Source organism: Polynucleobacter sp. UK-Gri1-W3, from assembly GCF_018881595.1.
Lineage (GTDB): Bacteria > Pseudomonadota > Gammaproteobacteria > Burkholderiales > Burkholderiaceae > Polynucleobacter.
In genome coordinates this window covers 1-57,671 of record NZ_JACVQA010000009.1, presented here as the reverse complement: position 1 = coordinate 57,671, position 57,671 = coordinate 1, and the positions used below count along the sequence as shown (strand labels likewise).

Here is a 57,671-nt window from a genome sequence, read left to right as displayed (position 1 = left end):
TAGGGCGGCATGACATAGATAGTATTGCCGATTGGTCTGATCAATACACCTTCATTCAAACTATTTGCAAACATTGTACGTGCAAATATTTTTGGGTCTTTAAGACAATTATTTTTAATATCGAATGCCAAAATCATTCCTTGTTGGCGCCAATGCTCAATTCGAGAATCAGTTTTTGCCCACATAAATGCAGCTGCTAAATCTTGAGAGCGCCCAATATTTTTCTCTAGTACTTTGTCTGTTTCAAATATCTCAAGACAGGCCAGGGCCGCAGCACAGGCTAATGGATTACCGGTATAAGAATGAGAATGCAAAAACCCTTGCTGAGTCTGATCGCCATAAAAAGCTTGATAAATCTGATCAGTGGTTAGGCAAAGTGATAACGGCAAATATCCGCCGCTAATACCTTTTGAAAGTGTTAGAAAGTCTGGCCAGACACCAGCATGCTCACAAGCGAAAAATTTACCACTGCGCCCACAGCCCACTGCAATCTCATCGGCTATCAGATGCACCTCATATCGATCGCATAACTTCCTTACTAAGCGGACATATTCAGAGGAGTGCATGGCCATCTGACCAGCACATTGCACCAAGGGCTCGACAATGATGGCGGCAATATTGTGATGCTCTCTTGTTAATAATTCTTCAAGTTGTTTGGCTGCATGCTTTGCGACATCTTCTGAGCTCTCGCCTGCTTTTGCTTTACGGGCATCTGGCGAGGTAATCGTGAACACGTCTTGCAAGAGTGAGCCATAGGCCTCTCGAAAAATAGCAACGTCGGTGACGGCTAGTGCACCGAGTGTTTCTCCGTGGTAACCATTCTCCAAGCAAACAAACTTTTTCTTTTGCGGCTTGCCATTCAGTTGCCAGTAGTGGTGGCTCATCTTTAATGCAATCTCCACAGCAGATGCGCCATCAGATGCGTAGAAGACATGACCTAAGTGGTGACTGGTGAGTGCAGAAAGTTTTTCTGATAACTCAACGACTGGCTGATGGGTAAATCCTGCGAGCATGACATGCTCGATTTTTTCAAGTTGCGCAGTAATGGCTTGATTGATGCGTGGATTGGAGTGACCAAATAAATTGGTCCACCAAGAGCTGATGGAATCGAGTAGGACTTTTCCATTTTCATCATAGAGCCACGCACCCTTACCCTTTGCAATGGCAACTAGGGGAAAGGACTCATGCTGTTTCATTTGGGTGCATGGGTGCCAAACGGCGGCTAGGCTGCGATCAACGAGGGGGGTTTGATTTAAATCAGAAATAACCTTCATGTTTGATATTTGAACACTAGTTTTTCCAAATTTAGGCTTGTATCTGTTATGTTTATGCCTTGAATCTACCCATTTTCTGGAATTTGCCCATGCAGGACACTCAAACCGTTGAAAAACCCTTGACCCAGTTCAAATCCAAAGCGGATTTGCATCAGGATACAAATATAGGGGTCCCAGTATCTGGCGAGTGGTCAGTGGCTCAAGTTGAGGCCTTATTTGCCCTTCCCTTAAATGAGTTAATGCTTAAGGCTCAAGAGACTCATAAGTCATATTTTCCAGACGGTGATGTGGAATTAGCCACTTTGTTGTCAATCAAGACAGGCGGCTGCCCTGAAGACTGCGCTTACTGCCCTCAAGCTGCCCGTTATGACACCGACCTCAAGGCTGAGAAGTTGATGGGCTTAGAAGAGGTTCTAGAGGCTGCTAAGGCTGCTAAAGCTGCCGGTTCTAACCGTTTCTGTATGGGTGCCGCTTGGCGCGAGCCCAAAGATCGTGATATTGAAAAAGTCACCGCCATGATCAAGGGTGTGAAAGCCCTGGGTTTAGAGACTTGCGCCACCCTAGGCATGCTGGAGGCTGATCAAGCCCTGGCTTTGCAAGAGGCTGGCCTAGATTTTTACAACCATAACTTAGATACCAGCGAAGATTTTTATCGCTCTGTGATCTCTACCCGCGGCTATCAAGATCGCTTGGATACGATTTCTAATGTCCGCGCTGCTGGCATGTCTGTTTGCTGCGGCGGTATTGTTGGAATGGGCGAATCTAGACAGCAACGAGCTGCATTTTTAGCCCGCTTGGCCAATTTGAGTCCTTATCCAGAGTCTGTGCCCATTAATCATTTGGTTCCAGTGGCTGGTACGCCATTGGCAGAGCAAAAGCCTTTGGATCCACTGGAGTTTGTGAGAACCATTGCGGTTGCAAGGATCTCTATGCCTAAGGCCCGAGTCCGTTTATCCGCTGGTCGTCAGGAGCTCGGTAGGGCAGTTCAAGCTATGTGTTTTATGGCTGGCGCCAATTCGATTTTCTATGGTGAGCAACTGCTCACTACAGGTAACCCGGAGGCAGAACAAGACCGTGAGCTCTTGGCAGAGCTTGGTTTGAAGACCAAGCAAAGCTGTAAAGCTGAGGTTTTAGTCTAGTTTTTATGTCCTCGATTGATCGCCTCATTCTGGAGTTTGATTCTGCGCTTCGGTCAGTAGTTGGGGGTGCTAATGCCCATAGACCTATCCCAGAGTCTGATGCAGGGGGTAATTTAGGGTTAGATGCTGCTGAACGTAAACATGCAGCAGGACTCATGCGCGTGAATCACGTTGGTGAAGTTTGTGCGCAAGCGCTCTATCAATCGCAAAAATTAGTCGCACGAAATCCAGAAATTCGGGAGATGCTAGATCACTCTGCGCAAGAGGAGATGGATCATCTTGCGTGGTGTGAAACTCGCCTTCAAGAGCTTGGGTCACACACCAGTTATCTTAATCCACTTTGGTATGCGGGATCCTTTGCAATCGGCTTGGCAGCTGGCTTAGCGGGAGATAAGTGGAGTTTGGGTTTCGTTGCTGAAACAGAAAAACAAGTTGAGAATCATCTAGAAAGTCATCTTGAAAAATTACCTAAAGATGATCAGCGATCTCGAGCAATTGTTGACCAAATGCGCATCGATGAAATTATTCACGGACAGGCCGCAAAAGATGCTGGTGGCGTAAATTTGCCAGAGCCCGTTCAAAAAATAATGCAGGTTATGTCAAAGATAATGACTACTACTGCTTACAAAATTTAAAACTGAAATTGGATTTAATTAACCAAATCAGTTTCTAGTTAATTCCAAATATATTCTTTACCAATTACTGTTTTTAAATACAGTATATTTAGGGATTATCTAGCCAAATAGCTAAGATCTATTCTTAAGTATATTTTCCAAGCCATTGTTTCAAGTAGCTATTTTACTATCACCATTTTCTCAACACATGACGCTAAGTGTTTGTAAACACTAGGGAAATTCCTAAAAAAACTCCCAAAAACACTTGACCCTCTTAGTGCGATCCTCTAAAGTGGGAGGAAGTGTGAAAAAGTGGGGTAAATAGTGTTTCAAGGTGCGTCAGCTCTCAATTTAGATGCAAAAGGCCGCATGTCTGTGCCGGCAAAGCATCGTGACGCCTTGTTGGTACAGGGCGAGGGCCGAATCACGCTCACAAAACACCCTGATGGCTGCCTCCTCCTCTTTCCAAGACCAGAGTGGGAAACCTTCAGAGCAAGAGTTGCACAACTGCCAATGGATGCTCATTGGTGGCGCCGCATTTTCTTAGGTAACGCAGCTGAAATGGATTTAGATAGCGCCGGTCGTGTATTGGTAAGTCCTGAGTTACGTGCAGCAGCAGGTATTGAAAAAGAAGTGATCTTGCTTGGTATGGGTAGTCACTTGGAGTTGTGGGATGCGGCTACATACGCCGCAAAAGAACAGGCTGCGATTGCTCAAGGCATGCCTGAAGCACTCAAGCAATTTAATTTTTGATGACAGGGTGCCATGAACATAACTCATCGCCCAGTATTGCTGGCCGAGGCGGTGACGGCGCTAGTTGGCGGTCCGCTGATTCAAAATCAAAATGTAGAAAAACAAATTTTGGTAATCGATGGAACCTTTGGGCGCGGCGGTCATACGCAGGCATTGCTCAAGGAGCTGAATTCTTCTGCGCGCATGATTTCATTCGACAAGGATTTAGATGCAATTGCAGTAGCACAACAAATCAACGATCCACGACTCAAGATAGTGCACGACAGTTTTGCGCAGATGGATCAGTACGCAGAACCGGAATCGGTCGATGGCATTTTGTTGGATTTAGGAATCAGTTCGCCGCAAGTGGACGAGGCGCATCGGGGATTTTCTTTTCGACGAGAAGGTCCGCTCGATATGCGTATGAATACCGATCACGGTTTGACTGCAGCAGAGTGGTTGGAACAAGCGCCGCCAGAGGAAATCACAAAAGTGATTAAGAATTACGGAGAAGAGCGCTTTGCATTTCAGATTGCGAAGGCCATTGTGGCTAAGCGCGAAGAAGGCTTGTCTCCAAAAACTACGACAGAGTTAGCAAGCCTTGTAGCTAGCGTAGTGCGCACGCGTGAAGCGGGTCAAGATCCCGCAACGAGAACTTTTCAAGCACTGCGTATTTTTATTAATCGTGAGTTAGAAGATTTAGAACTTGGTTTAAAAGCAGCTCTGAAATTATTAAAGCCAGGCGCAAGACTTGCCGTGATTAGTTTTCACTCCCTCGAAGATCGCATCGTGAAGCAATTCATGCAAGCACATGCAAAAGTAGAGGTTCCGCGCGGTCTGCCTGTGCGCGAAAGAGATTTGCCACAAAGTGCGCTTGAAATTATTGGCCGCGTTAAGCCAAGTGATGCCGAGGTGTCTGAGAATCCGCGTGCACGTTCAGCAATCATGCGTGTCGCTGAAAAGCGTATTGGAGCAGTTGCATGAATCGCGCTACTTTAACTTTGCTCGCATTGCTATTGATTTGCGCTCTTTCATTAGTGGCAGCTCAGCAGCGTGCTCGTACATTATTCATTCTTCAAGAGCGTGCACAGATTGAAGAGCGCAAGTTAAATCAAGAGTGGTTACGCTTGGAATATGAGCAGCGCAATCTCTCCAAGTCTGCCCGTATTCGCGACGTTGCTCGCAATCAATTGCATATGTCTCCGATTACTCCTGAGCGTACTCTGTATTTAAAGGAGGCTAAATGAGGCCGGTCGGTTTCTCTACTACGCCAAATTTAGTTTTGCGTCTGCCAATGTGGCGGTCGCGTTTGATGCTATTCCTTTTATTCTTTGTTTTCATGATGTTATTGCTGCGTGCATTTTGGATTCAGGGCCCGGGAAATGCATTCTATGAAGCTAAGGGTGTGCGCGGCACTCAGCGTGAATTAGAGCTGCCAGCTAGTCGCGGGAAAATTTTGGATCGCAACGGCCAAGTTATCGCAACCAGTTTGGAGGCGAAGTCCGTTATCGCCTATAACGATACTGTCCCAGATGATTTATCGGCAGATAAAGTTCAAAAGTTGGCGAGCCTCTTGCAAATGAGTGAAGCAGAGTTGCGTAAGAAGTTAAAAGAAGAACGCAAGCAGATTTTCTTGAAGCGTCAAGTTGATCCCGCTGTTGCACAACAGATTAAGCAGTTGGAAATTCCAGGCATTGGCTTAAATAATGAATATCGCCGCTTCTACCCAGAAGGCGAGGCGATGGCGCATGTGGTTGGTTTTACTAATGTGAACGATAAGGGCCAGGAAGGCATGGAGCTTTCCCGTGAGAATGAGCTTGCTGGTCATCCAGGTCAAAGACGTGTGGTGGTAGATCGCTTGGGCCGCGTTGTTGAAGATGTAGCGATCTTGCAATTGCCACAAAATGGTAAAGATCTCAATCTCTCTATTGATAGCAAGATCCAGTTCCTAGCTTACAACGCAGTTAAAGATGCAGTTGAAAAGCATCACGCTAAAGCGGGGGGCGCTGTAGTGCTCGATACCCAAACGGGTGAGATTTTGGCGTTGGCAAATTACCCAAGCTACAACCCAAATGATCGCAGGTACTTAACTGGTGAGCAATTGCGTAATCGCGTATTGACCGACACCTTTGAGCCTGGCTCAACTATCAAGCCGTTAACAATTTCAATTGCTTTAGAAAAAGGCGCTATCAGGCCAGATACCAATATGGTGATTGGTGCGAGTTATTTAGTAGGTCCTAAGCCCATTACAGATACCCATCCTTATGGAAATCTTACGGTCGCACAAATTATTCAAAAATCTAGCAATATTGGTACTGCAAAGATTGCGATGAATAATCTTTCTACTGAAGAAATGTGGGATTTTTATACGGCAGTTGGTTTGGGTCAGGCGCCGAAAATTGGTTTCCCTGGTGCCGTTGCGGGTACAGTGCATCCTTTCAAAAAATGGATGCCTACTGATCAGGCGCGTATTGCGTTCGGTTACGGCATTTCTGCGTCACTCTTTCAGGTAGCACGCGCATACACAGTCTTTGCACGTGATGGCGAATTAGTTCCCTTGACGATTGAGCGTAGTCCTGAGTTCAAGCCAGGCACTAAAGTACTCTCTCCAAAAACAGCGATTGAAATGCGCAATATGATGGAAGCGGTTACTGAGCCCGGGGGAACTGCAGTCAAAGCGCAGGCTGAAGGTTATCGCGTTGGTGGAAAAACAGGCACTGCCCATAAATTAGTTGGCAAAGGATATGGCAATTCTTATCGCGCTTACTTTGCTGGACTTGCCCCCATTAGTGCGCCACGTATTGTGGTTGCGGTAATGATTGATGAGCCTACTGGTGGAAGTCACTATGGTGGTGATGTTGCAGCACCCGTATTCTCCACAATTGTTGGGGAGACGCTCCGTTCATTGAATGTCTTGCCAGACAGTAAAGTTAAGCAAATGGTATTGCAGGATAAGGCTTCAGAAGAAATTCGGCCGGTAGCTGCACAGGCTCAACATGTGGTCTTGAAGCGATGAGGGTGAACTTGAAAATTGACACCAATCATTTGATGGACCACTTACACACACTAGCGAATGCTTCTGCAAAAGTGTGTGCAGATAGTCGCCAGATTCAGTCTGGTGATATCTTTTTTGCCTACCCTGTAGGTCATGGCAATGCCTTGCGTGATGGTCGTCAATTTATTGAGGCAGCATTAGAGAATGGCGCAGCCGCAGTGGTCTTCGATCCAGCGGGCACAGGTAAGCAATATTTAGATCATCCACAATGTTTTGCTGTTGAACAGCTTGCGACAAAAGCAGGTGAGCTATGCGCACGATGGTATGGCTATCCGAGTAAGGAATTAAAAATCATTGGCGTCACTGGCACCAATGGTAAAACCAGTATCACGCAGTGGTTAGCTCAAGCCTTAGATGCAAGCAATCATCGGACGGCGGTTTTAGGTACCCTGGGAACTGGCTCCCCTGGTGCATTAGTTCGGACTGGATATACGACTCCGGATGCTCCTAAATTGCAGACTCAGTTATCAGAGCTGGCTAAAGCCGGCGCAAAGCAGGTGGCGATGGAAGTTTCTTCACATGCACTACATCAAGATCGAATTGCTGGTACTGAATTGAATTGTGCAGTGTTCACTAATCTGACACAGGATCACTTGGATTACCACGGCAGCATGGCTGATTATGCTGAGGCAAAAGCGAAATTATTTCGCCAAGCTGGGCTTGAACATGCGGTCATTAATTTAGATGATGCTTTTGGTCGCGAGTTAGCGATGAATTTATTGGCAAAAGATAGCTTGAAGGTCTGGGCATATGCATTATCCCCATCTGCATTCAAGGGCTTTGAAAAATTTAGCGATCGTCTGCAACGCATTTATACAAAAGACACGGTATTGAGTGGTTCTGGCTATGACTCTACTTTTGTTTATGAAGGTATGGGCGATGTGCACTTGCACATTCCGCTTTTAGGTGAATTTAATTTAAGTAATGCACTGGCCGTATGGACAGTATTACTTACACAGGATATTCATTGCGAAGTTGCCGGTAAAAAAGTAAGCCAATTGAACCCAGTACTGGGTCGTATGGAGCTCATTCGCCTTAGTAAGCAACAAAAAACAGAGGGCTTATTGGCAATTGTCGATTACGCACACACGCCTGATGCATTAGAGAAAACCTTACAAGCATTGCGCCCTATTGCTGATCAGCGTGGTGGAAAAATTTGGTGTGTATTTGGTTGTGGTGGTGATCGTGATGCTAGTAAACGTTCGTTGATGGGCGCTGTTGCTGAGCGCAATGCTGACCATATCCTCATTACTAGCGATAATCCGCGCTCCGAAGACCCACAAGCCATTATGCAAATGATTCGCAGCGGTATTAAGGCGGATGCACCAAATATTCAAATGATTGCCGATCGTGCGGCAGCCATCATGGCTGCAATTCGTCACGCTGATGCGCGCGATATTGTTTTGGTTGCCGGTAAGGGTCATGAAACTACCCAAGAAATCAATGGTAAGAAATTCGATTTCTCTGACCAAGAACACATTCGCTTAGCTGCGGGAGGAGGAGTCTGATGTCAGTCATGACAACCCTTGCGCAAGCACAGGCTATGTTACCTGGAAGTACATTAATTAATGCGTCTGCAGAAGCTGCGCAAGAATTAGTCATTTCTAGGGTGGGTACAGATAGTCGTCAGATTGATCGTAATGAATTATTTGTTGCCTTGGTTGGCGAGCGTTTCGATGCGCATGACTTTTTATCTGATGTGGCTAAGGCCGGTGCTGGTGCAGCCCTCATTAGCAGTCAAGATAAAGTTCCAGCGGACTTGCCAGCAATTTGCGTTTCAAATACCCGTATTGGATTGGGAAATTTGGCAAAAGCATGGCGTGCCAATCATCCTATCCCTTTGGTATTGGTTACTGGTAGCAATGGCAAGACCACTGTTAAAGAAATGATTGCTTCCATTTTTAAAGCCGCAGTTGGCGAGCAACATACTTTAGTTACTAAAGGTAATCTAAATAACGATATTGGTTTGCCATTAACACTCTTGAAATTGCGTTCAACAGATCGTCTCGCAGTTGTTGAGCTTGGCATGAACCATCCTGGTGAAACAGCGCAGTTAGCTGCAATTGCGCAAGCGAATATTGCATTAATTAATAATGCCCAGCGCGAACATCAGGAATTTATGGCGACGGTTGCGGCAGTGGCAGAAGAGCACGCTGATGCGATTCGTGGTTTGCCAAATGATGGCATTGCCGTATTCCCAGTAGATTCAGAATTTGCAAATGTTTGGCGTCAGGCTGCTAATGGTCGTCAAGTAATTGACTTTGTTCTCTCATCTACGCAGACTAAAACTTCAGCTTCAGTGACTGGAAGTCTATTAAGTAACGGTAGGGTACAAGTTCAAACTGAACAGGGCATCATCGAAGTTCAGTTAAATACTTTAGGCAGTCACAATGTCCGCAATGCCTTGGCTGCATGTGCTGTTGGTATAGCTGCTGGAGTAAGTCTTGCAAAGATTAAGCAGGGTCTTGAGTCTTTCTCACCAGTTAATGGGCGTATGCAAGCAAAGGCGATTGATTCAAATCACACCTTAATTGACGATAGCTATAACGCTAATCCTGACTCTGTAAGAGCTGCAATCGATGCTCTAAATCAATCTGGCAACTTATCTTGGTTGATTTTGGGTGATATGGGTGAAGTTGGCAATCAAGGTCCAGAGTTCCATCGGGAAGTTGGAGCCTATGCGGCGCAACAGGGAGTCTCAAAGTTATTTGCCTTGGGTGAACAATGCGAATTTGCTCTGCAGGGATTTAATGAAATTGCTGACGGCAATGAGATCAAATCTAGCGCAGTACATTTTTCTGATATGGATAGTCTGATTGCGCAATTAAGAGATGCACTGCATGCACAGTCTAGCGGCAGCAATCAACATCTCAATATTTTAGTTAAAGGTTCACGGTTTATGCGCATGGAGCGAGTAGTGCAAGCCTTGTTAGAGGGGGCTAAAACATGCTCTTAATGTTGGCGCAATGGTTGCAAGACGATTTTGGATTCTTTCGAATCTTTAACTACATTACCTTTAGAGCGGTGATGGCGACTGTAACTGCTTTGCTAATTGGATTAGCTGCAGGACCATGGGTCATTCGTAAATTAGCTGCCTTAAAAATGGGTCAAGCTGTCCGCACTGATGGACCACAAACCCATTTAGTGAAATCAGGTACCCCAACGATGGGTGGTGTATTGATTTTGATAGGTATTTTTATCTCATGCATGTTGTGGGCTGACTTAAGCAATCGTTTTATTTGGATTGTGATGATTGTTACTTTTGGATTTGGTCTAGTGGGTTGGGTAGATGACTATCGTAAGGTAGTTTACAAAGACCCTAAGGGCATGGCTTCAAGAGAAAAATTTTTCTGGCAAACCTTTATTGGTTTATTTGCTGCAATTTATTTAGCGTTCTCTGTTTCCGAGGTAAATAATCTCAAGGTGTTGCAATTGTTCTATGAGTGGCTCAGAAGTGGCTTTGCTCTAGACCTACCTGCAAAAACTAATTTATTAATACCCTTCATGAAAGAAGTCAGCTACCCGTTAGGAATAATGGGTTTCATCATTTTGAGTTATCTAGTGATTGTTGGCAGTAGTAATGCTGTCAATCTGACCGATGGTCTTGACGGTCTCGTCATCATGCCGGTAATTCTAGTAGGCGCAGCTTTGGGTGCTTTTGCATATGTAATGGGTAATGCGATTTATGCAAAGTATCTCCTCTTTCCTTATATACCTGGAGCTGGTGAGTTAATGATTTTCTGCGGCGCTATGGGTGGCGCTGGTCTTGCATTCCTTTGGTACAACACCCATCCAGCACAAGTCTTTATGGGTGATGTGGGTGCACTGGCTTTAGGTGGAGCGCTGGGCACTATCGCTGTGATTGTTCGTCAAGAAATTGTGTTGTTTGTAATGGGCGGCATTTTCGTTGCCGAGACTGTCTCAGTCATGCTTCAAGTAACTTGGTTTAAGTTTACAAAAAAACATTTTGGCGAAGGCCGTCGAATTTTCCGGATGGCACCACTGCATCACCATTTTGAATTGGGTGGATGGAAGGAGACGCAAGTAGTAGTTCGTTTCTGGATCATCACCATTCTTTTAGTCTTAATTGGCTTGTCTAGCTTGAAGTTACGGTAATCCAAAAGTAAATATGTTGATCCTAGAAAACACCTTTGCAAATTCAGCTTTCATGGCTGATGAAGGCTATCAAGCACCCCACCGATTCCTTATTTTAGGATTGGGTGAGTCAGGCGTTGCCATGGCAAAGTGGTGCTTGCGTAATGGCGCAGAAGTACGCTTGGCAGATACGCGCGAACAATCAACATTTACTGAGAAGCAAAATGCTTGGCTCGATGAGCTTCGCATTGCAGGTTTAAAAGATGTTTGTTTCGGTCCTTTGGGTGAAGGCCTGCTCAAAAATATTGATGTGATTGGTATCAGCCCGGGTCTTTCTCCGGTGCAGGACCCAACTTATTCTTTCTTGGTCAAGGCCGAGGAAGCTGAAATCGATGTTTGGAGTGAAATTGAATTTTTTGCTCGAGCAATATCTGCTTTAAGTCTTATGGCACAAGCCCAAGAGTCAGGCTATACCGCTGTAGTGTTGGCGGTTACTGGTACCAATGGAAAAACGACCACTACTGCATTAACTGGTCAGTTGTGTGAGCGTGCTGGGAAGAAAGTTGCTGTTGCAGGAAACATTAGCCCTGCAGCCTTAGAGAAGTTGATGAGTTGCTTAGATATAGCAGATCAAATTGTGGATATGCCCGATGTTTGGGTATTGGAGCTCTCGAGTTTCCAATTGGTCTACACGCATACACTGAATGCTACAGCGGCAACCGTGTTGAATATCACGCAAGATCATTTGGATTGGCATGGTGACATGCAGTCATATGCAGAGGCTAAGTCAAAAATATTTGGTACAGATACAGTTTGTATTCTGAATCGCGATGATCCTCTTGTCATGGGATTGCTTTCCGAGAAGCAAAAGGCTGATAACTTTATTGTGACGTTTGGCTCTAATCGCCCAGATGAGCAAGGGGCTTTTGGTATTGAGCATGACTTACGTGCAGGTGGAATTGATTGGTTAGTATGGGCTGAAGTTGACGAGGATGTTGAGCCAAAGCCTAAGCGTCGTCGTAAATCCGCAGCTATAGAAGAAGACGAGCCATTAAGACTTAAGCGCTTGATTCCAGCAGATGCACTAAGAATACGCGGACGTCACAATGCATTAAACGCCTTAGCTGCGCTTGCCTTGGCACGCGCTGTAAATTTACCGATGAATGTTCTATTGCATGGTTTGCGTGATTACCATGGTGAGCCACATCGTGTGCAAAGTATTGCGATCGTTAAAGATGTTGAATATGTTGATGACAGCAAAGGTACGAATGTAGGCGCTACTGTTGCTGCATTAAATGGGCTTGGTAGTAATGAGTCTGGAAGACGTATTTGGTTAATTGCTGGCGGCGAAGGTAAGGGGCAGGATTTCAGTCCATTACGTGAACCAGCATTACGTTTTGTTAAGGGTGCTTTTTTGATCGGCAAGGATGGGGCTGCAATTGCTGAGGCTTTGGGTTCTGATATTCATAGTTCAAATTGTGGTGATCTGAAGTCCGCCGTTCAGGCTGCAGCAGCACAAGCTATATCTGGAGACATAGTGTTACTTTCTCCTGCTTGCGCAAGCTTAGATCAATTCCGCGATTACGTTGAGCGCGCTCATGTATTTGCTGCTGAGGTAGAAGAGTTAGGGATGCAATTTGAGGGAGTTCAGATATGAGCTTAAAGGAGAAATTGTTTCCTGAAAATCGTCTTGGACTAAATCGCTTCTGGAATTTTTCTCGCGGTGGAATTGATAATTTCCGTACTGGTTTGCGTGATGCAGTATCAGGCGTAGAGCAGACCCGTTCACGCATGATGGATTACGACCAGTTGCTTGTATGGGCAGTTCTGTCGCTGATGTTGATTGGGCTAGTAATGGTGTACTCCGCTTCAATTACTTTGGCGGATGGCCCTAAGTATGCGAACTACAGTAGCAACTTCTTCCTTATACGTCATGTCATTTCCTTGGCGATTGCGATTGGCGTCGGAATCTGGACTTTTAAGATTCCTACTAAGATCTGGGATCGTTATTCGCCAGTGATTTTTGGATTCACTGTCTTGCTACTGATCGCCGTATTGATTCCTGGTATTGGTAAAGGTGTCAATGGTGCAAAGCGCTGGATTCCACTGGGTTTAATGAACTTTCAGCCTTCCGAGTTAATGAAATTTGCTGCCGTGATTTTTGCAGCAAGCTATACCGTTCAACGTCAAGAATATCTCCATTCATTTGTTAAGGGCATGCTGCCTATGGGTATTGCAGTTGCCTTAGTGGGTGGTTTGTTGATGGCTGAGCCAGACATGGGTGCGTTTGTAGTGGTCGCTTTGATTGCATTTGGCATCCTCTTTTTAGGTGGCATCAATGCTAAATTATTTGGTGGCTTGATCCTAGTTGGTCTAATGAGTGGTGCAACCATGATTGCGCTCTCTCCGTTTCGTCGTGGACGCATGTTGGCTTTTATGGATCCATGGCAAGTCGACAACGCTGCTAATAAGGGCTATCAGTTGACGCATTCGCTTATGGCATTTGGCCGTGGTGAATGGTTTGGTACTGGACTTGGCGGTAGCGTAGAAAAACTGCATTACTTACCAGAAGCACATACCGATTTCATTATGGCCGTGATTGGTGAGGAGTTAGGCTTTGTTGGTGTGGTGGTCATGATCTTCTTGTTCTATTGGATCGTCCGTCGCGCCTTCTTAATTGGCCGTACAGCTTTGCAATTGGATCGCAGCTTCGCTGGCCTTGCAGCTAAGGGCGTAGCTATCTGGATTGGTTGGCAGGCCTTCATCAATATGGGCGTGAATCTCGGGCTTCTGCCAACGAAAGGCTTAACCTTGCCACTAGTGAGTTATGGCGGCTCTGGAATTTTGATGAATGCTGTAGCTGTTGCGATGTTGTTACGTATTGATTTTGAAAACCGCATACTCATGCGTGGAGGTAAGCTTTGACAAAACCTTCAATTTTGGTGATGGCTGGCGGCACTGGGGGGCATATTTTCCCAGGACTTGCTGTCGCTGAATATTTGCGGATTTGTGGTTGGAATGTTTCTTGGTTAGGTAATCAAGCGGGCATGGAGTATCGCCTTGTGAAGTCTTGTGATTTTCCGTTTGAGGCAGTTGAGTTTGGTGGTTTGCGTGGCAAGGGATTAAAAGCAAAGTTGATGCTACCTATTAATCTCATGCGGGCTTGCATTCAAAGTTGGAAGATCATGCGCCGTGTAAAACCAAATGTTGTATTGGGTATGGGTGGTTACATTACTTTCCCTGGCGGTTTGGTTACTAAGTTTTTAAAGCGACCACTAGTCTTACATGAGGCAAATTCAGTAGCTGGCAGCGCGAATCGCGCATTGAGCAAAATTGCTATGAGGACTCTCACTGGATTTCCTGAAACGATGGCACGCGCAGAGTGGGTGGGAAACCCTATTCGTGAAGAGTTTGATCATATGTTGGCGCCTGCGGCTCGTTACGAGCAGCGTCAGGGGCCTTTGTCTATATTAGTAGTGGGCGGCAGCTTAGGTGCCGCGGCCCTAAATGAAAATATTCCGGCTGCTCTGGCACTAATTCCAAAAGAGTCACGCCCCAAGGTGATACACCAGGCGGGTGATAAACATTTAGCAGATCTGCAAAAAAGATATATAGACTTAGGTGTAATGGCAGATATTCGCCCGTTTATTGACGATATGCCGGCCGCATATTCACAAGCCGATTTAGTGATTTGTCGCTCGGGTGCTATGACAGTCTCTGAAATAGCTGCTTGTGGGGTTGCGTCCTGTCTTATTCCTTTCCCATTTGCTATTGATGATCATCAAACTGCGAATGCGCAGTTTCTATCAAATGTGGATGCAGCAGTTTTGTTGCCCCAGCCATTACTTAATCCACAAGATTTGGCAATGATGATCCAAAACTTCAATCGCACAGAATTGAAAGAGATGGCATTGCGTGCACATGCACTAGCAAAGCCACATGCAACTCAGCGAGTAGCTGAAGTGTGTGCAGATTGTGCGGGGGTGGGCATATGAAGCATATCGTTCAGCAAATTCACTTCATCGGTATCGGTGGTGCCGGCATGAGCGGCATTGCTGAAGTGCTTTTGAACTTGGGTTATCAGGTTTCAGGATCGGATCTTGCTGATGGTGCAGTCACTAAGCGTCTCAGAGAATTAGGCGCGGTCATTCATATCGGCCATGATCCTAAAAATATTGGTACCGCTGAAGCTGTAGTGATATCTACCGCTGTTGCAGGGAATAATCCAGAAGTTTTGGCTGCACGCGCAGCAAAGGTTCCAGTCATACAGCGCGCGGTGATGTTGGGTGAGCTGATGCGCCTAAAGCAAGGTATTGCGATAGCAGGAACGCATGGCAAAACTACTACAACCAGCTTAGTAGCCTCAGTGTTAGCTGAAGGCGGACTTGATCCAACATTTGTGATTGGTGGCAAGCTAAATTCAGCAGGTGCCAATGCTCGTTTGGGGCGTGGTGATTTTATTGTCGTCGAGGCAGATGAATCAGATGCCTCTTTCTTGCAGTTATTCCCTGCAATGGAAGTAGTAACCAATATTGATGCTGATCATATGGACACCTATCAGCATGATATGGCGCGACTAAAGCAGGCATTTGTCCAGTTTATTCAACGTATGCCGTTTTATGGTGTGGCAGTACTTTGTATTGATGATGCCAATGTACGTGACATCATTCCATTTGTGTCTCAGCCGGTGCTACGTTATGGCACATCAGAAGATGCAGATATTCGCGCAAGTAATATCCGTGCAGATGGGACTCAGATGCACTTTACAGTTGATCGTCGTACAGTGCGTAGGCACGGCAATAAGCCGGGACGACTAAATATCACTCTCAATTTACCGGGCTTGCATAACGTTCGTAATGCCTTGGCTGCAATTGGAATTGCGACAGAGTTGGGTGTAGGCGATGAGGCAATTATTAAAGCGCTCTCTGAATTTAGCGGGGTTGGCCGTCGCTTCCAGCGCTATGGAGAAATTTCTCTGGCATCTGGTGGTAGCTTTACCTTGATTGATGATTATGGACATCATCCAGTTGAGATGGCTGCAACGCTTGCAGCAGCCAGAGGTGCTTACCCAGATCGCCGCTTGGTTTTGGCGTTCCAACCGCACCGCTTTACTAGAACGCGTGATTGCTTTGGTGAATTTATTCAGGTACTTAAAAGTTTTGATGCATTGATATTGACTGACGTTTATCCAGCAGGCGAAGCAAAAATTCCAGGAGCTGATAGTAAGAGCTTGATGAAAGCCGCAATCGCAGGGGATAAGAATTCCAAAGCTCTATTAAATACAGATGCTGTTGCCTATGCTGCAAGCATTGCTGAGATGCCAGAAAAATTAGGTCAAGTTTTAAAAGATGGGGATGTATTAATCACAATGGGTGCAGGATCAATTTCTGCTTTGCCACATACGCTTTCGGAGGCAAAGAATGTCTAAGGTAGTTGCTAATTTTGACTCTTGGGGTGATCGCGTAAAGGCTAGTTTGGCTAGCTTGGATCTCAAGTCCTTAGGTCGCGTTGGCGTGTTGCTAGGCGGTAAATCTGGTGAGAGAGAAATCTCTCTCATGTCTGGTAATGGTGTGTTGGAGGCTCTTCGTGCAAAAGGGGTTGATGCTCACCCTTTTGATACTGGTTTGCGTTGCCCCACTGAATTGGCGAAAGAAAATTTTGATCGCATATTTATTTCTCTTCACGGTCGCTTTGGTGAAGATGGAACTATTCAGGGCTTACTTGAATTACTAGGCTTGCCTTATACCGGTAGTGGAGTTTTGGCATCTGCTCTTGCTATAGACAAAATTGTTACCAAGCAAGTTTGGATTAGCAGCGGACTCTCGACTCCTGAATATGAAGAGCTGACAGCTGATAGCGACTGGAATGCAGTTGTGAAGCATTTGGGCTTACCTTTAATTGTGAAGCCTGCGCATGAGGGCTCTTCATTGGGCTTAACAAAAGTCAAGTCGGTAGACGAGTTGCCTGCTGCATATAAGCTTGCCGCTGGATTAGATAAAAAAGTGATTGCTGAGACTTGCATCATTGGTGACGAACTCACTTGCCCATTGGTTGGACAGGGCAATACGGCTGAAGCTTTGCCTGTAATTAAAATTATTCCACCGCAAGCAAATTACGATTTTCATAACAAGTACTTCTCTGATGAGACTCAGTATTTATGTCCAACCGGACTTGCGCCTGAAGTAAATGCCGCTGTCCAAGATTTGGCTTTGGCTGCATATAAAGCTTTGGGCTGCCGTACATGGGGACGTGCAGATGTGATGTTGGAGCAAAAGACTGGCAAGCCTTACTTACTGGAGATGAATACTTCTCCTGGTATGACTTCTCACTCTTTAGTACCTATGGCTGCTAAGGCTGCTGGTATTGAGTATGCCGACTTGGTGCTTTGGTTGTTAAGTCAAACATTACAGCAAAAGGAGAGCGCCTCCATATGAGCAACTTCATGGATCGCTTCGGTGAAATTTTCTCGATGTTGATGGCTCCACTTTGGAATCATTCGCAGCGAATGGAGAAATTGAGCCGTTTCATGATGCGTTGCTTTATCGTAATGCTGGTGATTGGTATTTTGGTTTGGTTAAGTCAACGCCCTGTATTTGCATTGAAGCAAATTCAAATTGAACCAGTTGCCGGCCAAACCTTGAAACACATTAATAAGCCTATTGTGAAACAGCAAGTACTTGAAACTGTGCAAGGTAATTTTTTTAGCGTTCGTTTGGAGGATGTTAAGCGGGGCTTTGAAAGCATGCCTTGGGTAAGACATGCGAATGTTCGTCGCGTCTGGCCAAACGGCTTGGTAGTGAGCATTGAGGAGCAGAAGCCCTTTGGTACCTGGGGCGGGGCTGATAGCCATACCCTCATGAATACTCATGGTGAACTTTTCACGGGTCGGGTTTCTGAGGTGGGTGATGATGCCCGTCTAGTTGACTTCTCCGGCCCTGCGGATGCCGGCAAAGAAGTGATGAGCCTTTATGAAAAAGCCAACAACTGGTTTAAGCCGTGGGGTGCTGAAGTAACCAGTCTTGCACTAACTGAGCGTTATGCCTGGCATGTAAGGCTTTCCAATGGTATGAAGGTCGAATTTGGACGCGATGAAGAAAGCTCCGATAAAAATTTAACGGAAGAGCGTGTGGCGCGCTTATTTAAGTATTGGCCACAAGTTCAAGAGAAGTGGGCGAATCGAGTGGATGCAGTTGATTTGCGATATGCAAATGGTTTTGCAGTTCATCTTGCTGCTGCAAGTTTGAAAAAGAATGAAGTAGATGGCAAAAAAAGTGAGCTGAAGCAATGAGGAATGGTAATGAGTAAAGACAATCGCGATATTTTGGTTGGTTTGGATATTGGAACTTCCAAGGTCGTTGCCTTGGTTGCTGAATTAGCTCCTGATGGTCAATTCAATGTAGTTGGCGTGGGTCAAACTGCATCCAAAGGGCTGAAGAAGGGTGTTGTAGTCAATATTGAGGCAACTGTTCAGTCGATTCAGAAGGCGCTTGAAGAGGCTGAGGTAATGGCTGATCGCCAGATCGTACAGGTATTTACAGGTATTGCAGGTAACCACATTGTGAGCTTTAACTCGAGTGGCATGGTTGCCATTCGCGATAAAGAAGTTGGCTCTGGAGATGTGGAGCGTGTTCTAGAGACGGCAAAAGCAATCAATATTCCAACAGATCAGCAGATTCTACACATTCTTGTTCAAGAATTCATCATTGATGGCCAAGAAGATGTTCGTGAGCCAATTGGTATGAGTGGTTTACGTTTAGAGGTGAAGGTGCATATTGTTACCGGCGCCGTGAGTGCGGCACAAAATATTGTGAAGTGTGTGCGTCGATGTGGTCTCGAAGTAAACGACTTGATATTGCAGCCTTTAGCTTCAAGTTTGGCAGTGTTAACTGAAGATGAAAAAGAGCTTGGCGTCGTATTGGTAGATATTGGTGGCGGTACAACGGATATTGCAATTTATTGTCAGGGCTCTATTCGCCATACAGCGGTTATTCCAATTGCTGGTGATCAAATTACCAATGACATTGCGATGGCATTACGTACTCCAACGATTGATGCTGAGGACTTGAAGATTGCACATGGTATTGCCCGTCAAGAGATGGCTGATCCAACTGCGATGATCGATGTTCCTGGTGTTGGCGATCGTGAGCCGCGTCCTATGTCTAAACAGGCTCTGGCAGCAGTCATTGAACCGCGAGTGGAAGAGTTATTTACTTTAGTAAGAGGTGTAGTTCGTGACTCTGGTTATGAAGACATGGTTTCTTCTGGAATTGTTTTAACTGGCGGCACTGCGCTGATGCCTGGCATGGTCGAGTTAGCCGAGCAAGTTTTCTTGCGGCCAGCGCGTATTGGTACGCCTGAGTACCGTGGACATCTGCATGAAGTTTTACGTAGTCCCAGATATGCGACCAGCATTGGTTTGCTAATGGAAGGCCAGGCGCAGTTATTGCGCGGTCGTCGAGTTTCTCAGTCAGGCGCGCTGCAAGGTGTTATCTCGCGCATGAAGGAATGGTTTGCGGGTAATTTTTAAGTATTTTTTTTAGTTTTTTCTCGTCGTCGTCAACGTAGTACGTATTTACCTAGGAGGGTATATGGAATTTGAAATGTTAGATCAAGAAACAGCTGGCAAAACCATCATTAAAGTGGTTGGAGTCGGTGGCGCTGGTGGTAATGCTGTCCAGCATATGATCCGTCGCGGTGTTAATGGCGTAGAGTTTATTTGCATGAACACCGATGCTGGCGCTTTACAGCGCTCTGAGGCATCTGTGAATTTGCAACTGGGCTCTAGCGGATTAGGTGCAGGAGCAAAACCAGAAATTGGTGCAGCTTCAGCCGAAGAGGCTCGTGCTCGTATTGCCGATACATTACAAGGCGCACATATGGTGTTTATTACTGCTGGTATGGGTGGCGGTACTGGAACTGGTGCAGCTCCAATCGTAGCTCAAGTAGCTAAAGAAATGGGTATCTTGACTGTTGGCGTGATTAGCAAACCATTTGATTTTGAGGGTGTAAAGCGCTTGAAGGTTGCAGAGAATGGCGCTGCTGAACTCGAATCTTATGTAGATTCATTAATTGTTGTGCTGAACGAAAAGCTCTTTGAAGTCATGGGTGAAGACGCTGAGTTTGATAAAGCATTTGCTTGTGCTGATGATGTATTGCATAACGCTGTTTCAGGTATTGCAGAAATCATTAATGTTCAAGGTTTGATTAACGTTGACTTTGAAGACGTAAAGACAGTCATGGGTGAACAAGGCAAGGCCATGATGGGAACAGCAACTGTTTCTGGCATGGATCGTGCTCGTTTGGCTGCTGAAGCTGCAGTTGCTTCACCATTGCTCGAAGGTGTTGATTTATCAGGCGCACGCGGTGTATTGGTGAATATTACTGCTAGTCGTTCGTTAAAGTTGTCCGAGACTCGTGAAGTCATGGCTGCAATTCGTGGTTATGCTGCCGATGATGCAACTGTTATTTTTGGTACTGTGTATGACGAGAGTTTGGGCGATGCACTGCGTGTGACTGTTGTTGCTACTGGTTTGAATAATCCACAAGCTCGTAAAAATAACCAGCCTGAAGTTGTTTGGAGACAGGCAACAGGTACTCATGATGCAATGCCAACAATGGCTGATCTCAATAGCTTTGCTCCTGCTAGCGCATCAGCAGCAATTAGCAGAGTAAGTTTGGATTCTGCTTTAAGTACTAGCGCAGGTTTAGCAATGACAGGTGCTGGAAGTGCTCCAGCAGTGGCAGCGCAATCCGCAAGTACTGGTGTTGATTACAGTCAATATGATTTACCACGTGTTTTTCGTAGCTCTCGTGAAGCGACTCCTGCGCCTACATTAGGCGCAGATAGTTCTCCTCAAGCGAAATCCATGCTGGATAAAGGGGCTGATTATTATGAAATTCCAGCCTTTTTACGTAAGCAAGCAGATTAATTAGCCGCTTAATACAATAGGTGATTGCAAAATGCCAGCGCGGCGCCCCTCCGGACGACGAATCCTGCGCTTGCGTTGGCATGCTTACTAACAATTATTTATTGGAGATGTCATGATTGAAGTTGGACAAAAATTACCTAACGCTACTCTTTATGAGTTTATGAATGAAGAGAGCGAAGGCTGTTCTTTGGGGCCAAATGCTTTTGAAGTTGAAAAGCTAGCTGCAGGAAAAAAGATTGTGTTGTTTGCATTGCCTGGCGCATTTACACCGACTTGTTCTGCAAAACACGTACCTGGTTATGTTGAGCACTACGATGCGATTAAAGCCAAGGGCGTTGATGAAATTTGGTGTGTTTCCGTAAACGACCCATTTGTCATGGGTGCATGGGGACGCGATCTAAATGTGGGTAAAAAGATCCGCATGTTGGGCGATGGTAGTGCTGAGTTCACTAAAAAGCTTGGCTTGGAGTTGGATTTAATTTCACGAGGACTGGGCGTACGCTCTGATCGTTATGCCATGATTATTGAGGATGGTGTAGTGAAGTCATTAGATCGCGAAGCTCCTGGTAAGTTTGAAGTTAGCGATGCGGCTTCGATGCTGAAAAAGCTGTAATTCAAATTTTTATATAACGAATACCCCCTGAATTTAAATACTCAAATATGATGAAGCAACGCACTATCGCCACTCCGGTTAAGACCGTGGGGATTGGCTTGCATTCTGGTCGTAAGGTGACGATTTCTATTAAGCCTGCACCAGTAAATTCAGGGGTTCAGTTTGTTAGGGTGGATACGTCTGAGCAAGCTGTTGTGCCTGCAACTGCTTTAGCTGTATGCGATACCAGGCTTGCCTCGGTTATTCAAAAAGATGGCGTTCGTGTTTCGACGGTGGAGCATCTGCTTTCAGCCTGCGCTGGTCTTGGTCTAGATAATTTATTCATTGAGCTTGATGGCGAAGAAGTACCCATCATGGATGGAAGTGCAGCCTCTTTTTTATTCTTAATTGAATCTGCTGGTATTGCAGAACAAGATGCACCACGTCAATTTGTTGTGATTAAAAAACCAGTAGAGGTTCGTGAGGGTGACAAGCTTGCACGCTTAGAGCCATTCTTTGGATTTAAATTAGATTTCACGATTGATTTCAAGCATCCAGCAGTTGATAAAACCGGTCAACGTTTTGTAGTGGATTTCGCTGAGCAGGGATACCGCAGTGAAATTGGTCGTGCGCGTACTTTTGGTTTTGCGCATGAAGTAGAAGCTTTACGCGAAATGGGTTTAGCGCGTGGCGGCAGTTTAGACAATGCAATTGTTTTAGATGAGCATCGAATTTTGAATAACGAAGAGCTTCGTTATGAAGATGAATTTGTGCGCCACAAAATTTTGGATGCAATCGGCGATCTTTATCTCATTGGGCATCCTATTGTTGGAGCTTATGTAGCTGAGAAGTCAGGACATGCTCTCAACAACGCACTTTTACGTAAGCTTTTGGAAGACCCAAGTTCTTATGAAATCAGCTCTTTTGCTGAAAATAAGGCTCCGGGAGCGTATTCCCAGGAAAGCCAACCCCTCTTTTTCTAAGGGGTGCTGAGCGGGCTGAGGTGCTTTTTAGCTACTTTGGTTTGTTTTTGAGTAGCTTTTCGATAGATGAGCGCAAGCCTGAATCTGGCCCTAACTTCTCCAATAAAGACTCCCAAGATTTTTTAGCAACCTCATTAAGGCCCTTTGGCCTCTCACGTTGAGTGTCTGTGCGGGGCTTTACTTCCCAGGCAGGTGGAGCCGGCTTTAACCGCACTTTTATAGTCTTACAGGGCAGCCCAGATTTAGATAACTCATTGATTAAACTAGGTAATATTTGTTGTAAGCGGGTTGCGATACTGGCGCTATTCACTAGTAAAAAGAGCTCATCTTCCGAGCCAGAGCGCCATCCAGCTTCAATTTTTGAGCTCAGATGGCCTAATTCAAGCTTTGTTAAGGCTGAGTTAATGACCTTTTTGAGTTTGGCCAGATCCTCGGTTTTAGCCAAAATTCCCCCAAGCCCATCAGATTCTCGTAGGTAATCCATCCAGTCGTGGGCTTTGTGCTTGCGAGATGGTTTAGGGGCAAAGTTCATAAAAAATGGGGTTACGGGTGATAAACTCAAGGACTTAATTTTCTTCAATATCCCATGGTAATCGGTCTTCTTAAAACCCTGGTCGGCAGTCGTAACGACCGCCTCTTAAAACAGTATCGCAAAGTCGTTGCTAAGGTTGGCACATTTGAAGCCAGCCTGCAATCTTTGGATGATGACGCTCTTGCTGCAAAAACTGCAGAATTCAAGTCGCGCCTGGCTGCTGGAGAGTCTTTGGACGACATCGCTGCAGAAGCTTTTGCGGTAGTCCGCGAGGCAAGCGCACGCGTTATGAAGATGCGCCACTTTGATGCGCAGATTTTGGGTGGATTAGCCCTACATCAAGGCAAGATTGCCGAGATGGGCACTGGTGAAGGAAAAACATTAACAGCAACCCTTCCGGTCTATTTAAATGCCTTGACCGGTAAAGGTGTGCACGTTGTAACTGTCAATGACTATTTAGCGCAGCGCGATGCCGAATGGATGTCCAAGTTGTATAACTTCTTGGGTATGAAGGTGGGTGTGAATTTATCTCAAATGGATCACACTACCAAGCAAGCGGCTTATGCTGCTGACATTACTTACGGCACCAATAACGAATTTGGTTTTGACTATTTGCGCGACAACATGGTTCAGGATTTGAATCAACGCGTACAACGTGGTTTGGCTTATGCAATCGTTGACGAAGTTGACTCCATTCTGATTGATGAGGCTCGTACACCATTAATCATCTCCGGCCAGGCAGAAGATCACACTGATCTTTACGTCAAGATTAATGCCCTGCCATCCCATTTAGAGCGTCAAATTGGTGAAGAGAAAGCTGATGGCACTGGCGTTGAGAAGCCGGGCGACTACTGGGTGGATGAGAAATCTCAGCAGGTTTATTTGACCGAACAAGGGCATGATAAAGCTGAGGCTATCTTGGTTCAGTTGGGAGCGCTCAATGATGGCGACTCTCTTTATGCGCCACAAAACATTACTTTGATGCACCATGTATATGCAGCATTGCGTGCGCACTGCCTGTATCACCGTGATCAACATTATGTGGTTCAAAATGGCGAAGTCATCATCGTGGATGAATTTACTGGCCGTTTAATGCAAGGTCGTCGTTGGTCTGATGGATTGCATCAAGCTGTAGAAGCAAAAGAAGGCGTGCAGATTCAGAATGAGAATCAGACTTTAGCAACGATCACCTTCCAAAACTACTTCCGTATGTACGGCAAATTAGCCGGCATGACTGGTACTGCCGATACAGAGGCGTATGAATTTAAAGAAATCTACAACTTAGAAACTGTTGTGATTCCCCCAAATCGGATTAGCCAAAGAAAAGATAAGCAAGATCAGATTTATAAGTCTTCTCGCGAACGCTATGACGCAGTAATTAAAGATATCGAGGATTGTTTTGAGCGTGGTCAGCCAGTATTGGTAGGCACCACTTCTATTGAAAACTCTGAGTTGATTGCTGGCTTACTAGATAAACGCAAGTTACCGCACCAAGTCTTAAATGCAAAGCAGCACGAGCGTGAGGCAGAAATCATTGCACAAGCCGGCCGTCCTAAGATGATTACGATTGCTACCAATATGGCGGGTCGCGGTACCGATATTGTTTTGGGTGGCAACGTTGGTAAGCAGTCATCTTTAATTGAGGCTGATAGTTCGTTTTCTGATGCTGAAAAAGCGGTCAAGATTAAGCAACTGCAGGATGAGTGGCAAAGCATTCATGACCAAGTGTTAGTGGCTGGTGGTTTGCATATCATCGGTACAGAGCGTCACGAGAGTCGTCGTATTGATAACCAGTTAAGAGGTCGTTCAGGTCGTCAGGGTGATCCAGGCTCTTCTCGCTTCTATCTTTCGCTAGACGATGCACTCCTACGTATTTTTGCCGGTGACCGTTTGCGCGCTGTGATGGATCGACTCAAGATGCCAGATGGCGAGCCGATTGAAGCTGGAATGGTTACCCGTTCGATTGAATCTGCCCAACGCAAAGTTGAAGGTCGTAACTTTGATATTCGTAAGCAATTGCTTGAATATGACAACGTTGCCAATGATCAGCGCAAAGAGACTTATCGTCTTAGAAATGAAGTACTTGAAAGTGCTGATATTGGTGACTTGATTGCCAATTTGCGTGAAGATGTTCTGCGTTCCGTTTGCTCTGTATATGTTCCCCTGGAATCTATGGAAGAGCAGTGGGACTTAGTTGGGCTAGAAAATGCCCTAGCTAGCGAGTGGGGTCTTACGATTGACCTGAGAGGGTGGGTTGAAAGCGCTGAGACCGTTGACGATGCAGAAATTATTGATCGGGTTCTGCAAGCTGCTAAGGAAGCCTACGACGCTAAAGTCGACCTCTCCGGACGCGAATCTTTTGCTGGCTTTGAGCGCTCAGTACTTTTATATAGTTTAGATAGTCATTGGCGTGAGCACTTGGCTGCCTTGGATCATCTGCGTCAGGGTATCCACTTGCGCGGTTATGCTCAGAAGGATCCTAAGCAAGAGTATCGCCGTGAAGCATTTGAGTTGTATGGTGAATTACTCAACGTTATTAAGAACGATGTTGTGAAAAGCATCATGACTGTTCAGATTCGCAGTGCCAATGAATTAGATCAGGCTTCGGAGTCGATGAACGATGATTTGGCAAAGCTTTCCGATGTTCAGTATCAGCACGCTGATCCTGAGAAAGAAGTAGCTGGGTCAACTGGTGACCGTGGCGCTGCAATTGATATTCAGCCTGCACCCCTGCGTACAGGCCCAAAGGTGGGTCGCAACGATCCATGCACTTGCGGTAGCGGTAAAAAATATAAGAACTGCTGCGGCGCGTTGGCTTAGGGTAAGAGCTTATTTGATAGCGCTTAAATGGCTCAGATCACTCTGGGCCATTTTTCTTGGTGGAATCCCTAATCACGAGAATCCCCTCAGTTTCTGTAAATCTGTCATGATTTGTGGGTATAAAAACAATTAACTTGTTTTCAACATTTCAAATCTAACTAAGGGGGCGTTATGGCCGTGTCTTTTACTCTCAATGGCAAAGCTGTTAATTTTGATGGGGATCCTGAAACACCGATTCTCTGGGTCTTACGAGACCATTTAGATGTAACCAGTCCAAAGTATGGCTGCGGCGCAGGACTATGTGGAGCATGTACCGTTCACTTAGAAGGCGCTGCTATTCGTTCCTGCTCCACCCCTGTGTCTGCTGCAGGCGGCAAGTCGGTGACTACTCTTGAGGGTTTAGCTACAAAAGTTGGAAAAGCACTTCAAGATGCTTGGATCGAGTTTGATGTCCCTCAGTGTGGGTATTGCCAGACTGGGCAAATGATGTCTGCGGCTGATTTATTGGCAAAGAAAAAACAGCCTAGTAGCGATGATATTAAAAATGCCATGAGTGGAAATATTTGCCGTTGCGGAACTTATTCTCGCATCGAAAAAGCAGTCAAACGCGCTGCAGATAAATTGGCATAGGGAATCAAGAAAAATGCAAAATAATTCTTTAAAAAATCTTGGGCGTCGTCAGTTTATTCAGCAAAGTTCTGCTTTGACTGGCGCATTAGTTATTGGGATGCATCTTCCTTTAACAAGCCAAGCTGCTAGTGGTGATGCAGGCAAACCTGCTTTAGCAAATGCCTGGGTACAAATTACCCCAAACAATCAAATTACATTAATTTGTGCGCGCTCAGAAATGGGCCAAGACGTATATACCTCTTTGCCAGCATTGCTAGCTGAGGAATTAAATTTGCCTCTATCAATGATTCAGGTTGAGATTGCTGGAGTAGCCCCTGTTTATATCAATGCGATGTTAGGCGGTCAAATTACTGGCGGCTCAACTTCAGTGCGTGAAGCTTTTGATAAGTTAAGAACTGCTGGTGCTGCAACTCGTGCCGTCCTGGTACAGGCTGCCGCTCAACGTTGGAATGTTGCCGCGGCCGACTGCAAGGCAATGAATGGCAAAGTAACGCATTCGAATGGGAAGTCAGCCACGTATGGTGAATTAGCCGCAGACGCAGCTAAGTTGCCGCTTCCAGAGAAACCAGCATTGAAATCACCTGCGAATTTCATGGTGATTGGCAAGGAAACAATGCGTCGTCTCGATACGCCTAGTAAAGTTGCTGGAAAAGCAGTTTATGGAATTGACGTCAAGATTCCAGGGATGGCGATTGCATCTTTAGCTCAGTGCCCGGTAATCGGAGGTACTCCAACAGCGTTTGATGCTTCAGCCGCACTTAAGGTAGCTGGGGTAATCAAAGTTGTACAAATTTCTGATGGTGTTGCCGTCTTAGCAAAAGATTTTTATGCCGCCCGCAAGGGTAGGGATGCCCTCAAAATTACCTGGAATGAAGGTGCTAATGCGACCCTGAGCAATGCAGTTGTTCGAAAGTCATTGGAAGAGGGTTTATCTAAAAAAGGCGCGGTGATTAAAACTGTAGGTAATCCAAATGCAAACGTAGCTAGCGGAAAGCCGCTGAGTGCCCAATACTTTTTGCCGTATTTAGCGCATTCCACTATGGAGCCTGTGAACTGCTCTGCAGATGTATCTAATGGAAAGTGCAGAATTATTGGGCCCATTCAGTTTCAGCAAGGCGGTCAAGCAGTGGCTGCAGCCGCAGCCGGCGTGAAGCCAGAAGATGTCACAATTGAGACAACATTCCTGGGTGGTGGATTTGGTCGTAAGTTGGAGTTGGACTTTATTCGTCAAGCCGCAGAAATTTCTAAAGCCGCTGGAATGCCTGTCAAGATGCTGTGGACCAAGGAGGATGACATTACTCATGACTTCTATCGTCCAATGAGTATTCATCAAGTGGATGGTGTTTTGGATGCTAATGGTCAGTTAGCTTCTTTGAAGGCCAAAATGGTTTCTCAATCAGTGACTGCACGAGCCTTTCCTGGTTTTGTGAAGGATGGTTTTGATCCATTCATGGTTGAGGGCTCCAACAATATTACTTACCAAATACCCAACCTAGAAATCACCAATGTGATTACAGATACTGGACTTCGAGTAGGTTATTGGCGCTCCGTCAGTAATGCGCTTAATGCATTTGCAATTGAGAGTTTTGTAGATGAGGCTGCTAAAGCTGCCGGCAAAGATCCTGTGGCGTATCGGATGGCATCTTTAGGTAAACACCCGCGCGCAAAAGCTGTCCTGGAGTTGGCAGTGAAAAAGTCTGGATACGTTCCGGGCAGCAAGCGTTTTGGGGTTGCGCAGATGGAGTGCTATGACACCTATTCTGCTTGCATACTTGAGTTAGATCCTACGGCTAAAGATACCAAGGTTAAGAAAATTACCTTCGTTTCTGATTGTGGAATTACTGTGCATCCTGACCAAGCAAGGGCGCAGCTGACTGGCGGTGTTATTTATGGCCTGAGCGCAGCTCTGAGCAATGAGATTACGATTGAGAATGGTCGAGTGCAGCAGAATAACTTCAATAACTACCCTAGCTTGCGACAAAATCAAGTGCCCGTAGTTGAAGTGCATTTGATACCAAGTCAAGAAAAGCCGGGCGGTTTGGGTGAGGTTGGAGTGCCTTTAGTGGCGCCAGCTCTAGCAAATGCAATTGCTGTGTCAACTGGCAAGCGCATTCGGGAACTGCCAATTAAGGTATAGCATTCTGAAATAGGAAGTAATCAAATAAAGCGCGCTCAGAAGGCGCGCTTTATTTTGGAGCCTCATCTACAATTATCGGACTATGACTGTTAATTTACCCCTCCCCCAAAGAGCCGAACTCAAGCCCGTTAAAGGCTTTGAGATGGGCATCGCCGAAGCTGGTATTAAGAAAGCAAACCGCAAGGACTTGTTGGTGATGACTTTAGCTCCCGGATCGCAGGTAGCTGGCGTTTTTACGTTGAATCGTTTTTGCGCTGCCCCCGTGCAAGTCTGTCGTGAGCATTTGGCTCAAGAAGGTCGTAATGGTGAAATCCGGGCCCTGGTGGTGAACACTGGAAACGCCAATGCGGGTACGGGTGAGTCTGGCATGAAGCACGCTTTGGAGACCTGTGCGGCTTTAGCAAAAGATCTCAAGATCAATCCAGAGCAGATCCTACCTTTTTCAACTGGTGTGATTCTTGAACCGCTTCCAATTGAGAAAATTATCAGCGCTATGCCAAAGGCAGTAGCAAATTTAGGTGAAGATAATTGGCTTGATGCAGCTGAAGCGATCATGACCACTGATACTCAGCCGAAGGCTGCATCAGTAACAGTGCAAATGCCCGAAGGACCGGTGACGATTACTGGGATCTGTAAGGGTGCAGGCATGATTCATCCTAATATGGCAACGATGCTCGGCTTCATTGCGACGGATGCTGGGTTTGCACCTGGTCTCTTGGGGAGCCTAACTCGTGAGATTGCCGACCTTTCATTTAATGCCATCACGATTGATGGCGATACCTCTACTAACGACTCTTTCATCATCATGGCAACGGGGCAGTCGGATGTGAAAATTCAATCTACGAATGATTCTAGCTATGCCGTATTGCGAGATGCATTAATTGCTCTGGCCAGAAAGCTAGCGCAAATGATTGTGCGTGATGGTGAGGGCGCTACCAAATTTATGACCATTGATGTTGTTGGGGGCAAGACTCTTGAGGAGTGCCGCTTAGTTGCAAAAGCAGTTGCACATTCACCTTTGGTTAAAACAGCTTTCTTTGCAAGTGATCCTAACTTAGGGCGCATCCTTGCAGCAATTGGTTATGCAGGCATTACAGATTTAGATGTCAATCGTGTGCAAATGTGGTTAGGTGATGTTTGGGTAGCAAAGGATGGTGGGCGCAATCCCGATTATCAAGAGGCTGATGGTCAAAGAGTAATGCAGGCCCCAGAAATCACGATCAAGATTGACTTAGGTCGTGGCAACGCTACCCAGACCATGTGGACTTGTGATTTATCGCACGACTATGTATCCATTAATGCCGATTACCGCTCATAAAAGACTTCTCGCAATATGAATGAAAAATTAGACCGTCTTTTAGACCATCTTGATACCTTTTTACCCAAGCCTCTCACTAACGAGCAGTGGAAATCCTCTACTGCATTTAGATGGCGCCGTCGCGATAGTATTTTTGGCAGCATTGGATTTTTGCAGCCTGTAAAACACGTATCCGATATCACCTTTGAAGATTTGCAGAATATTGACCGTCAACGCGATGCTATTCGCGACAATACAAAAAACTTCATTCAAAAAAAGCCGGCCAATAATATTTTGCTCACAGGCGCCAGAGGGACTGGAAAGTCCTCGCTAATTAAAGCAAGTTTGCATGAGTTCGCAAACCAAGGCTTGCGGCTGGTTGAGGTTGAAAAAGAGAATTTGGCTGATTTGGCTGACATTACTGAACTTTTGGCTGAACGCCCAGAGCGATTCATTATTTTTTGCGATGATTTGTCATTTGAGGATGGTGAGTCTGGCTATAAGGCCATGAAATCAGCCCTAGATGGCTCTGTTTCTGCTCAAGTGGACAATATCTTGATTTATGCTACCTCAAACCGCCGTCATTTATTGCCGGAGTATATGAAAGATAACGAAGGTTATGTTCATGGTGATGATGGAGAAATTCATCCTGGCGAGGTCGTAGAAGAAAAGATTTCTTTATCAGAGCGCTTTGGCCTTTGGCTATCTTTTTATCCGCCAAAACAAGATGAGTATTTGGCAATTGTGGCGCATTGGCTTCAGCATTTCGGTTTGAGTGCTGCACAAATTGAAGCGGCACGTTCCGAAGCCTTGGTCTGGGCACTGGAGCGTGGTTCGCGCTCAGGTAGGGTTGCTTGGCAATTTGCCAAACATTGGGCTGGCTCAAAGTCTTAAGTAATTTAATTCATGAGCGAAATTAAACGTCCTGTTACTGAAGTTGCTGCTGGAATATTGCTTGATGCGGAAGGCCGCTATCTTTTAGGACAGAGGCCTGAAGGCAAGCCCTACTCAGGCTATTGGGAAGTTCCAGGCGGAAAAATCGAAAAAGGAGAAACCGTTTTCGAGGCGCTTCAGCGTGAGTTGCAAGAAGAGCTTGGAATTGATATTCAATCGAGCGAAGAGCTTACTGTCTTAGAGCATGACTACCCACACGCTTATGTTCGTTTGCATGTGAGCGTTATTCGCGATTGGAAGGGGGTTCCCAAGGGTTGCGAGAATCAAGCCTTATCATGGGAATTACTCGCCGCAGAAAAGCCTAGCGTGGAGCCTTTATTGCCGGCCGCCTGGCCAATGCTGGAAAGGCTTAGAAGCCTTTTGCTTTAAAGCTGGCAGAGTGTTAGCTTAAATTGCACATCGGCATTTACCAGCTGTGCTTTTTTATCCCGCTCAGACTTCAAGAAGCGTACAGAAAGCAAGTATTTATTTGCGCTGATCTCTGAAAATAAAGTGTCATCTTCAACAGCGATACGCATTAATTGGTAGACCTTACCAGATGGTGCTTGCTGAAAAGAGCCATTATGTGCAACTACATCCTTAGCTTCGCCAGATTGACGAAGCAACCTTAAAAATAATTGACATGCTTCCTGCCATGGCAAGAGTGGAGAGATATATTTTTCCAGTAACTCACGACGTTCGGAGGTGGGGCTATTTTTCCAGGCATGATAGCTTGGTAAATCAATTGGGCTGGTGCCACCAGGAATATTTAATCGAGTGCGAATAGCATTTAACCATTCGCTTTCAGTGATGACGGAGTTAGGCCTTCCTGCGGATTGATTGATTCCACTAGCAACAGCATCAATCTCGGAAAGAGTTTGTGAAAGGGCCTCTTGATCAACCTTTTGCGACGATTTCAATCCATTGAGCGCATATTTTTGACGCTCAAATTCTTTCAGTAGCAATGACTTGATATCTCCACGAGCGCCAATATCACCAAGATCAAATAGAGTGGAGATAGCATTGTGGTGCAACTCAGGATCATCTGAGCGGACGAAGTGGTTGTAACGGGCGAACAAATACTCCAGCCGAAGCATGCTTCGAACTAATTCATTGAAGGGATATTCGTAAACAATCACAAGCCCATATTCTATGACGAACTGGTGGGATCTTTCTGAATCTGTAAGATTTTTTGGTGCAAGTTCAAAACCTCGGCATGCAAATCCTGTAGGCTCCCTTGGTTTTCAATAACTATATACGCATGTGCAATGCGTTCTTGCCTACTGGCTTGAGCCTTGAGGATGCTTTCCACTTCATTTCGGGGTAATTTGCTGCGGTGCATCACCCGTTCAATTTGAGCCTCTTCTGGACAATCCACCACCACCAGGTAATCCAATAGGGATAACCAGCTTTCTGACTCAATTAATAAAGGCACCACAAAAACCAGGTAGGGAACCTTTGCTTGAATCAGCTGTTTTGCCTGCCGAATGGTTTCTGCCCGAATGAGGGGGTGGGTAATATCCTCTAAGGCTTTTCTTGCATGAGAGTCAGCGAACACTAAGGTACGCATCTTAGCCCTATCCAGCGCTCCGTTAGGGTCAATAAATTCTGATCCAAACTGCTTTTGTATTAGGGGAATTGCTACTCCATTTGGAACGGTGATCTGATGGGCTATGAGATCGGTATCTATAACGCCCGCACCCAATTGAGCCAGTTGATCGCTAACGGCTGTTTTACCTGATCCAATGCCACCAGTAAGGCCAACAAAAGGGGCATACCCTTTTAGTTCGCCTAGATTAGCTTGTTTAGAAGGAGTGTTTGTAGGGTTTGTGGCCATAACAACTCAATGATGCCAGCAATGGCAAGGAAAGGACCAAAAGGAAATGCTGAGCGATGATTTTGCTTATTCCATTGCAGCCAAATGAAGCCGCCTAATAATCCAGATAAGGATGCAATGAGAAGAATGCCAGGCAATGCATACCAACCAAGCCATGCACCTAACGCTGCCAATAGCTTAGCGTCCCCCATGCCAATACCATCTTGCTTTTTAGTCAGTCGATAAAGAAGATTTAAGAGCCAAAGAGAGGTGTACCCAAGAATTGCACCAATGGCTGAGTCTTGAAAAGAGACGAGCCATTGGTTAGAAAAGCCACTCACAAGTAGCCCGGATAGGATCAGTGGGAATGTAATGACGTCGGGCAATCGGAAGGTACGCAAATCAATATAAGCCAAGTACATGAGGGTGACTATTAAAAGAATGCGGACCCAATCGAGAAAAACTAGATTACCCATTAAACAATCTGTCCTAGGTTAAAGATGGGGAGGTATAAGATTATGACCAGACTTCCAATAATGAGTCCGACAATCATAATTAACAAAGGCTCCAGACTTTGACTTAAGGTGTTGAGTCGATTACTTAATTGCGAGCCCATTATCGATGCGCGCCTTTGAAGCATTTCGGCGAGCGCACCACTTTCTGATGCAATACGCAGCAGTTGCAATGTTTCAAGATCAAATAATAAATGCTTGGGATCTGCCTTTACTATCGCTTCCCCAAGAGGCCAACCGCGAGTCAGGTGCTTGAATATTTCAGCACTAAAATCATGACTAAGCCAGTGATTGGATGATTGTGCGGTAACTCTCAGCGCATCCGGCAGGGGTAAGCCAGATTTTAGAAGATGACCTAGGGTCCGGCACCAGCAGGTAAGTGTTGCCAATCTCAATAGCTCTCCAATAATCGGTATGTAAAAGCTCATTCGATCACAATATTTTTGTAGTCTGGGAAGTCTGGACCATGCAAGACTAAACAGGGCAACGAGGCTTATTAGAGATATAGTTGCGACGAAATAGAATTTTTCAAACCAAGACGATATTTGAATCAATGCTTGAGTTGGTGCTGGCAAGTCTGCTTGAAAATGAGCAAACACATCCCTGAAAACAGGTACAACCCAAATCATCATGACGATTACCAGAAGACAAGAGCTACTCAAGGTGATGATGGGATAACTCAGCGCCTGTTGAATTTTCCGGCGTAACTCAATTTGGTCTTCCAGTTGCCGACAAATTGTCTTTAGCGCTAAATTGAAGTCACCAGTCCGCTCACTTACGCGAATGAGATTAATAAACTCCATTGAAAATAGATTTTTTTGGGTGCGCAGACATTGAGAGAAGCTTTCTCCCTTTTTGAGTTGAGCATAAATAGTGTTAACCCAAGAAAGCCAGGCTTTTGGGGCAGTTGAATAAATTAGCTCAATCGCATTTAAGAGGGGCAGACCTGCTTCTAAAAGCGTTAAGAGTTGCTCTGCAAAGTGAAGCTGGTCTTTTTTGCTTAATGCCATGCGCCTACTTCTGCATCTAGAGCCGCTTGATTGATAAGGCCGGCTTGCACGTGAATGAATCCAGCATCCCGCATACTGATAGGTGAAGAAGACGAGTTAAACAGATGCGCCTTGCTCAACACTTCATGGACGCCAATCCTGCCAAAGCAACCACGGCCTTTACAGTTTGGGCATGGGGATTTAGTGACGACATTTTTTCCGAGACAGTGTTGACAAGTCTTGCGCACTAGACGTTGTGAACTGACGCTTAAAAGACAAGACTCAAGAGATTCTTGATCAACCCCTAGATTTTTAAGTCTTTGAACTACCCCATTAGCGTTTCTCGTATGCAGGGTGCTGAGTACGAGATGTCCGGTCTGGGCTGCCTGAATAGCTAATTGAGCGGTAGCAGCATCTCGTATTTCTCCAATCATGATCACATCTGGATCCTGTCTCAGTAGGGCGCGAATGATGGTCGGAAAATCTAAGCCAGATCTAGGGTGATACGCCACCTGATTGACTCCTGCGAGCCGAATTTCAATGGGGTCCTCAATTGAACAAAGGTTGCGATGATCTTGATTGAGTTGACGCAGGCAACTGTAGAGGGTCCGCGTCTTACCAGACCCTGTTGGCCCTGTCACCAGGATGAGCCCATTTGATTGAGAAAGTGCTTTCTGAAGTATCTCCAGTTGGTCTGGCAGAAGACCAATTTCGTGAAGGTCGAGTTCATCGATAGAGCTTGGCAATATGCGAATAACTGCTTTTTCTCCATAAAGGGTTGGCAAAATGGAGACTCGGCAATCTATATTGGGTTTAGAAAAATCATGGCCTATGGAAAGCCGCCCATCTTGCGGAAGCCGTTTTTCTGCGATATCCAAACGGGCAAGAACTTTAATGCGCGTAATTAAGCGCTCATGAAATTCAATAGGGTGATGTGACTGTATTTGCAGAAGACCATCGACCCGAATACGGATGAGTGTGGCTAGTTTTCCAGCCTCAATATGTATATCACTTGCTCTAGCATCTAAGGCATATGCGGTGATTTCATACCAAGTCCGAATGATCAGTGAATCATCAGAAGCAACACTCAATCTTGCTCTTGAACCAGCTTAGCGGGACGATAGAGTTTCACGGTCTTGATACCTTGATCATCAAACTGAATGATTTCCATGACGATACCTGCAATACGAATGCTGACATCATGGTCGGGAATAGCCTCGAGTTTTTCGAGAATGAGACCATTTAATGTGCGTGGCCCATCCAGAGGAAGATTCAGGTTGAGTAATCGATTGAGGTCTCGTAGGGAGGCGCTACCTGTTGCTAGATAAGTGCCATCAGCAAGCCAGCGAGGATCGGTAGAAAGGTTGGAAAACGATGTTGTGAATTCACCAATGAGTTCCTCTACGATATCTTCAAAGGTCACTAAACCCAGAACTTCGCCATACTCATTTACAACCAAACTTAAGCGTTGTTGGTTATCTTGAAAAAATTGCATTTGCTGTAAGACTGGCGTGCCACTTGGGATGAAATAGGGCTCATTCACTAGGGATCTAAAATCTTCATGCTTTAGGTCGGTGTCACCCAATAACGATAGTGCCTTCTTGACAGAGAGAATGCCGATAATGCGTTCAGAATCACCATCACAGACTGGTAATTTATTGTGATAACAGGTTTCTAGTTGTTGTACCACTTCATCAATTGGTCTTGACAGGTCTAGAACCTCAATCTTAGATCTCGGTGTCATCACATCATCAACGGTAATATTTTCTAGGTTAAATAAGTTGAGCAGAATGTTGCGATGATGGTTGGAAACAAAGCGGTTTGATTCCAAAACGAGACTCCGCAATTCTTCTTTACTCATAGCCCTGCTATCAGAGGAGGACTGCAAACCAGATACTTTCATCAGGCTAGATACAAAACTATTAATAAACCAAAGCACAGGCTTGAGGACAAAAGTGAGCGGCAAGATAAACCAACCCACATTAGAGGCAATCTTTTCCGGGAAGGCGGCACCAATGACCTTAGGGGTAATCTCGCTAAAGATAATGATGAGTAATGCAACCACTAAAGTGGCGATGGAAAGTACAAGGCCGCTATCGCCAAAAATATGCAGAGCAATACCGGTTACTAAAATAGGTAAAACCGTATTAATCAGGTTGTTGGAAATCAAGAGTACCGATAACAACGAGTCAATCCGCTTTAATAATCTTTCCGCTAAAGCTGCTCCCGCATTTCCACTATTAGCCATTGCCCTTAGGCGATGACGATTGGAGGACAGCATACTGGTTTCTGCCATCGAGAAAAAGCCTGAAAGCGCTAGTAAAAATAGGACCAGAGCAACTTGGCCATAAAAAGGCCAATCGTCAAAAAAGGTGTCCATTCGGTATGCCTAAAAAAAGTAAGTATGGGTCAATATAGCAAAGTGGCATTTGCTCGGCTATAGCTGAGGAATAAAGGCCTGTCATCCCGCCTGTGTATTTGTGTAAGAATTGCCTGATATGGCTTCCTCAACTTCACCATCAAATTCAAACAGCTCTAGTTACTGCGTTGTTACGGCACCTTTTGGGTGTCTAGGTATTTTGACGGAATTGGTGGAAGGTAGTTTGATGCTTTCCAGGATTGATTACTTGCCTGCTAATACGGCTTTAATCGCGCCAGAGAATCAATTGGCTAAAGAAGTGACGAGACAATGCAAAGCGTACTTTAAAGACCCACATTGGCAATTCGATTTACCAACCAAGCCTGCGGGCACAGAGCATCAGAGAAAAGTGTGGGCCAGTATTCAAGAAATCCCGTCTGGTAAAACAAAAACCTATGGTGAGGTAGCCAAGAAAATTAAAAGTGGAGCGCGAGCCGTAGGTACAGCTTGCGGTGCCAATCCTTACCCTTTAATTGCGCCTTGTCATCGAGTGATATCGGCCCAGGGAATCGGAGGTTTTATGAAAGAAAACTCCCCGGGTTTGTATCGCCAAATTAAGCTCTGGCTTTTAAAGCATGAAGGTGCGATGTAATAGCGCTTATTTAGCTAGAGATCTACTGCTGAAATAGAAAAAAGTCTTCATCAGGGCGTCGCTTTTAACGGCCCACTTTGTATAGCCATAAAAACTCATTACGGCACTCCTAGAAAGCTTTACTTCATTCTTGTTGGAAAATGCATTTCGATTTGCAATCTTCGAGAGAGTCATGACAGCCAGGCCAAATGCTAAAAAACAAAAACGTCGCATACCCTGCTCTTTTTTAGGAATGAGCACAATGTAACTCAGAGAGTCTTGAAGTTTTTGATAGGCAATTTTTAGAAGCTCTCTCTGACTTACGTTGCCTGGCTTCCAGGACACGCCACGCGCCTGATCCTCTGGGGAGTCTTTGAGGATATTAGTCATTTGTAGCGCTTGACCGAATGCTATTGCTAAATCTTCATGCCCTGCTATTTGTTCGTTAAAGGCGGGTGAATAGTTGCCAAAGATAGTTGTAAGCAGTTCGCCAACGACACCAGCAACTACATAGCAATACTCTTCAAATTCAGCGAGGTTTTTTAGACCAGCTTGGTTTTGTTTAGCATGGAAATAAGACATTCCTTCTGACATGATCGAAATGCAGCGACTCACTGCTTCCTGATCATTGCTTGAGCAGGTATGCAAGATGCGTAGAACCGTTGGTGTATGTGCAATTAAATCTAATTCATCTTGATTGTTGTAGTTCTTTAATGCTTCTAGGCATGGCTGCACAAAGGTTTCTACAGGAGCCTTTTCAAGTACCGCGTCTAAAAAGAGCTTAGAAAGTGATTGTTTAGTTTGTGCACTTAAGTCTGCAGCATCCTCAATGGTGTCAACAATGCGGCAGAGTAAATAAGTATTACCAACCACTTTTTCAATACTCGGGGGTAAAAGAGGGATTGTGAGGGCGAAGGTACGTGATACGGACCCCAAAATGGCTTTTTGGTATGCCAGATCAGCAGATGGACTGGATGTCGGGGTTTGCAGGATTTGTTTCGGTGCTCTCACTCCTGAATTATGTCAGACCATCATCTTTCGCGGGGTGCTCCAAAGGGGCGCCTTTTGCTATCTATCAAAAGTGACATAGCCATATAATTTCATCAAATTTCTGAAGGAGCATTTAGGCGTGCTAATTTGGTTCGTCATTATCTATTGGGTTATTTCCGTTGGCATAGGCTTGTGGGCAGCTTTGCGGGTGAAAAATACCGCCGACTTTGCTGCGGCTGGCCATAGCCTTCCTTTGCCAATTGTGACGGCAACGGTATTTGCCACATGGTTTGGCTCTGAAACAGTTTTAGGTATTCCAGCCACTTTTCTTAAAGAGGGTTTGGGAGGAGTTGTTGCTGACCCTTTTGGATCTTCACTTTGCTTGATTTTGGTGGGCTTATTTTTCGCACGCCATCTTTATAACCGTCGCATGTTGACGATTGGCGACTTCTTTCGTGAGAAATATGGTCGAACGGTAGAGGTTTTAGTAACGCTGTGCATTGTGGTTTCTTACTTGGGCTGGGTTGCTGCTCAAATTAAAGCCTTAGGTCTCGTGTTTAACGTAGTCTCTGAAGGCAGCATTTCTCAGACCGGTGGAATGCTGATTGGTGCAGCTAGTGTGCTGATTTACACCTTATTTGGCGGTATGTGGTCGGTTGCGATTACCGACTTCATTCAGATGATCATCATCGTGATTGGCATGCTGTACATCGGCGAAGAAATGACGGTGCAGACTGGCGGTATTGGTGTGGTAATTGAGCATGCTGCTGCGGCAGGTCAATTTAGCAACTTCTGGCCAGATATGAATTTGGCTTCAATCTTAGGGTTTGTAGCTGCTTTGTGCACCATGATGCTGGGATCTATTCCGCAGCAAGACGTCTTCCAGCGCATCACATCATCCAAGAACGTCAACATTGCAGTGCAAGCGGCTTTGCTTGGCGGCGTTCTATATTTTATTTTTGCTTTTGTGCCAATGTATTTAGCTTATTCAGCAACTCTCATTAGTCCTGATTTGGTTGACAAGTATCTCAACACTGATCCACAAATGATTTTGCCTAAGTTAATTCTAAATCACGCTCCACTTATTGCGCAGGTGATGTTCTTCGGCGCCTTGCTATCAGCTATCAAGAGTTGTGCCAGTGCAACCTTGTTAGCGCCATCGGTCACTTTTGCAGAAAATATTGTGCGAGGCTTCTTTAAGCATTTATCTGATCAGGATTTGCTTAAAGTCATGCGGATTACGGTTTTATGTTTTGCAGTGGTAGTGACCTTTTTTGCGGTGAACTCTGAGCTGTCTATTTTTAAGATGGTGGAGAGCGCCTATAAAGTGACTCTGGTCGCTGCATTTGTTCCGCTAGCGTTTGGGGTGTACTGGCCAAGGGCTAACTCCTTAGGGGGATTGCTAGCAGTAGTTTGCGGTTTAACTATCTGGATTAGTTGTGAGGTTTTAGCGCCCAACTCTATTTTGCCGCCCCAATTGGCTGGCTTATTTGCCAGTATTGCAGGCATGATTTTGGGTAGCCTGGTGCCAAAGGACTCGTTAAAAGCCGTTTAGAGTGTGATTCGCTGAAAAATGATGCACCGCAAAATAATCTCCTCTAATATGACAGTAATACAAAATTTTTTGTTCTTATGGAGTTCCTATGAAAATCTGTGTGATCGGCGGAGGTGGTGCTATTGGCGGCTACTTAGCTGTCATGTTGGCACGAGCGGGCAATGAGGTAACTGTTGTTGCGCGTGGTGCAACTTTGGCTGCAATTAAAGAGCGTGGCCTAGCTTTAATCATGGATGATCAACCAGAGCCTTTGGTTGCTCAGGTTAAAGCAGTTGAAAAAATTCGTGATGCCCAGACGCCTGATGTTGTGATCCTTGCGGTGAAGGCTCATCAAGTGGAGCCGATCATTGACGATCTAGCGGCCATCATGGGCCCTGAAACCATTTTGATCCCAATGCAAAACGGAATCCCTTGGTGGTATTTCCAGAAGTTAGGCGGCGAGTATCAAGATCATGCAGTTGAAACTGTGGATGCTGGTGGTGTTGCTAAGAATGCTATTAATCCAAACAACATTATTGGTTGCGTAGTCTATCCAGCAACCTTTACGCAAGCGCCTGGTGTGATTCGCCACGTTGAAGGCAATCGCTTCCCATTGGGTGAGTTAGATGGTCAGACAACTGAGCGCATTCAGAAGATCTCAGAAATGATGAGCGCAGCTGGATTTAAGTCTCCTATTTTGGATGACATCCGCTCAGAGATTTGGCTCAAGCTCTGGGGTAATATGACTTTCAATCCAATTAGCTCGTTGACACATGGCACCTTGGAGGGCATTTGCCAATATCCATTAACCAAAGAGTTGGCTCGTAACATGATGGCCGAAGCTCAGACCATTGCTGAAAAGTTGGGCGTTACTTTCCGTGTTGATATCGAGCGTCGTATCGCTGGCGCTGAAAAAGTTGGCAAGCACAAAACTTCTATGTTGCAAGACTTAGAAGCTGGTCGCAGCTTGGAGATTGATGCTTTGTTGGGATCGGTAATCGAGCTTGGCAAGATTACCCAAACTCCAACACCTTGCTTAAATACTGTATTTGCTTTGACTAAATACTTAGATGAAAACGTACAAGCTTCTAAAGGCAGCTTAGCTTTGCCATCAGTATCTGGTTACTAGGTAATAAAACTTTAGCATTAAAAAATCCTTGCTATGTTCAGTAGCAAGGATTTTTGTTTTAGAAAACCTGAATTACTCGAAACGATTATCAAGACGCCCCACGCCATCAATAATGATGCTCACGTTGCTACCAGGTTTCATGGAGCCAACGCCTACTGAAGTGCCGCAGGCAATGATGTCTCCTGGCGAGAGTGGTACATCTTGAGAAATCAAGCTCACTAGTTTTGCTGGCGAGAAAATCATATCCGCAATCGGATAATTTTGACGTTCTTGATCATTGAGAATGGTCTTGATCGTCAACTTACTTGGATCTACATCGGTGGTGATGTATGGGCCAAATACACCAAAGGTATTAAAACTTTTTGCGCGAGTCCACTGCGCATATCCAGGATCACGATTCAGGATTTCAATAGCGGTCACATCGTTGATACAGGTGTATCCAAAGATGGCTTTAGCTGCTTGAGCCTCATCAACCTCGTGACAGTGTTTGCCAATCACAATACCAAGTTCGCCTTCGTAAACCACCTTTCCAGAGTAGGACTTAGGTGTACGAATCACTTGGTTTGCTGCTAAGAAAGAGTTATTGCCTTTGAGGAAGTACAAAGGCTCAGCAGGTACGGCATGTTCAAGCTTGGTGACCAAAGCATGAAAGTTATCTACCATCGCAACCATCTTGGAAGGGGAGCAAGGAATATCAATGACTACATCAGTCAACTTGATAGTGGCGCCGGTGGCTTTAGGGTGATTAAATAAGTCGCCTTCATACACGGCAATTTGGTCACCTTGCACTTGTCCTAAACCACTTTTTCCTTGATGCTGAAATCTAAGCCACTGAGCCATAATAAGTTCCTATGAAGTTAAATATTTGATATGCAATATCTTACAGGGATGAATTGATGTCTAAGACTTCTGAACTCACATTTGCACCAGAACATGATCAACCAGTTCGCTATATGGAGCGCACCCGAAGTTATTACTTGGGCTTGGGTTATGAGAATCCTTATGTGTGGGCTCACTACATTGATGTGCCGTTTACCCCACTCAGAAAGCCACTTGCTCAGTCTGTATTGGGTTTAATTACAACAGCCGTTCCATATGATCCCGATAAGGGCGCGCAAGGCCAGGGTGCATCTTACAACGCTGCGGCGAAGTTCTATCAGCCTTATCAACAATCTCTCGATGAAAATATCGATTTACGTATTGCGCATGTAGGCATTGATCGTAAGAACGCCAATATGGAAGATAGTCATTGCTGGTTCCCGCTGAGTGCTGCTCAGCGGGCTGTTGTTGCCGGCAGAGTAAAGGCGCTTTCGCCTAATTTTTATGGCTTGCCTACCAATCGAAGTCAGCGCCATACATTAGAGATTGATGCGCCTCAGATTTTAGAGATGTTGAAGGCTGATAGTGTAGATGTGGCGGTATTAATTCCGAATTGTCCAATCTGTCATCAGAGTCAGAGTTTGTTGGCGCGGTACCTGGAGTCTGCAGGCATTCCAACCGTGGTCATGGGCGCTGCTAAAGATATTGTTGAGTATTGCGGAGTGCCGCGATTTTTATTTAGTGATTTTCCATTGGGAAATGCAGCTGCAAGAGCTAATGATCTCGCTTCGCAGGATCTGAATTTCGAGCTAGCCATGAGGCTTCTTGAGTCAGCTCCGGCCCCTCGTACAACAGTTCAATCACCATTGCGATGGTCATTAGACCCATCATGGAAATTAGATTATTCAAATCTAGAAAAAATGTCTTCACAAGAAATCGTACGATTACGTGAAGAGGCAGAGCGGGCGCGGATTACAGCGCGCGAACTCAGAGTTAATAGCCTAGGGGCTTAAGTTTGTCTCGTGAGAGAGTACGCACACAGGGCATGTAGTGCAGCACTAGCTTCGTTTTCTGGGAAGTTTTTTAGACAAGCTAAGGCTAGGTCAGCCTCACGCTTGGCCGCTGCTTGTGTGTAATCTAGAGCACCAGAGTTTTGTACTGCAGCAAGAATTTGTGCAAATACATCATCTGGCAAATCTTGGTTTTGCTCAATCGCTGCGCGAACTAAAAGGCGCTCTTCGCTGCTGCCGTTTTCAAGCAAGTAAATCAGCGGCAACGTAGGCTTGCCTTCGCGTAAATCATCACCAGCGTTTTTACCCATCTGCTCAGCGTTCGCGGTGTAGTCCAGTAAGTCATCCATGAGTTGAAATGCCGTGCCAATATGGCGACCGAATGCAGCAGCTTGTTCGCGCTGTGCATCGGTAGCATTTGCCAGAATGGCGCCTAATTCAGTAGAGGCTTCGAAGAGCTTGGCTGTTTTGTAACGGATTACTTGTAAGTAGCTGGCTTCATCTACTTCTGGATCATTCATATTTAGAAGTTGCAAAACTTCGCCTTCAGCAATCGTATTGGTTGCATCCGACAAGATTTGCATGACTCGGAGGTCATTTGGGCCAACCATCATTTGAAAGGCCCTGGAGTACAAGAAATCACCAACCAAAACGCTAGCGGCATTGCCAAAAGCAGCATTGGCTGTCTCCCGACCCCTTCTTAGGGTGGATTCATCAACCACATCATCATGAAGGAGGGTGGCTGTATGGATAAATTCGACTACAGCGGACATTTCCAGGGTATGGGGCGTTTCTTTGCCGTTAGCCAGGGATTTGGCCACCAGCATCAGTAGGGCGGGCCTGACCCGTTTGCCGCCAGCCTGGATGATATAGCTTGAGATTTGGTCAATTAAGGCGACTTTTGAGGCCAAGCGCTGACGGATGACCTCGTCTAAGGCCTTGAAATCTAAGGCAATTGGGGCCAGGATTTGGCTTAAGTCATTGATTTTGACAGTGGTCGTCATGCAAGATATAATAATGGGCTTAGCTAGTCCAGGGTGGATTAGCTTAAATGTAGATATTAATTGAGGTTTCAAACCATGTACGCGGTCATAAAAACCGGTGGCAAACAATATAAAGTTGCTGCAGGCGAAAAATTGAAAATAGAACAGATACCAGCGGAAATCGGCAGCGAAATCACTCTTGACCAAGTCCTCGCCGTTGGCGAAGGCGCTTCACTGAAATTAGGTGATCCATTGGTTAATGGTGCAGCTGTGATGGCCACTGTCGTCTCCCAAGGACGTCACGATAAAGTGACAATCTTTAAGATGCGCCGTCGCAAGCATTATCAAAAGCACCAAGGCCATCGTCAGAATTTCACTGAAATTTTGATCAACACGATTAAAGCCTAATTCAGGGTAGGAGAAAGATATGGCACAGAAAAAAGGCGGCGGCTCAACACGAAATGGCCGCGACTCAGAATCGAAACGCTTAGGCGTTAAGGTATTTGGCGGCGAGCACATTAATGCTGGCAGCATCATCATTCGTCAACGTGGCACACGTGTTCATCCAGGTGCAAACGTTGGTATTGGTAAGGATCACACTTTGTTCGCCTTAATTGACGGACAAGTGGAATTCGGCGTTAAGGGTGCTTTGAAGAAGGCCCAAGTTTCAGTCTTGCCTCGTTCATAAGGCAGCCTGACTGAGACACGTTTGATTCAGATTTATTCCGAATTTAACTCTTAGGAACAGGCCTCGCTAAGCGAGGCCTTTTTTATTCATGAAATTTATAGACGAAGCACGTATTGAAGTAATTGCCGGGCAAGGTGGCGCCGGAAGTGCCTCTATGCGCCGCGAAAAGTTCATTGAATTTGGCGGTCCTGATGGTGGTGACGGCGGCAAAGGCGGTAGCGTCTGGGCGATAGCCGATCGCAACATCAATACCCTGATTGATTACCGCTACGCAAAAACACACACAGCAAAAAATGGTGAGCCTGGTCGTGGTGCTGATTGTTATGGTCGCGCTGGAGATGACATCGAGTTGCGGATGCCGGTTGGCACCATCATTGCTGACTATGAAACCGGTGAGCCAATTGCTGACTTAACTACCCATGGCGAACGTCTTTGTTTGGCACAGGGCGGCGTTGGTGGTTGGGGCAACATTCACTTTAAGAGCAGTACGAATAGAGCGCCACGTCAAAAAACGAATGGCAAAGATGGCGAACGCCGAAAGCTGAAACTTGAGCTAAAGGTTTTGGCTGACGTAGGTTTGCTGGGCATGCCTAACGCTGGTAAATCTACTTTGATTACTGCTGTGTCGAATGCTCGCCCAAAGATTGCTGACTATCCCTTTACAACACTACATCCTAATTTGGGCGTTGTACGTGTGGGAGCTGAACGAAGCTTTGTCATTGCTGACATCCCTGGTTTGATTGAGGGTGCAGCTGAAGGTGCTGGCCTAGGTCATCGTTTCTTAAGACACCTACAGCGTACTGGCGTACTTTTACATCTGGTGGATGTTGCACCATTTGATGAGAATGTAGATCCAGTAGCTGATGCCAATGCAATTGTGAATGAATTGCGTAAATACGATGAAGCTTTGGTTGAGAAGCCACGTTGGTTAGTCTTGAATAAAGTAGACATGATTCCTGAGGAAGATCGCAAGAAAGTAGTTGCGGACTTTATAAAGCGCTTTAAGTGGAAAGGCCCAGTATTTGAGATCTCGGCCTTAACGGGCTTAGGTTGCGACAAGCTTTGCTATTCTTTACAAGATTATTTGGACTCTGTACGTCGTGATCGTGATGATGCTGATGAGCGTGCTCAAGATCCACGTTATCAAGATCAGCTTGAAGATAAAAAACCAGATTAAACATTTGCTTGCCTTTTGCTATGAACGCTAAAAAAACTCAACGAATTGTTGTCAAAGTAGGTTCTAGTCTTGTTACCAATAATGGTGAAGGCTTAGATCATGCTGCGATTGGGATGTGGGCCGAGCAAATGGCGGGTCTGTTGCAAGCTGGCCATGAGGTCTTGATGGTGAGTTCAGGCGCTATTGCTGAGGGTATGCAGCGTCTGGGTTGGAATAAGCGTCCAAAAGAGATCCATCAATTACAAGCTGCAGCTGCAGTTGGGCAGATGGGTTTGGTACAGGTTTATGAAAGCTGCTTCGCACGTTTTAATTTGCGAAGTGCTCAGATTTTGTTAACCAATGCAGACTTAGCTGATGCAGAACGCAACGCTAATGCAAGAGCGACTTTAGACACCCTTCTGAAGTTGGGTGTCGTTCCTATTATTAATGAGAACGACACGGTGGTAACCGATGAAATTAAGTTCGGTGATAACGATAGCCTTGCTGCTTTGGTAACGAATTTGATCCATGCCGATCTTTTAGTAATTTTGACTGACCAGGGCGGATTGTTTACTGCAGACCCACGTCAAAATCCAGATGCCACACTACTTACAGATGCTATTGCAGGAGATCCTGCCTTAGAAAAAATGGCCGGAGGTGCTGCTAGTGAGCTGAGTAAGGGCGGAATGTTGACCAAGGTATTGGCTGCAAAGATTGCCGTTAAAACTGGTGCAGCCACAGTCATCGCCTCTGGGCGCGAACCCAACGTGCTAACTCGTCTGATTGCTGGCGAGAAAATTGGGACTCGCTTAAGCGCTAATTAGTCGAACTCTTACCGGGGTTTATATAGTTCCGTTTGAATTGGTTGGTTTAGTTCCGCCAGTAAATCCATTGGGGTTGAGTGACTGAAGAATTGTCTTGATACTCTTTTCTTGCGAATCGAGGTTGCAAAATGCACCTTGAGCCAAAGCTGCTTGATATCGATTAGGTACATTGCTTTGGATCGCACGCCAGCTAGCTAGAGGATTTTCTCTCCACACGTTGTTCTCTAAGGTGCCGTATAGGCGCCACTGAAATGAGTCGCAACGAATCCCTTCATATTGAGTTTGAACGCTACCGTTTGGGCTGGTCAGCACCACAATATAGCGAGTCACCCCATCTGCACCTATCAGGATTGAGTCAGTATCTACAGCAAATTTAAAAATGGTATGTTGAGATACGTAAAAAGGTATTAGGGTTGCTTGGTTGGGTGGGTTCAGAGGCATAGTAGTCGTACCCTCCTTGAAAACCATGGGTGCAAAAGGATCTAGCCCGCTTTGCATTGGGTCGCCCGCACAGGCCGATAGTCCCATGCCAACAATGGCGGCGCAAAAGCAAAGGTAAATACGTTTGAGGTAATAGGTCATTTGAAGTTGTCTTTTAGATTTTCATCTTCATCAGGGTGCTCGTGCGAGCCACCGTAAAAAGATTGAATCAGGTCGAGAGGGGAGCCCCAGGCAAGCTGTTGCATGCGCATACCGCGGGATAAGAAGCGAGCCAACTCAGAAAGTGCGAGCTGATAGACTTCGCGTTTAAAGCCAATCACTGCATCCAACTGAATCCAGAAGGGGACCCAGCGCCAAGCATCAAACTCAGGATGTTCGGAGGCGCGCAATTGAATGTCGCTATCTAAGCCTACTAGACGTAGGAGAAACCAAATTTGTTTTTGACCGCGATATGCAGCACGATGCACTCTAGTGGAGTTTTGACGGCGCAAGTATTCCTCAGGGACGTCGTAGCGAAGCCAATCCCTGGTGCGTCCAATAATTTGGACATGCTCCGGCAGTAAGCCAACCTCCTCTTGCAATTCGCGGTACATAGCCTGTTCAGGGCTTTCACCATGCTGAATCCCGCCTTGCGGGAACTGCCACGAATGCTGCCCAACGCGTTTTCCCCAGAAAACCTCGTTACGGCTGTTGAGGAGGACGATGCCGACATTCGGGCGATACCCTTCACGGTCAATCATGATCGTGCCTCAAATCCTTTAAAATCAACGATTTGATTATATCCATACATGAAAGCCTCACAATCATTTCTCGCCACGCTAAAAGAAGCTCCCTCGGACGCTGAGGTGGTTTCGCACAAACTTATGGTGCGTGCAGGTTTAATTCGCAAGCTAAGCGCAGGTATTTATAACTACTTGCCATTAGGTTTGAAGGTCATTCGCAAAGTAGAAAACATCGTTCGCGAGGAAATGAATCGTGCGGGCGCCATTGAATTGCTAATGCCTATGATTCAGCCAGCTGAATTATGGCAAGAGACTGGTCGTTGGGAAAAGATGGGTCCGGAATTGCTCAGAATCAAAGATCGTCATGATCGTGATTTCTTGATCCAGCCAACCTCTGAAGAAGTGATTACCGATTTAGCTCGTAATGAGATTAAGAGTTACAAACAATTGCCAGTGAACTTCTATCAAATTCAGACCAAGTTCCGCGATGAGCGTCGCCCTCGTTTTGGCATCATGCGTGGTCGCGAGTTCAGTATGAAAGATGCGTACTCATTCGACAGAGATGTTGAAGGCCTCAAGAAATCCTATCAAATAATGTTTGATGCTTATACCCGCATCTTTAAGCGTATGGGCCTTGAGTTCCGCGCAGTGACTGCTGATAACGGTGCGATTGGCGGCTCAGGTAGTCAAGAGTTCCATGTGATTGCTGATACTGGCGAAGATGCCATTGTGTATTGTCCAAATTCTGATTACGCAGCCAACCTAGAAGCGGCAGAGTCATTGGCTTTAATTGCTTCCCGAGCTGCAGCCTCTACGGCAATGGTTAAAGTACCCACACCCGATAAGACTCATTGCGCAGATGTTGCGAAGTTCTTAAATGTTCCGCTTGAATCTACTGTGAAGTCATTATTGTTTGCAGCTGATCAAGAAAAGGGTCCAGCCAAATTGTTCATGCTGTTGGTGCGCGGTGATCATGAGCTCAATGAAGTCAAGGCTAGCAAGATTCCTGGCATGGCAGAGTCACGCTTTGCTAGTGAAGCAGAAATTAAGCAGGCTTGTAATGCACCAGCGGGTTATTTAGGCCCTGTTGGAGTGGGCTCTGATGTGACTGTGGTTGCTGATCGCACGGTTGCTAATATGGCTGATTTTGTGTGTGGCGCAAATGATGCTGGACATCATTTGACTGGGGTGAATTGGGGCCGTGATTTGCCTGAGCCCTTGGTGTTGGATATTCGTAATGCAGTCATTGGTGATCCTTCGCCTGATGGCAAAGGCGTTGTCGATATTTGCCGCGGTATTGAAGTTGGGCATGTATTCCAGCTAGGCACACGTTATTCAGAAGCAATGGGTTGTACATACTTGGATCAGCAGGGCAAAGCACAGCCCATGGTGATGGGTTGTTACGGCATTGGTGTAACTCGTTTGCTTGGTGCTGCGATTGAGCAGGGCCATGATGAGAAGGGCATTATTTGGCCAATCTCCATGGCACCATTTGAGGTGGTGATTTGCCCGATGGGTTACGAAAAATCAGAGGCAGTTAAGGCTGCATGTGACCAACTCCATGGCGAGTTGTTAGCTGCTGGCATTGATGTGATATTGGATGACCGCAATGAGCGTCCAGGTGCGATGTTTGCTGATTGGGAGTTGATTGGAGCGCCATTCCGAGTGGTGATTGGCGATCGCGGCTTGGCAGATGCACAAGTGGAATTTAAAGGCCGCACTGATGCTGAGTCTCAGAACATCCCATTAAATGACATCAAAGCAAAAGTGATTGCGGCTGTACAAGCCGCTAAACAATCGATCGCTTAAGTTATCTCTTAAGTTTTACTTTTTAAAGAGTCCGCCAATACCCTTGGCGGCTCCTTTGGCAGCCATACTCGCCATGGTACGCGCCATTTTCCCGCCCTTAAATTGCTTCATCATGGTTTGCATTTGCTCGAATTGAGCTAGTAGGCGATTTACTTCTTGTACTTCTACTCCAGATCCTGAAGCAATACGACGCTTGCGGCTGGCTTTGAGCAATTCAGGTTTTCTGCGCTCTTTGGGTGTCATGCTGTCAATAATTCCGCGCATACGCGTAGTTTGTTTATCAGCATTACTGAGATTTGCTTTGGAGGCTGCTTGCGCCATTTGACTGGGTAATTTGTCCATCAAGCTCGCCATGCCACCCATCTTTTGCATCTGCATGAGTTGATCCCGAAAATCCTCAAGATCAAAGCCGCCTTTAGAAATCTTGCTAGCTAGCTTTTCTGCTTTGGCAACATCAACGTGTTGTTGCGCTTGCTCAACCAAGGCCAGAATATCGCCCATGCCCAGAATGCGATTGGCCATGCGCTCAGCATCAAATGCTTCCAGACCATCCATCTTCTCGGCTACGCCGATAAATTTGAGCGGAACACCGGTTACTTGGCGAACTGAGAGGGCTGCACCACCGCGAGAGTCACCATCTAGCTTAGTTAGGATCACGCCGGTGAGTGGGAGCGCTTCATGGAAGGCTTTAGCAGTATTGACGGCATCTTGACCAAGCATGGCGTCAACTACGAACAAGGTCTCAATTGGATTGAGGCTGGCATGCAAAGTTTTGATTTCTTGCATGAGTACTTCATCAATACCAAGTCGACCAGCGGTATCAACTAACACTACGTCAAAATAATGACGGCGGGCCCAATCAAGAGCGGCCAGAGCAATGTCATTCGGTTTTTGACTAATGTCGCTCGGAAAAAACTCGGCGCCAACCTGCTTAGTAACAGTTTCTAATTGCTCAATCGCAGCTGGACGATAGACGTCACAAGAAACAGTCAGAACCTTCTTTTTCTTTTTCTCTTGCAACCACTTGGCGAGTTTGCCAACGGATGTCGTTTTACCCGCACCTTGTAAGCCGGCCATCAAGATGACTGCGGGAGGTTGGGTAGCGAGATTGAGTTCGCCGCTTTGATTGGTGTCGCCCATCATGACTTGGGCGAGCTCACGTTGAACTACGCCAACCAGAGCTTGTCCAGGACTGAGGCTTCCAACCACTTCCTCGCCAAGGGCTTTAAATTTAATTTGTTCTAGTAAAGACTTCACTACCGGAAGCGCTACGTCGGCCTCCAATAAGGCTAAACGGATTTCCCGCAACATTTCTGCGGTATTGGCTTCGGTGAGGCGGGCTTGGCCTCGCATTGTTTTAACAACGCGAGATAGGCGGTCGGTGAGGTTTTCTAGCATTTATCGATTAGACTTTCCAGATGGATATTTTAGGTTACTCAAGTTACGGATGGCTACCTTCCGCACTTTATTTGGTGCTTTTGCTTGTTTTGAGCTTCAAAGCCAAGAGCGGCGTGGAGTCTGGGCTCTCAAGCGGGCTAGTGCAGGCGGCAATTTTTGTGATTTTGGTGATCCATGGGGTGCAATTGCATGACTCTGTGTTCACTTCCCAGGGCTTTGTATTTGGCTTTGCGCAAGATTTGTCCTTAATTGCTTGGGTTGGACTGGCTTTTTATTGGTTTCAATCTTGGTTTTTGCCGATTTCTAGCTTACGTTGGATGGCCTTAATGTTTGCGTTGATTTGCGCAGCCCTTCCTAATATTTTTCCAGGCACCTTGATTTCACCTAAGGCTGTTTCAGATCCTTGGTTTAAGGGGCACTTTGTAGTTGCTACGGTATCAGTTGGTTTGCTGAGTTTGGCGGCGATGCATGCCATGCTGATGAGTGTTCAGGATCGCGCTTTGCATCAACAATTAGCCATTATTCCTAATGGCCGCCTAGCCCATTGGTTAGAGGACTTACCCCCGCTAATGACAATGGAAAGTCTTTTATTCAACTTGCTTTATGTTGGCTTTGCGCTTTTGAGTTTGACGGTGTTCTCGGGGCTACTCTTCTCGCAGACTTTGTTTGGCAAACCCCTCGTGTTTGACCACAAAACCATCTTTGCTTTGGTCTCCTGGTTTTTGTTTGCAGGCCTATTAATAGGACGCTGGCGAGTGGGACTTCGTGGCAGAGCCGCCATTCGTTGGGTGTTAAGTGCTTACACTGCTTTGCTGCTTGCTTATGTCGGAAGTCGCTTTGTTGTTGAAGTTATTTTGCAGAGGACTTAAGTCTTGTTTAAGTGGCTTTTATTGTTTGCTGGTGTTGGCCTTTTGTATCTTTGGATTAAGGGTAAAAAGCAGGCGGAACTCAATACAGGAAATGCCTCCAAACCCAATCAAAATAAGCCTCACAAGGTAGCTGCTGCGCCCGAGGCAATGGTTCAATGTCAGTGCTGCAAGGTACATCTTCCTGAGTCAGAAGCTCTCATTTTCGAAGACCGTTTTTATTGTTCAAAAGAACATCTACAAGCCCTCGATTCACAAGGCTGGGTTGGCGATGCGAGATGGCGTATTTCGCCTAATCAAGATGTGAGACCAGAACAGGTTCAACCTGACTTAGCAGTCATTCATCACATCAGTCTTCCGCCAGGTGAATTTAGAAATCAATCGTCTAGCCATCATATTGTTGATTTTTTCCAAAACAAGCTTGACCCAAATGGACATCCTTATTTTGCGCAGATTGCTGATCAAAAAGTATCCAGCCATTTTTTAATTACGCGCTCAGGCGAGTTAATCCAGTTTGTATCGACCCACGACAAAGCTTGGCATGCAGGCAAGTCGAATTTTCAGGGCCGCGAAAAGTGCAATGACTTTTCTATCGGTATTGAATTGGAGGGGGATGGCGATACGTCATTCGAAGATGCCCAGTATTTGGTCTTGGCAAAGCTTATTAAAAAACTACTGAGTACATATCCTCTTTTGCAATTTGCTGGGCATAGCGATATTGCACCCGACCGCAAAACAGATCCTGGAATTTCTTTTGATTGGAAAAAGTTCCAAAAAGAGACAGCAATATCGATTGAAAAATTACCTTTTGGCATAAGCGCTCGGTAAGCTCTTTTTGTATGTGAGCGTACGCTTACTTTTTTAGCCTTTGTCTTAAAGGGCTCAAAATTCTGCACCAAAATGACCCCAAAATAAGTATAAAACTTAGTAAAAATACTAATAAATATTTGTCATAAATGGCTTACCAATTTTCAAATATTTCCCTATACTTAGTGCCTAATGCACTTCGAGACACTAGATGTAGTGTTTGAATCCAGCAATACCCCATTGTTTTTTAACGATATTTTGTCCAAATAACTATATATATACGCAGGAGCAACATGACATACGCTAATCCACAGACAGCAGGCCAACCGGCTGGAGCGAATAACCCAGGAATGAGTCCTGCGGGGGCGGTAAATCAAGCCCCTTCTGCCAGCTTTGTGGCTGGTGGTGTTGGTGGCACCCAGGCAACACAATTGTCTGACTACAAAATTATTCGCCGTAATGGTTCCGTTGTGGCATTTGAGCCATCCAAAATTGCCATTGCTGTAACCAAGGCATTTTTAGCGGTTAATGGTGGTCAAGGTGCAGCATCTGCGCGTGTTCGCGAGCAAGTAGAGCAATTGACACATTCTGTTGTGCGCGCATTGTTGCGTAGCCGTCCAAATGGTGGAACTTTCCACATTGAAGACATCCAAGACCAAGTTGAATTGGCTTTGATGCGCAGTGGTGAGCATAACGTTGCTCGCGCTTATGTTCTTTACCGTGAAAAGCGTAACCAAGAGCGTGCAGCACAGCAAGAGGTTTCACAAGATGCTCAAACAGCTAATCAGGCTGGTGAGTCTGGTATCAAGGTAACTGACAATGGTGTTGAGAAGTGGCTTGATATGGCTGCTTTGCGTACAGTAATCGAGGCAGCTTGCGAAGGCCTGGGTACTCACATTGATGCGACCCCAATTATTACTGAAACCATCAAGAATTTGTACGATGGCGTGCCAATGGCGCAAGTGTATGACTCCGCTATCTTGGCTTCACGTACTTTGATTGAAAAAGATCCTGCGTATAGCCAGGTAACAGCGCGCATCTTGATGCACGTGATTCGTAAAGAAATTTTTGGCAAGGAAGTATTGCAAGGCGATACACAAGCTGAGTACGGCACTTATTTTGCTAAGTACATCAATGAGGGTATCTCTGCTGAGTTGTTGGACCCACGTATGCGTGAGTTTGACTTGCCACGCTTGGCTGCTGCATTGAACGCCAGCCGTGACTTGCAGTTCAACTACCTTGGCTTGCAAACTTTGTATGACCGCTACTTCTTGCATATTGAAGAGCGTCGTATTGAAATGCCACAGGCATTCTTCATGCGCGTTGCCATGGGCTTGTCTTTGAATGAGATGGACCGTGAGCGTCGTGCAATTGAGTTCTATGAAATCCTGTCTACATTTGATTTCATGTCCAGCACACCAACATTGTTTAATTCAGCAACGACTCGTCCACAGCTCTCTAGCTGCTACTTGACAACGGTGGATGATGATTTGGATGGCATCTACGAAGCGTTGAAAGAAAATGCTTTGTTATCCAAGTTTGCAGGTGGTCTTGGCAATGACTGGACTAACGTTCGCGCATTGGGCAGCCATATCAAAGGTACCAACGGTAAATCACAAGGTGTTGTGCCATTCTTGAAGGTGGTAAATGACACTGCGGTTGCTGTAAACCAAGGTGGTAAGCGTAAGGGTGCAGTTTGTGCGTACCTAGAAACATGGCACTTGGATATCGAAGAGTTCTTGGAGTTGCGTAAGAACACTGGTGACGATCGTCGCCGTACCCATGATATGAATACTTCCAACTGGATTCCTGACTTGTTCATGAAGCGTGTAATGGAAGGTGGCGATTGGACTTTGTTCTCACCATCTAACACTCCAGATTTGCATGACAAATTCGGTAGAGCGTTTGAAGAGGCTTATGTTGCCTACGAGCAAAAAGCGGATCGTGGTGAATTGAAGCCATTCCGTCGTATTCCAGCGCAGCAATTGTGGCGCAAGATGCTTGGTATGTTGTTTGAAACTGGCCATCCATGGATCACTTTCAAAGATCCTTGCAACATCCGTAGCCCACAGCAGCACATTGGCGTAGTTCACTCATCTAACCTCTGTACTGAGATTACTCTCAATACCAATGAGACTGAGATTGCAGTTTGTAACTTAGGTTCTGTGAACTTAACCGCTCACATGACTACAGATGCCAATGGCAAGATGATCTTGGATCACGAGAAGCTCCAAAGAACTGTGCGCACGGCAATGCGTATGTTGGATAACGTGATTGATATCAACTACTACGCTGTAGCTAAAGCGCGTAATTCGAACTTAAAGCACCGTCCAGTCGGTATGGGCATCATGGGCTTCCAGGATTGCTTGCATATGCAACGTATTCCTTACGCTAGCGATGAGGCTGTGAAGTTTGCTGACTCTTCTATGGAAGCAGTTTGTTATTACGCTTATCAAGCATCTAACGAATTGGCTGAAGAGCGTGGCGTTTACAGCACATACAAAGGTTCTTTATGGGATCGCGGCATTCTCCCGCAGGATTCAGTAGCGATGTTGGCGGCCGAGCGCGGCGGTTATGTAGAGGTAGATAGCTCATCCACTATGGACTGGAGCGGTTTGCGTGCACGTATCAAGCAATACGGCATGCGTAACTCCAATTGCGTGGCGATTGCACCAACAGCAACGATTTCCAATATTATTGGTGTATCAGCTTGTATCGAACCAACTTTCCAAAACTTGTTCGTGAAATCTAACCTTTCTGGCGAATTCACAGTGGTAAATGAGTACTTAGTGCGTGATCTGAAAGACCGCGGCCTCTGGGATGAAGTGATGATTGCCGACTTGAAGTACTTTGACGGTACTTTATCGAAGATCGATCGCATTCCTCAGGATTTGCGTGCTTTGTACGCAACCGCATTTGAGGTTGAGCCAAGCTGGTTGGTTGAAGCGGCTTCCCGTCGTCAAAAGTGGATTGACCAAGCGCAGTCACTCAATATCTACATGGGTGGCGCTTCAGGTAAGAAATTGGATGATACGTACAAGTTAGCTTGGTTACGTGGCTTGAAGACAACTTATTACCTCCGCACGATGGCTGCAACACACGTTGAGAAATCAACAGTTGCTAGCGGCCAGCTAAACGCTGTTTCTAGCGGTGGTGGCGTGAATGGTACTGATGCGGCAGCGGCGCAAGAATTAGATGGCCCAGCCTGCACAATGCGCCCAGGCGATGCCGGCTTTGATGAATGTGAAGCATGCCAATAAGCCATTTGCTTATTGGTCAGATATAAGAAAAGAAGAAATTAGGAGAAAGTTATGTTGAATTGGGAAGAAGAAGTTGCTCCAGCGCTAGCAAAAGTTGGCCTTGCACCACAGCCGACTGCAGTGGAGCCGCAACGCCCACAGGTAGATCAGGTTGCTCAAGTAGCCCCTCAAGCTGTTGCTACTGCCCCAGCGCAAGCTGCTGCAGTTGGTGGCGCAGCTTTGCGTGTAAATGCTGCTGATAAGCGCGTGATTAATGCCAAGACTGACGTAAATCAGTTGGTACCTTTCAAGTACAAATGGGCTTGGGAGAAGTATTTAGCTGGTTGTGCAAACCACTGGATGCCACAAGAGATCAATATGAACCGCGATATCGCGCTTTGGAAAGATCCAAATGGCCTGACAGAAGATGAGCGTCGCATTATTAAGCGCAATCTTGGTTTCTTTACAACTGCAGATTCTTTAGCTGCAAACAACATTGTTTTGGGTACTTATCGCCACATTACCGCTCCAGAATGCCGCCAATACCTATTGCGCCAGGCTTTCGAAGAGGCAATTCATACCCACGCGTACCAATATATTGTTGAATCTTTGGGCTTAGATCAATCCGAAATCTTCAATGCGTACAACGAAATTGAATCTATTCGCGCGAAAGATCAGTTCTTAATTCCGTTTATTGATGTTTTAACTGACCCGAATTTTCAGACTGGCACATTAGAAAACGATCAAAAGTTACTCCGATCACTCATTGTTTTTGCTTGTGTGATGGAAGGTTTGTTCTTTTATGTTGGTTTTACGCAAATACTTGCAATGGGTCGTCAAAACAAAATGACGGGTGCTGCTGAGCAGTATCAATACATCCTTCGCGATGAGTCTATGCACTGCAATTTCGGTATTGATTTGATAAACCAAATCAAGCTGGAGAACCCGCAGCTATGGACTTCCGAGTTCAAAGACGAGATCAAATCCATCTTCGAAAAAGCAGTCGAATTAGAGTACCGTTATGCCGAAGATACGATGCCTCGTGGAGTGCTCGGATTGAACGCTCCGATGTTCAAAGGGTACCTAAGATATATCTGCAATCGCAGATGTTTGCAAATAGGACTTGACGCGATGTTCCCAAATGAAGAGAATCCATTTCCATGGATGTCAGAAATGATTGATCTGAAAAAAGAACGAAACTTTTTTGAGACACGCGTTATTGAGTATCAAACTGGCGGTGCGCTAAGTTGGGAGTAGTAAGCAGTAAGTAAGCGCATAGCCGGCTAAATTGGAGATTAGACGGTTGGATAGTTTTAGAAGTCAGCAAAACCAGACTCAAATCCGAAAACCCTTGCTCAAGGGTGCTTGGGCTATCCTCTCCATTTTTTCCAGCACATTTAAGAAGCCGTTGTCCTTTGGGGCAACGGCTTTTTTTCCAGGATTCATTAGCGTGCAGCGCCTAGTATCAAGCCGCGCGCCGATGAATGGCTCGCTCGTCAGATCCAAAAAGGTTGCAAAACCAGGCGGAAATGAGTGGTCGGGTCTTCTTAATGTAGTTTGTACTAATCCTCACGTGAAGGAGCATTAATATGGCAATCGCCAAGAAAAAACCTGCTGCAAAGAAACCAGCTGCTAAGAAAAAAGTAGCTGCTAAGAAGCCTGCTGCTAAAAAAGCTGCTGCTAAGAAGCCTGCTGCTAAAAAAGTAGCTAAGAAGCGTCCTGCTGCTAAAAAAGCTGCTGCTAAGAAGCCTGCTGCTAAAAAAGTAGCTAAGAAGCGTCCTGCTGCTAAAAAAGCTGCTGCTAAGAAGCCTGCTGCTAAAAAAGTAGCTCGTAAAGTAGCTAAGAAGCCTGCTGCTAAAAAAGTAGCTCGTAAAGTAGCAAAAAAAAAGTAAGTAAGCCTGCTGCGAAGAAAGCGGGCTCTGCTGTAAAAAAGCCCGCGGCTAAGAAAGCTGCACCAGCGACTAGTGCGTTGAATCCTGCTGCTGCTTGGCCCTTCCCAACTGGCACACGTCCTTAATCGGACGGGTGTTACTAGAAGGGGTCTCACACGAGACCCCTTTTTTTATTGGTGCGCCCGGCAGGGTGCACTTACTTGGAGGTGAAAGTCCTCTACACACCCGGTAAGGGGAAGTGTTAGCTAATGGCAAGGGCTTTGTGGGTGACTGCAAGTCTGAAGGAAGCCAAAGG

Annotated in this window: 50 protein-coding genes and 3 pseudogenes (1 of these 53 running past the window's edge); 39 read left to right on the top strand and 14 right to left on the bottom strand. The window is 45.8% G+C overall.

The window, feature by feature from the left end; all coding sequences use genetic code 11:
- Positions 1-1,274, bottom strand: the 5' portion of a protein-coding gene (bioA, locus tag ICN36_RS10710) for an adenosylmethionine--8-amino-7-oxononanoate transaminase (RefSeq protein WP_216228351.1). The gene continues 73 nt to the left of window position 1, outside the view; 1,274 of the gene's 1,347 nt are visible here — the first part of the coding sequence; the start codon lies at positions 1,272-1,274; its stop codon lies beyond the left edge, outside the window.
- Positions 1,275-1,363: 89 nt separating this feature from the next.
- Here bioA and bioB point away from each other — a divergent pair, with 89 nt between their 5' ends.
- The 19 genes from bioB (at position 1,364) to lpxC (ending at position 22,413) form a co-directional block, all read left to right on the top strand.
- Positions 1,364-2,413, top strand: coding sequence for a biotin synthase BioB (bioB, locus tag ICN36_RS10705; protein WP_216228350.1), 1,050 nt, complete (start codon positions 1,364-1,366; stop codon positions 2,411-2,413).
- Between the two features lie 5 nt (positions 2,414-2,418).
- On the top strand, positions 2,419-3,048 hold the full coding sequence (gene coq7 / locus ICN36_RS10700) for a 2-polyprenyl-3-methyl-6-methoxy-1,4-benzoquinone monooxygenase (RefSeq protein ID WP_216228349.1): 630 nt from the start codon (positions 2,419-2,421) through the stop codon (positions 3,046-3,048).
- A gap of 303 nt (positions 3,049-3,351) precedes the next feature.
- The gene (gene mraZ, locus ICN36_RS10695; protein ID WP_068320686.1) at positions 3,352-3,780 is read left to right on the top strand and encodes a division/cell wall cluster transcriptional repressor MraZ; all 429 of its coding nucleotides are present in this window, start codon (positions 3,352-3,354) and stop codon (positions 3,778-3,780) included.
- Between the two features lie 12 nt (positions 3,781-3,792).
- Positions 3,793-4,743: a 16S rRNA (cytosine(1402)-N(4))-methyltransferase RsmH gene (gene rsmH, locus ICN36_RS10690; protein ID WP_216228348.1), complete on the top strand. Its 951-nt coding sequence runs from the start codon at positions 3,793-3,795 to the stop codon at positions 4,741-4,743.
- Positions 4,740-5,006, top strand: coding sequence for a cell division protein FtsL (gene ftsL, locus ICN36_RS10685; RefSeq protein ID WP_216228347.1), 267 nt, complete (start codon positions 4,740-4,742; stop codon positions 5,004-5,006). Before rsmH ends, ftsL begins: the two co-directional genes overlap by 4 nt.
- Positions 5,003-6,775: a penicillin-binding protein 2 gene (locus ICN36_RS10680; RefSeq protein ID WP_216228346.1), complete on the top strand. Its 1,773-nt coding sequence runs from the start codon at positions 5,003-5,005 to the stop codon at positions 6,773-6,775. Before ftsL ends, ICN36_RS10680 begins: the two co-directional genes overlap by 4 nt.
- Positions 6,772-8,322, top strand: coding sequence for a UDP-N-acetylmuramoyl-L-alanyl-D-glutamate--2,6-diaminopimelate ligase (locus ICN36_RS10675; protein ID WP_216228345.1), 1,551 nt, complete (start codon positions 6,772-6,774; stop codon positions 8,320-8,322). The genes ICN36_RS10680 and ICN36_RS10675 overlap by 4 nt, the downstream gene beginning before the upstream one ends.
- Entirely contained in the window at positions 8,322-9,770 is a 1,449-nt protein-coding gene (gene murF / locus ICN36_RS10670) for a UDP-N-acetylmuramoyl-tripeptide--D-alanyl-D-alanine ligase (RefSeq protein ID WP_216228344.1), read from the top strand. The genes ICN36_RS10675 and murF overlap by 1 nt, the downstream gene beginning before the upstream one ends.
- A complete protein-coding gene (gene mraY, locus ICN36_RS10665) occupies positions 9,761-10,930 on the top strand; it encodes a phospho-N-acetylmuramoyl-pentapeptide-transferase (protein WP_216228343.1) in 1,170 nt (389 codons plus the stop codon). Before murF ends, mraY begins: the two co-directional genes overlap by 10 nt.
- Before the next feature lie 13 nt (positions 10,931-10,943).
- Positions 10,944-12,566: a UDP-N-acetylmuramoyl-L-alanine--D-glutamate ligase gene (gene murD, locus ICN36_RS10660; protein WP_370623491.1), complete on the top strand. Its 1,623-nt coding sequence runs from the start codon at positions 10,944-10,946 to the stop codon at positions 12,564-12,566.
- Entirely contained in the window at positions 12,563-13,834 is a 1,272-nt protein-coding gene (ftsW, locus tag ICN36_RS10655; protein WP_216228342.1) for a putative lipid II flippase FtsW, read from the top strand. Before murD ends, ftsW begins: the two co-directional genes overlap by 4 nt.
- Before the next feature lie 20 nt (positions 13,835-13,854).
- The gene (murG, locus tag ICN36_RS10650) at positions 13,855-14,904 is read left to right on the top strand and encodes an undecaprenyldiphospho-muramoylpentapeptide beta-N-acetylglucosaminyltransferase (protein WP_216228380.1); all 1,050 of its coding nucleotides are present in this window, start codon (positions 13,855-13,857) and stop codon (positions 14,902-14,904) included.
- Positions 14,901-16,337, top strand: a complete 1,437-nt coding sequence (murC, locus tag ICN36_RS10645) for a UDP-N-acetylmuramate--L-alanine ligase (RefSeq protein ID WP_216228341.1) — start codon at positions 14,901-14,903, stop codon at positions 16,335-16,337. Before murG ends, murC begins: the two co-directional genes overlap by 4 nt.
- Positions 16,330-17,343, top strand: a complete 1,014-nt coding sequence (locus tag ICN36_RS10640) for a D-alanine--D-alanine ligase (RefSeq protein WP_216228340.1) — start codon at positions 16,330-16,332, stop codon at positions 17,341-17,343. The genes murC and ICN36_RS10640 overlap by 8 nt, the downstream gene beginning before the upstream one ends.
- The gene (locus tag ICN36_RS10635; RefSeq protein ID WP_216228339.1) at positions 17,340-18,197 is read left to right on the top strand and encodes a cell division protein FtsQ/DivIB; all 858 of its coding nucleotides are present in this window, start codon (positions 17,340-17,342) and stop codon (positions 18,195-18,197) included. The genes ICN36_RS10640 and ICN36_RS10635 overlap by 4 nt, the downstream gene beginning before the upstream one ends.
- 9 nt (positions 18,198-18,206) lie before the next feature.
- Positions 18,207-19,436, top strand: coding sequence for a cell division protein FtsA (gene ftsA / locus ICN36_RS10630; RefSeq protein WP_215321364.1), 1,230 nt, complete (start codon positions 18,207-18,209; stop codon positions 19,434-19,436).
- 61 nt (positions 19,437-19,497) lie between these two features.
- A complete protein-coding gene (ftsZ, locus tag ICN36_RS10625) occupies positions 19,498-20,838 on the top strand; it encodes a cell division protein FtsZ (RefSeq protein ID WP_216228338.1) in 1,341 nt (446 codons plus the stop codon).
- 112 nt (positions 20,839-20,950) lie between these two features.
- On the top strand, positions 20,951-21,451 hold the full coding sequence (locus ICN36_RS10620) for a peroxiredoxin (RefSeq protein ID WP_216228337.1): 501 nt from the start codon (positions 20,951-20,953) through the stop codon (positions 21,449-21,451).
- Positions 21,452-21,498: 47 nt separating this feature from the next.
- On the top strand, positions 21,499-22,413 hold the full coding sequence (gene lpxC / locus ICN36_RS10615) for a UDP-3-O-acyl-N-acetylglucosamine deacetylase (RefSeq protein WP_216228336.1): 915 nt from the start codon (positions 21,499-21,501) through the stop codon (positions 22,411-22,413).
- A gap of 31 nt (positions 22,414-22,444) precedes the next feature.
- Here lpxC and ICN36_RS10610 read toward each other — a convergent pair whose 3' ends face one another.
- Positions 22,445-22,975: a hypothetical protein gene (locus ICN36_RS10610; protein ID WP_255531308.1), complete on the bottom strand. Its 531-nt coding sequence runs from the start codon at positions 22,973-22,975 to the stop codon at positions 22,445-22,447.
- Between the two features lie 24 nt (positions 22,976-22,999).
- Between ICN36_RS10610 and secA the strand changes: the two genes are divergently transcribed.
- The 6 genes from secA to ICN36_RS10580 all read left to right on the top strand — a co-directional run bounded on the left by secA (position 23,000) and on the right by ICN36_RS10580 (position 31,152).
- Complete coding sequence (gene secA, locus ICN36_RS10605) at positions 23,000-25,765, top strand: preprotein translocase subunit SecA (RefSeq protein ID WP_216228335.1); 2,766 nt, start codon at positions 23,000-23,002, stop codon at positions 25,763-25,765.
- Positions 25,766-25,936: 171 nt separating this feature from the next.
- Positions 25,937-26,395, top strand: coding sequence for a (2Fe-2S)-binding protein (locus ICN36_RS10600; protein ID WP_216228334.1), 459 nt, complete (start codon positions 25,937-25,939; stop codon positions 26,393-26,395).
- Positions 26,396-26,408: 13 nt separating this feature from the next.
- A complete protein-coding gene (locus ICN36_RS10595; protein WP_216228333.1) occupies positions 26,409-28,532 on the top strand; it encodes a molybdopterin cofactor-binding domain-containing protein in 2,124 nt (707 codons plus the stop codon).
- Between the two features lie 82 nt (positions 28,533-28,614).
- Complete coding sequence (gene argJ / locus ICN36_RS10590) at positions 28,615-29,850, top strand: bifunctional glutamate N-acetyltransferase/amino-acid acetyltransferase ArgJ (RefSeq protein WP_216228332.1); 1,236 nt, start codon at positions 28,615-28,617, stop codon at positions 29,848-29,850.
- A gap of 15 nt (positions 29,851-29,865) precedes the next feature.
- Entirely contained in the window at positions 29,866-30,723 is an 858-nt protein-coding gene (locus ICN36_RS10585) for an ATP-binding protein (RefSeq protein ID WP_216228331.1), read from the top strand.
- Positions 30,724-30,735: 12 nt separating this feature from the next.
- Positions 30,736-31,152, top strand: a complete 417-nt coding sequence (locus tag ICN36_RS10580; protein ID WP_216228330.1) for an NUDIX domain-containing protein — start codon at positions 30,736-30,738, stop codon at positions 31,150-31,152.
- On the opposite strand, the gene zapD is transcribed toward ICN36_RS10580, so the two are convergent.
- Genes zapD through ICN36_RS10550 form a run of 6 tightly spaced genes read right to left on the bottom strand, consistent with a single transcriptional unit; the run spans position 31,149 to position 36,459 of the window.
- Entirely contained in the window at positions 31,149-31,901 is a 753-nt protein-coding gene (gene zapD, locus ICN36_RS10575) for a cell division protein ZapD (protein WP_216228329.1), read from the bottom strand. The two genes, ICN36_RS10580 and zapD, sit on opposite strands and share 4 nt — an antisense overlap.
- Before the next feature lie 11 nt (positions 31,902-31,912).
- Entirely contained in the window at positions 31,913-32,599 is a 687-nt protein-coding gene (gene coaE / locus ICN36_RS10570) for a dephospho-CoA kinase (RefSeq protein ID WP_216228328.1), read from the bottom strand.
- Entirely contained in the window at positions 32,554-33,054 is a 501-nt protein-coding gene (locus ICN36_RS10565) for an A24 family peptidase (RefSeq protein ID WP_216228327.1), read from the bottom strand. Before ICN36_RS10565 ends, coaE begins: the two co-directional genes overlap by 46 nt.
- Positions 33,054-34,100, bottom strand: a complete 1,047-nt coding sequence (locus tag ICN36_RS10560) for a type II secretion system F family protein (RefSeq protein ID WP_216228326.1) — start codon at positions 34,098-34,100, stop codon at positions 33,054-33,056. The genes ICN36_RS10565 and ICN36_RS10560 overlap by 1 nt, the downstream gene beginning before the upstream one ends.
- A complete protein-coding gene (locus ICN36_RS10555; RefSeq protein ID WP_216228325.1) occupies positions 34,091-35,170 on the bottom strand; it encodes a GspE/PulE family protein in 1,080 nt (359 codons plus the stop codon). Before ICN36_RS10555 ends, ICN36_RS10560 begins: the two co-directional genes overlap by 10 nt.
- Positions 35,167-36,459: an HlyC/CorC family transporter gene (locus ICN36_RS10550; RefSeq protein WP_216228324.1), complete on the bottom strand. Its 1,293-nt coding sequence runs from the start codon at positions 36,457-36,459 to the stop codon at positions 35,167-35,169. Before ICN36_RS10550 ends, ICN36_RS10555 begins: the two co-directional genes overlap by 4 nt.
- Before the next feature lie 118 nt (positions 36,460-36,577).
- On the opposite strand from ICN36_RS10550, the gene ICN36_RS10545 reads away from it, so the two are divergent.
- Positions 36,578-37,090, top strand: a complete 513-nt coding sequence (locus ICN36_RS10545) for a methylated-DNA--[protein]-cysteine S-methyltransferase (protein WP_216228323.1) — start codon at positions 36,578-36,580, stop codon at positions 37,088-37,090.
- Positions 37,091-37,096: 6 nt separating this feature from the next.
- Here the strand turns inward: ICN36_RS10545 and ICN36_RS10540 are convergent, their stop codons facing one another.
- Entirely contained in the window at positions 37,097-38,080 is a 984-nt protein-coding gene (locus tag ICN36_RS10540; protein ID WP_370623489.1) for a squalene/phytoene synthase family protein, read from the bottom strand.
- A 118-nt stretch (positions 38,081-38,198) separates the two neighbouring features.
- On the opposite strand from ICN36_RS10540, the gene ICN36_RS10535 reads away from it, so the two are divergent.
- On the top strand, positions 38,199-39,614 hold the full coding sequence (locus tag ICN36_RS10535; protein WP_216228322.1) for a sodium:solute symporter family protein: 1,416 nt from the start codon (positions 38,199-38,201) through the stop codon (positions 39,612-39,614).
- 88 nt (positions 39,615-39,702) lie between these two features.
- On the top strand, positions 39,703-40,722 hold the full coding sequence (locus tag ICN36_RS10530; RefSeq protein WP_216228321.1) for a 2-dehydropantoate 2-reductase: 1,020 nt from the start codon (positions 39,703-39,705) through the stop codon (positions 40,720-40,722).
- A 72-nt stretch (positions 40,723-40,794) separates the two neighbouring features.
- Here the strand turns inward: ICN36_RS10530 and ICN36_RS10525 are convergent, their stop codons facing one another.
- Positions 40,795-41,562 (bottom strand): fumarylacetoacetate hydrolase family protein, encoded by a 768-nt coding sequence (locus ICN36_RS10525; RefSeq protein WP_216228320.1) that lies wholly within the window; start codon positions 41,560-41,562, stop codon positions 40,795-40,797.
- A 56-nt stretch (positions 41,563-41,618) separates the two neighbouring features.
- On the opposite strand from ICN36_RS10525, the gene ICN36_RS10520 reads away from it, so the two are divergent.
- Positions 41,619-42,554 (top strand): reductase, encoded by a 936-nt coding sequence (locus tag ICN36_RS10520; RefSeq protein ID WP_216228319.1) that lies wholly within the window; start codon positions 41,619-41,621, stop codon positions 42,552-42,554.
- On the opposite strand, the gene ICN36_RS10515 is transcribed toward ICN36_RS10520, so the two are convergent.
- Positions 42,551-43,555, bottom strand: coding sequence for a polyprenyl synthetase family protein (locus ICN36_RS10515; protein WP_216228318.1), 1,005 nt, complete (start codon positions 43,553-43,555; stop codon positions 42,551-42,553). The genes ICN36_RS10520 and ICN36_RS10515 overlap by 4 nt on opposite strands.
- Before the next feature lie 75 nt (positions 43,556-43,630).
- On the opposite strand from ICN36_RS10515, the gene rplU reads away from it, so the two are divergent.
- The 4 genes and pseudogenes from rplU to proB all read left to right on the top strand — a co-directional run.
- A complete protein-coding gene (rplU, locus tag ICN36_RS10510; RefSeq protein ID WP_011902040.1) occupies positions 43,631-43,942 on the top strand; it encodes a 50S ribosomal protein L21 in 312 nt (103 codons plus the stop codon).
- Between the two features lie 19 nt (positions 43,943-43,961).
- Entirely contained in the window at positions 43,962-44,222 is a 261-nt protein-coding gene (gene rpmA, locus ICN36_RS10505) for a 50S ribosomal protein L27 (RefSeq protein WP_011902041.1), read from the top strand.
- An 88-nt stretch (positions 44,223-44,310) separates the two neighbouring features.
- Complete coding sequence (gene obgE / locus ICN36_RS10500) at positions 44,311-45,399, top strand: GTPase ObgE (RefSeq protein ID WP_216228317.1); 1,089 nt, start codon at positions 44,311-44,313, stop codon at positions 45,397-45,399.
- A 20-nt stretch (positions 45,400-45,419) separates the two neighbouring features.
- Positions 45,420-46,196 (top strand): annotated as a pseudogene (gene proB, locus ICN36_RS10495) (glutamate 5-kinase); the annotation flags it as partial.
- A 24-nt stretch (positions 46,197-46,220) separates the two neighbouring features.
- Here proB and ICN36_RS10490 read toward each other — a convergent pair.
- Together ICN36_RS10490 and ICN36_RS10485 are read right to left on the bottom strand one after the other, a co-directional pair.
- The gene (locus tag ICN36_RS10490; RefSeq protein ID WP_216228315.1) at positions 46,221-46,784 is read right to left on the bottom strand and encodes a CNP1-like family protein; all 564 of its coding nucleotides are present in this window, start codon (positions 46,782-46,784) and stop codon (positions 46,221-46,223) included.
- A 17-nt stretch (positions 46,785-46,801) separates the two neighbouring features.
- Positions 46,802-47,383 (bottom strand): annotated as a pseudogene (locus ICN36_RS10485) (RNA pyrophosphohydrolase); the annotation flags it as partial.
- A 48-nt stretch (positions 47,384-47,431) separates the two neighbouring features.
- Here ICN36_RS10485 and ICN36_RS10480 point away from each other — a divergent pair.
- Positions 47,432-49,174, top strand: coding sequence for a proline--tRNA ligase (locus ICN36_RS10480; RefSeq protein ID WP_216228313.1), 1,743 nt, complete (start codon positions 47,432-47,434; stop codon positions 49,172-49,174).
- Positions 49,175-49,189: 15 nt separating this feature from the next.
- On the opposite strand, the gene ffh is transcribed toward ICN36_RS10480, so the two are convergent.
- Positions 49,190-50,572 (bottom strand): signal recognition particle protein, encoded by a 1,383-nt coding sequence (gene ffh / locus ICN36_RS10475; protein WP_216228312.1) that lies wholly within the window; start codon positions 50,570-50,572, stop codon positions 49,190-49,192.
- A gap of 20 nt (positions 50,573-50,592) precedes the next feature.
- On the opposite strand from ffh, the gene ICN36_RS10470 reads away from it, so the two are divergent.
- The 5 genes and pseudogenes from ICN36_RS10470 (at position 50,593) to ICN36_RS10450 (ending at position 57,501) form a co-directional block, all read left to right on the top strand.
- Complete coding sequence (locus tag ICN36_RS10470; RefSeq protein ID WP_216228311.1) at positions 50,593-51,441, top strand: inner membrane protein YpjD; 849 nt, start codon at positions 50,593-50,595, stop codon at positions 51,439-51,441.
- A 3-nt stretch (positions 51,442-51,444) separates the two neighbouring features.
- Entirely contained in the window at positions 51,445-52,266 is an 822-nt protein-coding gene (gene ampD, locus ICN36_RS10465) for a 1,6-anhydro-N-acetylmuramyl-L-alanine amidase AmpD (RefSeq protein ID WP_370623488.1), read from the top strand.
- 329 nt (positions 52,267-52,595) lie between these two features.
- Positions 52,596-55,505 (top strand): ribonucleoside-diphosphate reductase subunit alpha, encoded by a 2,910-nt coding sequence (locus ICN36_RS10460; RefSeq protein WP_370623494.1) that lies wholly within the window; start codon positions 52,596-52,598, stop codon positions 55,503-55,505.
- 51 nt (positions 55,506-55,556) lie between these two features.
- Positions 55,557-56,741, top strand: coding sequence for a ribonucleotide-diphosphate reductase subunit beta (locus ICN36_RS10455; protein WP_216228309.1), 1,185 nt, complete (start codon positions 55,557-55,559; stop codon positions 56,739-56,741).
- A gap of 332 nt (positions 56,742-57,073) precedes the next feature.
- Positions 57,074-57,501, top strand: a pseudogene (locus ICN36_RS10450) (histone H1-like repetitive region-containing protein).
- Positions 57,502-57,671: the final 170 nt, after the last annotated feature.

Excerpts from the sequence above, each read along its gene's own strand:
- murC (WP_216228341.1), top strand. The coding sequence starts at position 14,901 with ATGAAGCATATCGTTCAGCAAATTCACTTCATCGGTATCGGTGGTGCC.
- ICN36_RS10460 (WP_370623494.1), top strand. The coding sequence starts at position 52,596 with ATGAGTCCTGCGGGGGCGGTAAATCAAGCCCCTTCTGCCAGCTTTGTG.
- coq7 (WP_216228349.1), top strand. The coding sequence starts at position 2,419 with ATGTCCTCGATTGATCGCCTCATTCTGGAGTTTGATTCTGCGCTTCGG.
- ICN36_RS10480 (WP_216228313.1), top strand. The coding sequence starts at position 47,432 with ATGAAAGCCTCACAATCATTTCTCGCCACGCTAAAAGAAGCTCCCTCG.
- ICN36_RS10585 (WP_216228331.1), top strand. The coding sequence starts at position 29,866 with ATGAATGAAAAATTAGACCGTCTTTTAGACCATCTTGATACCTTTTTA.
- ICN36_RS10490 (WP_216228315.1), bottom strand. The coding sequence starts at position 46,784 with ATGACCTATTACCTCAAACGTATTTACCTTTGCTTTTGCGCCGCCATT.
- coaE (WP_216228328.1), bottom strand. The coding sequence starts at position 32,599 with ATGGCCACAAACCCTACAAACACTCCTTCTAAACAAGCTAATCTAGGC.
- ICN36_RS10640 (WP_216228340.1), top strand. The coding sequence starts at position 16,330 with ATGTCTAAGGTAGTTGCTAATTTTGACTCTTGGGGTGATCGCGTAAAG.
- ICN36_RS10545 (WP_216228323.1), top strand. The coding sequence starts at position 36,578 with ATGGCTTCCTCAACTTCACCATCAAATTCAAACAGCTCTAGTTACTGC.
- ftsA (WP_215321364.1), top strand. The coding sequence starts at position 18,207 with ATGAGTAAAGACAATCGCGATATTTTGGTTGGTTTGGATATTGGAACT.
- ICN36_RS10470 (WP_216228311.1), top strand. The coding sequence starts at position 50,593 with ATGGATATTTTAGGTTACTCAAGTTACGGATGGCTACCTTCCGCACTT.
- ICN36_RS10595 (WP_216228333.1), top strand. The coding sequence starts at position 26,409 with ATGCAAAATAATTCTTTAAAAAATCTTGGGCGTCGTCAGTTTATTCAG.
- ICN36_RS10550 (WP_216228324.1), bottom strand. The coding sequence starts at position 36,459 with ATGGACACCTTTTTTGACGATTGGCCTTTTTATGGCCAAGTTGCTCTG.
- ICN36_RS10560 (WP_216228326.1), bottom strand. The coding sequence starts at position 34,100 with ATGGCATTAAGCAAAAAAGACCAGCTTCACTTTGCAGAGCAACTCTTA.
- obgE (WP_216228317.1), top strand. The coding sequence starts at position 44,311 with ATGAAATTTATAGACGAAGCACGTATTGAAGTAATTGCCGGGCAAGGT.
- ICN36_RS10580 (WP_216228330.1), top strand. The coding sequence starts at position 30,736 with ATGAGCGAAATTAAACGTCCTGTTACTGAAGTTGCTGCTGGAATATTG.
- ftsZ (WP_216228338.1), top strand. The coding sequence starts at position 19,498 with ATGGAATTTGAAATGTTAGATCAAGAAACAGCTGGCAAAACCATCATT.
- secA (WP_216228335.1), top strand. The coding sequence starts at position 23,000 with ATGGTAATCGGTCTTCTTAAAACCCTGGTCGGCAGTCGTAACGACCGC.
- ICN36_RS10600 (WP_216228334.1), top strand. The coding sequence starts at position 25,937 with ATGGCCGTGTCTTTTACTCTCAATGGCAAAGCTGTTAATTTTGATGGG.
- mraY (WP_216228343.1), top strand. The coding sequence starts at position 9,761 with ATGCTCTTAATGTTGGCGCAATGGTTGCAAGACGATTTTGGATTCTTT.
- argJ (WP_216228332.1), top strand. The coding sequence starts at position 28,615 with ATGACTGTTAATTTACCCCTCCCCCAAAGAGCCGAACTCAAGCCCGTT.
- ftsW (WP_216228342.1), top strand. The coding sequence starts at position 12,563 with ATGAGCTTAAAGGAGAAATTGTTTCCTGAAAATCGTCTTGGACTAAAT.
- ICN36_RS10455 (WP_216228309.1), top strand. The coding sequence starts at position 55,557 with ATGTTGAATTGGGAAGAAGAAGTTGCTCCAGCGCTAGCAAAAGTTGGC.
- ICN36_RS10565 (WP_216228327.1), bottom strand. The coding sequence starts at position 33,054 with ATGGGTAATCTAGTTTTTCTCGATTGGGTCCGCATTCTTTTAATAGTC.
- ICN36_RS10620 (WP_216228337.1), top strand. The coding sequence starts at position 20,951 with ATGATTGAAGTTGGACAAAAATTACCTAACGCTACTCTTTATGAGTTT.
- murD (WP_370623491.1), top strand. The coding sequence starts at position 10,944 with ATGTTGATCCTAGAAAACACCTTTGCAAATTCAGCTTTCATGGCTGAT.
- rplU (WP_011902040.1), top strand. The coding sequence starts at position 43,631 with ATGTACGCGGTCATAAAAACCGGTGGCAAACAATATAAAGTTGCTGCA.
- ICN36_RS10525 (WP_216228320.1), bottom strand. The coding sequence starts at position 41,562 with ATGGCTCAGTGGCTTAGATTTCAGCATCAAGGAAAAAGTGGTTTAGGA.
- bioB (WP_216228350.1), top strand. The coding sequence starts at position 1,364 with ATGCAGGACACTCAAACCGTTGAAAAACCCTTGACCCAGTTCAAATCC.
- murG (WP_216228380.1), top strand. The coding sequence starts at position 13,855 with ATGGCTGGCGGCACTGGGGGGCATATTTTCCCAGGACTTGCTGTCGCT.
- ffh (WP_216228312.1), bottom strand. The coding sequence starts at position 50,572 with ATGCTAGAAAACCTCACCGACCGCCTATCTCGCGTTGTTAAAACAATG.
- ICN36_RS10675 (WP_216228345.1), top strand. The coding sequence starts at position 6,772 with ATGAGGGTGAACTTGAAAATTGACACCAATCATTTGATGGACCACTTA.
- ICN36_RS10515 (WP_216228318.1), bottom strand. The coding sequence starts at position 43,555 with ATGACGACCACTGTCAAAATCAATGACTTAAGCCAAATCCTGGCCCCA.
- ICN36_RS10520 (WP_216228319.1), top strand. The coding sequence starts at position 41,619 with ATGTCTAAGACTTCTGAACTCACATTTGCACCAGAACATGATCAACCA.
- ICN36_RS10680 (WP_216228346.1), top strand. The coding sequence starts at position 5,003 with ATGAGGCCGGTCGGTTTCTCTACTACGCCAAATTTAGTTTTGCGTCTG.
- ICN36_RS10635 (WP_216228339.1), top strand. The coding sequence starts at position 17,340 with ATGAGCAACTTCATGGATCGCTTCGGTGAAATTTTCTCGATGTTGATG.
- ftsL (WP_216228347.1), top strand. The coding sequence starts at position 4,740 with ATGAATCGCGCTACTTTAACTTTGCTCGCATTGCTATTGATTTGCGCT.
- rsmH (WP_216228348.1), top strand. The coding sequence starts at position 3,793 with ATGAACATAACTCATCGCCCAGTATTGCTGGCCGAGGCGGTGACGGCG.
- murF (WP_216228344.1), top strand. The coding sequence starts at position 8,322 with ATGTCAGTCATGACAACCCTTGCGCAAGCACAGGCTATGTTACCTGGA.
- rpmA (WP_011902041.1), top strand. The coding sequence starts at position 43,962 with ATGGCACAGAAAAAAGGCGGCGGCTCAACACGAAATGGCCGCGACTCA.
- ICN36_RS10530 (WP_216228321.1), top strand. The coding sequence starts at position 39,703 with ATGAAAATCTGTGTGATCGGCGGAGGTGGTGCTATTGGCGGCTACTTA.
- lpxC (WP_216228336.1), top strand. The coding sequence starts at position 21,499 with ATGATGAAGCAACGCACTATCGCCACTCCGGTTAAGACCGTGGGGATT.